Raw genomic sequence first — 56,056 nt, forward strand, 5'->3', positions numbered from 1 at the left:
GGTACGGGTTCGGCTGCGGTCGGTTCGGCTGGTGTCGGTACCGGATCTGTGCTGGGTGGTACGGGTTCGGCTGCGGTCGGTTCGGCTGGTGTCGGTACCGGATCTGTGCTGGGTGGTACGGGTTCGGCTGCGGTCGGTTCGGCTGGTGTCGGATCCGCAGGTGTCGGTTCGGCCGGAACCGGTTCCGCCGCGGTCGGTTCCGCGGCCGTTGGTTCCGCCGCGGTCGGCTCGGCGGCCCCGCTGCTCTTGCTGCTGATCCCACTGCCCGTGCTGCCCGCACCGGCAGTGCCATCTGTCCCGATCATCGTCCCGCCCGCGCCACTCGCACCGGCGGCACCGCAACTCGCGCCGGTCCCGGTGGCCGCGCCGCCCGCTCCGGAGCAGGCACCGCCACCGCTGCCCGCACCTCCGGCCGCCCCGCCCGCGGCTCCGGCCAGGCCGAATCCGGATATCCGGCCGACCAGTGCCGACGACGGCCTGCCCAAGCCCAATATGCTCGGCGTGGTCGGCGGCCTGATCGCGCTCGCGCTGGCCGGAATCGGTTCCGGTGCAGTGAGTTTCCAGAGCGCATCGGCCGCACAGGCCCGCATCGACGCCGCGCGTGCCGAGTTCTTCGGACCGAGGACGTGAGGGGCGTTCGATGAGTGAGAGCAGAACGCAAACCGGACTCCGGGCCTACCGACGGGTTGCGGCGGCGGTCGACGCGGTGTGCGCCGTCGCCGCGGATTCCGATGCGACCACCCTGGACGAGGTTGTCGCCGCCATTGCCAGCGAGCGGCGTCGCGAGATCGAAATCGCAAGCGCGGAACTGGGTCCGGGCGTCTGCGGCCAGCGCCGGTTCTATCCGGACCGCGATGTGATCGTGCTCGCCACCACACTGCCGAGCCGCGAACACACCCTCGCACACGAACTGGGCCATATCGTCTTCGACCATGCGGGCGCGCCCGCGCCCGAGGTGACGCTGGAGGCCAGTGACGATCTGATCGCCTACATGCTCAGCCAGCGGGCACATCAGCAGATCGTCGACGACGGTGCGGACGAACTCGCCGAATGGGAGGCCGAAACCTTCGCCGCCATGCTGATGACCCGACTCCGCGTGTTCAACAGCCGGGGCGCAGGCGTCTCGGTCCTTCGATTCGATGAGGCGCTCGGATGACGCTCTGGTTGACGGCCATGCTGGTCTGGGTCGCCGCCGGTGCGCGCGTGGGTCGAGTACTGGTGAAGCCCGCGACGACCGCGCGGGTGGCGATCGTCGTCGCGGTCGCGGCGGTCGCACTCGGGGCCACCGTTGCGGTTCCCGAAATCGCGCTCGCCATAGCCGATCTGCTACCGCGCGGTCTGCCTTCGGGCCCGCTGTCCGATGGCGTCGTGACCTCGGCCTGGATGCTGTTCGCGACCGCGACCTCGGTGGTCGCGTCGGCGGCATGGCCGGTCGTCTCCCGCCGCAATCTGCGTCAGATCGCGTTCGTGATCTATGGCATCGGCTCGGTCGCGATGGCAGTAAATCTGTTCTGGTCCACCACCTTCGGGTGGATCGCGGTCGCGCTCGGCTGCGTTTTCATCGTCATCACCGGTGTGCGCAACCTGGACTGGACGACGCTCGGTCGCGGTATCGCCATCTATACCGCCGGGACCGCGCTCGTCGCGGTGCTCGCCGTGCTGCAGATCCGCAGGGCCGTCATCGACGCACCGGTCGCGAAGCCCGGCGAGCCGGACTGGGGCTGGCCCGCGTGGGCGGCGGCGGCCCTGCTCATCGCGCTCGGCGCGGTGTGGATCGTGGTCGAGCTGTGGATACGTGCGCGAATCCTATTGCGGCAGATCAAGGTTCTGCACCGCACCATGGTCGGGCGGTTCCCGGAAGTGGTCGCGCACGAGCAGAAGAGTACCTCCACTCAGCTCGAGGCATCCGATCAGGTCGCGCAGATCATGGACGCGTTATATCTGCAATCCGGCGGCGGCGTCGAGCTGGTAAGTGCGGGTCCGCCACCGCCGCTGGTGTCCGCGCGAGCCGACCGGGTCGCGCAGTGGGCGCGAAACCCATTGGGTGAGGCGGTAGTCGACGCGCGGTGGATTGCTCCGCCGGAGGGTATTAGTCCCCGCGGGTGGGTCCAGGCAATCGCGCGCGCCTACCAAGCGGGCGCCGCATCGTCGGTCCGAAATTGATCGAGTGACATCAAAACCCATCGGCTCGAGGCATTCCGAAGGACTCGCTCCGGGTATTCAATAAGGTTGACATAGCAAGGAATCCGGCACCGCTTCCGCAGTGCCGGATTCCTTGTGTCTGTTGACGTATCCGCGCAACTGATTTCGTCAGTAGCGGGTCTATTGGGGCGCGCTTTTATCGCAACCCTGTACGCGCCACCAAGCCCACAACTTTAGGGGCACCGCGGGTGTGCCCGCGTTCTGGTGGGGCCATACCCATGACGCAGTACGGTGCGACCCTGTGGGTCGCACCGTACTGCGCTGTGGGTGAACCTATTCGGTGCCATCCGGAGGAATTTCGGGCAGACCTTCACTTGCCCGCAATTTCTCCGCCATGGAGGTGAGGAGGTTCTGTGATTCTTCGGACAGGTCGAACGCCCTGCTCGACAGCCGTCGCAGCCCGTAGCCCTGCAGCTGGGACAGCAACTCCAGATCATGATCGATCTTGGCGGCATAGATGTCGTTGAAGAAGTAGTCCGGCTTGACCTTGAAGAACTTGGCCAGTGCAGCCACCGTTTCGTCCGACGGATTGGTCCGCTGTCCCGACCTCAACTGTGAGAGGTACGGTTTCGAGATCGGATGTCCGGAGGCCGTCAGCGCAGCCGCAACCTCCGCGTTGGTGTGCGGCTTGCGCCCCGGGGGATGCACGGTTTCGAACAGCTTGTTCAGCCGCGCCGCGAAATCAGCCATTGTGAGCCGCCCAATTCCCTTCGCTGTACTAACAGTCGTTATCTCGGATACGTATCATTGATATTAGCGGCTCAGTAACTGAAAACCTACGCCTGATTCAGGATTTCCTTGAAGCTTCTAGGTGCCGCTCCCGGGAAGACACTGCGACGGTCGCGTTTGCGGGTCACGCCAACGGCTCTTGGGAAAACGTGGTGTGAACCGGTTCTTGCCCGTCGCGAGCACCTTCCCCGACGGACTGATGATAACCCCAAGATAGCTGACGAGTCATCTAGTGGCGTGTCCTGGTGTTTGTGTGGCGTACGACACGTTTTGGGCTGATTGGGATGAACGTTCAACCAAGGCACCGGAATTGGTTGAAACTCTTACAATCTCTCGATGATGGTGCCTGTTGCGAGTGCGCCGCCCGCGCACATGAGCACCATCGCGGTGCTGCCTCCGCTTCGCTCGAGTTCGTGCAAAGCCGTTGTGATGAGCCGGGATCCGGTAGAACCCACCGGATGTCCGAGTGCGATAGCGCCGCCGTTTACATTTACCCGGTCCATGTCCGGCTTGTGTACAGAGGCCCATGAAAGCGCAACTGCCGCAAAAGCCTCATTGATCTCGAAAAGGTCGATGTCGCCGATATTCATGCCGGACCGTTCGAGCAGTCGGGTGCAGGCCTGCACCGGCCCGTCGAGGTGGAACTCGGGCTCCGCGCCGACCAGCACCTGCGTCACGATCCGGGCGCGCGGGCGCAAACCCGCTCGCTGCGCGGCCTTTTCGTCCATCAGCAGTACCGCGGCCGCGCCGTCGGAGATCTGCGATGAGGTGCCTGCGGTGTGGATTCCACCCTCCAGGACCGGCTTCAGCTTGGCCAGACCTTCGAGTGTGGTTTCGCGCAGACCCTGATCCCTTGTCACGTCCAGCTTCTCGCCGGTGAGATTGCCTTCCTTGTCGACCGCTGGCGCCGTCACATGCAGCACCTCGCGGTCGAAGCGGCCCTCGGCCCACGCCTGGGCGGCCAGGCGCTGCGAACGGACGCCGAGTTCATCGATATCGGCGCGAGTAATGCCGCGCCGCTTGGCAATACGCTCGGCCGCCTCGAACTGGTTCGGCAGATCGATATTCCAGGAGGCGGGCCGGCGCGGACCGGCGTGCTCGCCGACGTTGGCGCCCAAGGGAACTCGGCTCATCGCCTCCACGCCGCAGGCCATGCCGATCTCGATCGCGTCGGTCGCGATCAGTCCGGCGATGAGGTGGTTGGCCTGCTGTGCCGAACCGCACTGGGCGTCGATGGTGGTGGCGCCGACCTGCCATGGCAGCCCGGCGTGCAGCCAGGCGACGCGGGTCACGTTATTGGACTGCTCGCCGGCCTGGGTGACGCAGCCGCCGATAACCTGTTCCACCTGGGCGGGATCCAGATGTGCCTTATCGAGCAGCCCGCGCTGGGCGAGGCCGAGCAGTTCGGCGGCGTGTAGACCTGCGAGCCAGCCGCCGCGCTTGCCGATGGGGGTGCGAGCGGCCTCGACGATGACGGGTGTGCCCATGTCCAACCTTTCTTCAGGGACAGGAAAATGAAACGTGTGTTCATACCTGCGACAGGCGAATCTGTCCTGTTCTTCCCTCATTATGCAGCCTATGCTTCAATGATTGTAGAACGTGTTTCAGTTTGTCGAAGGAGACATCTGGTGGTTGACCCGCGGAATGCCCGGCCGAATCTGCCGGATGGGTTCGATGTCACGGACCCGGACATTTACGCCGAGCGTGTTCCGGTGGAGGAGTACGCCGAACTGCGTCGCGCCGCACCGATCTGGTGGAATCCGCAGCCCCCCGAAATCGGCGGCTTCCACGACGAGGGCTTCTGGGTAGTGAGCAAGCACGCGGACGTCAAGGAGGTGTCGCGCCGCAGCGATGTGTTCTCCAACTTCGAAAACACCGCGATCCCGCGTTTCAACGACGACATCACCCGCGAGCAGATCGAACTGCAGCGCTTCGTGCTGTTGAACATGGACGCACCGCATCACACCAAGTTGCGCAAGATCATCTCCCGGGGTTTCACCCCGCGCGTGATCAACGGCCTGCGCGCCGAACTCAAGGCCAGGGCCGAGTCCATCGTGAAGGAGGCAGCGAAAAACGGATCCGGCGACTTCGTTACCCAGGTCGCCTCGGAACTGCCGCTGCAGGCCATCGCCGAGCTGATCGGCGTCCCGCAGGAAGACCGCGGCAAGGTCTTCACCTGGTCGAACGATATGACCGGCTATGACGATCCAGAGAACGAGGCCGATCCGGTCGCCGCCTCCGCCGAGGTGCTCGGCTACGCCTACCAAATGGCCGCGGCGCGCAAGGAAAGTCCGGCCGATGACATCGTCACCAAGTTGATCCAGGCCGATGTCGACGGCGATGAGCTGACACCGGAGGAATTCGGCTTCTTCGTCATCATGCTGGCCGTCGCGGGCAATGAGACCACCCGCAATGCGATCACGCACGGTATGGCGGCCTTCCTGGAGCATCCGGATCAATGGGAGCTGTTCAAGAAGGAACGCCCGGCCACCGCCGCCGACGAGATCATCCGGTGGGCGACCCCGGTCACCTCGTTCCAGCGGACCGCACTGGAGGACACCGAACTCGGGGGTGTGCAGATCAAGAAGGGGCAGCGGGTGGTCATGCTCTACCGCTCGGCCAACTTCGACGAGGAGGTCTTCGAGAATCCGGAGCAGTTCGATATCACGCGAAAGGACAACCAGCACTTGTCCTTCGGCGGTACCGGTGCGCACTTCTGCATCGGCGCGAATCTGGCTCGGATGGAGGTCGACCTGATCTTCAACGCCATTGCCGACGCCATGCCCGATATCACCAAGCTCGGTGATCCGAAGCGACTGCGCTCGGGTTGGCTCAACGGTGTCAAGGAATTCCAGGTCGACTACAAGGGCTCGGGCTGCCCGGTCGCGCACTGAGACGTTGCGGACCCAGGCTTGTGTCGGCGGCCTGGGTCCACACGAAAAGGCCCTCGCACCGGTAGTCCCCTTGCCAGTGCGAGGGCCCCTTTCGTGCTGCCCCGAGGGGGAGGCAGCGTGCTCAGGTAGTGCGCTTCGCGGTCGCCATGGCGCGGTCGACCTCCCAAAATGCCCGCAGCGCAGCGATTTTGCCCGTTTCGTCCACCTTGTAGGTGAATACACCCTCGGCATCGATCTGGTGCCCGCCCATTTTGGTGCGGATCAGGCCGGTGAAGGCGATCTCATTGCCGCAGGCGAAGGAGTCCCCGAAGTGGAATTCGATCGAATCGGTCTTCGCGATCGCCATATCCCAGAATGCCGCGATGGCCTCCTTGCCGCGATGGCCCTTGCCCTCCGGATCGAAACCCGAAGGCCCGACGGGATCTTCGACAATGCCGTCGGTCGCGAACAGGTCGACCCACGCCTGCTTATCCCGCGCTCGCACCGCGGCCTGCGATGCGAGTCCGGCGGCCCGTGCTGAATGTTCGGTGGTACTCATACTGCTGCCTTCGCGACGATGGGTTCTTCGATATTCTTCGCGGCGAAGCGGCGCAGTGACTCCTGCTTGGCCGTGAGTTCACCGTCGAAGCCGATGCCTTCGGCCAGCCATGGGATCACGATCGCATCGGTCACCCCGGCATCGGCCAGATCCTGATATCCGGAGCGTCCGAACTTGTCGACGCACACCGCCTGGATCTCGAACGGTACCTGTTCGCGGCCGAATTCGGCGCGCAGCGCGCCGAGCTTGCCGATGGTGGTGCACAGTTCGACATAGGTCATCATTGCCGAGGTCCAGCCGTCACCGACCTTGGCCGCCCGGCGCAGTGCGGGTTCGGTGTGGCCGCCGATGTAGAACGGGACCGGCAAGCTCGGCGCCGGGCTGATCTGCAGCGGATCGAAATCGAAGAATTCCCCGTGGTATTCGACCATGCCACCGCCGAGCACCAACTTGATGACCTCGATCATCTCGTCGACCCGCGCGCCACGCTTGGCGTATGGCACCCCGCACCATTCGAATTCCTCTGGTGCCCAACCGATTCCGACGCCGAATCCGAAGCGGTTGCCGGACAGGTTGGCCACCGAGCCGACCTGCCTGGCGAGCAGCAGCGGATTGCGGGAACCGAGCTTGAGTACGTTGGTGTAGAAGTGAATCCGGCTGGTCACCGCCGCCATGGCGGTCGCACCGATGAGCGGGTCGACCCATGGCGTCTCCGGTCCCCAGAACCGGCTGCCGTCGGCGGTGTAGGGATATTTCGCCGACGCCGACTCCATGTAGAACAGCGAGTCGGGGAGTGCGATCGATGAAAACCCGCACTCCTCAGCGGTTTTCGCCAGCTCGGGCAGCTGCTCCAGCGGACTCAGCGCGATGCCGAGGGTGAACTTCAATGTTCCTTGGCTCATATCAGCGGTCCTAGTAGGCAAAGTATTGTATCGACGTAGTCATCGAATCGGTGTACGTCGACCGGGAAGCGAAGCGCCCCCGGTCGACCTTCGGAGTCCGTGGGCTCAGCGCGGCTGCTCCGAGCCCACAACCCACATGGCGAAGTACTGCGACCCACCGCCGTACGCGTGTCCGAGCGCCTTCTTGGCATTCGCGACCTGATAGTCCCCGGCCCGGCCCATGACCTGTTTGGCGGCCTCGGCGAACCGGATGAGTCCGGAGGCGCCGATCGGATTCGAGGACAGCACGCCGCCGGACGGGTTGACCGGCAGCGTGCCGCCGATCTCGGTCTCGCCCTTATCGGTGAGCTTCCAGCCGTCGCCCGGTGCGGCGAAGCCCAGGTTCTCCAGCCACATCGGCTCGAACCAGGAGAACGGCACGTAGATCTCGGCCACGTCGATCTCTTTGAGCGGGTCGGTGATTCCGGCGGCCTGCCACAGCGCGGCGGCCGCATCCTGTCCGGCCTGCGGACTGACCTGATCGCGTCCGGCGAAGGTGGTCGGCTCGGTGCGCATGGCGGTGCCGTGTACCCAGGCGACGTTCTTGCCGGTGGCCTCGATGGCCTTCGCGGCTTCCTCGTCACCGATCACCACGGCGCAGGCACCGTCCGAGGACGGGCAGGTCTCGTCGAATCGGATCGGATCCCACAGCATCTGGGAGGAGAGCACCTGCTCCAGCGTGATATCGGGCTGGTGCAGGTGCGCTAGTGGATTCTTCGCGCCGTTGCGGCGATCCTTCACCGCGACCATTGCACCGATATGGCCCGGTGCGTTCGACCGGCGAATGTAGGAACGCACATGCGGTGCGAAGTAACCGCCGGCGCCCGCGCCGACCGGCATGGTGAAGGGCACCGGAACCGACAACGCCCACATGGCATTCGATTCCGACTGCTTCTCCCAGGCGATGGCGAGCACTCGCTTGTGCACCCCGGCCTGCACCAGATTGGCGGCGACGATACCGGTGGAGCCGCCGACGGATCCGGCGGTGTGCACGCGCAGCAGCGGCTTTCCGGTGGCGCCCAGTGCATCCGCCAGATACAGCTCGGGCATCATGACGCCCTCGAAGAAGTCCGGCGCCTTACCGACCACCACCGCGTCGATATCGGCGATGGTGAGCCCGGCGTCGTCGAGTGCACGATCGATGGCCTCGCGGCACATGCCCGCCATCGACACATCGGTTCGTTTCGTCACGTGATGGGTTTGTCCGGTGCCGAGCACCGCAGCGGGAAAACTCATCGGCTCGCCTCCGAATCCAATACGGCTACCAAGTTCTGTTGCAGGGCCGGGCCACTGCTGGCATGGGCGAGCGCCCGATTCGCGGTGCCCGCCATGATCGCCTCGGCCGCGAAGCCGATGCGCTCCAGGCCCGCCGCGAACATCGGATTGGCGGCGAGTGCGCCGCCGGACGGATTCACCTTGGTCTCGGGCCGCAACCCGATCGCCTCGGTGAGGATCAGCTGCTGATGGCTGAACTGCGCATGCAGTTCGGCGATATCGAAGCCGCTGGTATCGCCGCCGGTAACCGACTGTGCCGCGGCCGAAGTCGACGGTGAGACGGTCAGATCGCGGGCGCCGAGATTGGGTGTGTCCACCCGGTGCGCCATACCGGTGATCCAGGCCGGGCGCTCGCAGAGTTCCCGGGCCCGGTCGCCGACCGCGAGCACAATCGCGGCGGCGCCGTCGGTGATCGGCGCGATATCGTGCTCGCGCAGCGGATCGGCGACATAGGGTGTGGCGAGCAGGCTTGCGATATCGCCCGAGTCACCGGCGGCGACCGCGGCCATATCGCGCTCGGTCCAGCGACCCGCGTCCAGTCCGGCCCGTGCCTGCAGACCCGCGATCGACCAGGCGTCCGGCCAGAGCGGAGTGACCAGATAGGGATCGAGCTGCATGGTGAGCACTTGGCGCAGCGTGCCCGCGGAGGACTTGCCGAAGCCGTATACCAGCGCGGTCTTCGCCTGTCCGGAGCGCAGTTTCACGAATGCCTCGTACAGCGCCCAGGCGGCGTCCATCTCGACATGCGATTCGTTGATCGGCGGTACCGCGCCGATGGCGTCCACCGCCGAGATGAACGAGAAGGCGCGGCCCGCGAGATAGTCCGAGGAACCGGAGCACCAGAAGTCGATATCGGACTTGGTGATGCCGAGTCGGGTGTAGAGCTGCTGGAAGACGGGCACCAGCATCTCGACACCGTTGGTGGTGCCGAAGGTCTCCGGCACATGCGGTGCGTGGGCGAATCCCACGACCGCGATGTCGCAAGGGGGACGGTAGCCGTCGGAGCTTGCGGAGACGGCGGGGTGGGTAGGCGGAGCGTTGTTCGTCAACGTGGCCTCTCAGAGGTGGTGCTTGTAGGTGTCGTAGTCGGCATCCGGCTCGCCGGTGGGGCGGAAGTGGTCCACATTGCTGAGTCCGAAGCCCCACTCCTCGCGCGGTTTCCACACCGCCTCCACCCGCATGCCCATGCGCACCTCGCTCGCCTCGCAGCCGAGCACCAGGTGCAGCACCGGGATATCGGCGCCGTCGAGCAGCACATAGGCCGCGACATACGGCGGCTTGATGCGCTGGCCGAGGAACGGCACATTCACGATGCAGAAGGTGGTCACAATGCCGCGGTCGGGCAGTTCGACGATCTCGTCGGTCGGCCTGCCGTCGGTCGGATTGGCGCCGCGCGGCGGGAAGTACACCTTGCCCGCGGCGTCGGTGCGCCCGCCGAGCAGTTTGCCCTCGGCCAGGCCGCGCAGGTAGATGGTCTCCTGCGGGGAGGCGCTGTGCATGTAGTTCAGGTCGACCGGTGTGACGAGCACCGTGACCGGCTCGCCGTCCGAACCGGATTGCGCTGGTGCGGTGGAGGTTTCGCCCGGTTCGAAGCAGACGATGTCCTTGATGCTGCCGGTGGGCTCGGTCGCCCACCGGGCGACCACGCGCTGTCCGGTGTGGATGTCCTCGGGTCCGGCGACATCGACGGCGTGCAGCATGGTGGTGTCCGCGCCGTCGAGTTGGATCAGCGCCCAGGCGAACGGGCGGTCGAACGGCTGGCCGGGCAGCGGATCGTGGACCCAGGTCCACGACCGGACGGTGCCGGTATCGGCCACGTCGACGAATTCGGTCAGCGCCGCCGAGGTGACCGGATCGTATTCCGGCGGCGGTACCAGCACCCGGCCGTCCGAGCCGCGCACGCCCACGATCTTGCGGCCGCGCAGCTCGGTCAGGAAGGTGCCGATGACCGGCCCGACCGACCGCGTGTAGTCGAATTGCACCCGAAGGGGTGCACTGAGTACATCGGGCGGTGTGTTCAATTCCGGCCCTCTCTCATCCGCGATTGTGCCGGATGCGGTATTCCCCTGAGTCACGATATCGAGTAGAACAGGTTCTTATTCTGGAGGCAAGAACTTGCTGGCCCTTTCGAGCGACCTGCCAGCGGTCGCTAGCGAGAGAAAGAGATCGGACATGAAGTTCGGATTGCAACTCGGGTATTGGATGGCGCAGCCGCCACAGAATGCGGGCGAGTTGGTGGTCGCCGCCGAGGCTGCGGGGTTCGACGCGGTATTCGCTGCCGAATCCTGGGGGTCGGATGCCTTCGGGCCGCTGATGTGGTGGGGCTCGGCCACGCAGCGGGTGCGGCTGGGTACCTCGGTGGTGCAGATGTCGGCGCGTACCCCCGCCGCGACGGCCATGCACGCGCTGACGCTGGACCATCTCAGCGGCGGCCGGGCCATTCTCGGGCTCGGCGTCTCTGGGCCGCAGGTGGTCGAGGGCTGGTACGGACAGCCGTTCGCCAAGCCATTGCAGCGCACCAGGGAGTATGTCGGCATCATTCGACGCATCCTGGAGCGGCAGGCGCCGGTCACCAATGACGGGCCGCAGTACCCGCTGCCATACACCGGACCGGGATCGACCGGACTCGGTAAGCCGCTCAAGCCGATCGTGCATCCGCTACGTGCGGATATGCCGATCTGGCTGGGTGCGGAGGGTCCGAAGAATGTCGCGCTGACGGCCGAGATCGCCGACGGCTGGCTCGCGATCTACTACGCGCCGCGACTGGCCGGGATGTACAACGACTGGCTCGACGAGGGCTTCGCCAGGGCGGGCGCGCGGCGTTCGCGGGACGATTTCGAGATCGCCGCGAGCTGTCAGGTGGTGATCACCGACGATCCCAAGAGTGAACTCGAGCGGATGCGCTGGATCATGGCGCTTTACATCGGCGGCATGGGTGCGCCGGAGTTGAATTTCCACGCGCAGGTCTACCGGCGGATGGGCTACGAACGCGAGGTAGACGAGATCGGCAGGCTCTTCCAGTCCGGCAAGAAGGCCGAGGCGGCGGCGCTGGTGCCGGATGAGCTGATTCTGGATACCGCGATCATCGGCGACGAGGAGCATGTGCGTAAGCAACTCGAAGTCTGGGAAGCCGCCGGGGTCACCGAGATGCTGGTGTCTGTTCCAGATATCGAGCAGTTGCATCGGCTCGCACCCCTTGTACAGATGTAGAACACGTTCTAAATTCGTAAGAATGACGACGCAGGAGTCAGTAGAAATTCTCGGTCTGTGGAACATCGCGAACGCGGAACCCGATCGGATCGCCCTGGTGGATCCATCCGGCCGCGAGGTGACCTATCGCGAATTGGCCACGCTCGCAAACCGTTACGGCACCGGCCTGCGGGCACTCGGCCTACAGCCCGGTGACGTGCTGGTCAGCATGGTGCACAACTGCGTCGAGGCGGTCGCTGCCTACTTCGCGGCCTACCAGGCCGGGCTGTACATCGTCGCGGTCAACTGGCATCTGACCGGCCCCGAGGTGGCCTACATCCTCGCCGATAGCGAGGCCAAGGCCTTCATCGCGAGCGACCGGTTCGCCGCCACCGCGATCGCCGCGGCGGATGAGGCCGGGCTGCCGGCCACCGCGCGCTTCTCGGTCGGCGAGATCGAGGGTTTCAAGTCCGTGGCCTGGCTGGGTGCCGCCGATACCGGTCGGCCCGACAACCGGACCACGGGTGCGCCGATGCTCTACACCTCGGGAACCACGGGGCGGCCCAAGGGCGTTCGGCGTCCGCTCACCGGCACCGACCCGGATTCCGTTCCGGTGGCTTCGACCGCGTTCTTCGGCCTGTTCGAACTGAATCCCTATGACGATCACGTGCATATCTGTGGTTCGCCGCTGTATCACACGGCCGTGCTGAACTTCGCGACCATCTCTATTCAGTTGGGGCACAAGCTCGTTCTGATGGATCGCTGGGACGCCGAGGAGATGCTGCGGCTCATCGACAAGTATCGGGTAACCCACAGCCACATGGTGCCGACCCAGTTCCACCGGCTGCTCGCGCTGCCCGCGGAGGTGCGCGCGAAGTACGACGTGTCGTCGCTGCGCAGCATGGTGCACGGCGCGGCCCCGTGCCCGGCCGAGACCAAGCGGCAGATGCTGGAGTGGTGGGGACCGACGGTCACCGAGTACTACGCTGCGACCGAGGGCGGCGGCACGGTCATCAACGGCACCGACTGGCTGAAGAAGCCGGGCTCGGTGGGCAAGGCCTGGCCGTGGTCGGTCATCAAGGTGCTCAGCGAGGAGGACGGCTCCGAGTTGCCCACCGGGGAGCCCGGTCTGGTCTATATGAAGATGGGCGCGTCCAGCTTCGAATACCACCACGCCAAGGAGAAGACCGAAGAGTCAAGGGTCGGTGACCTTTTCACCGTCGGCGATATCGGCCACCTCGACGAAGACGGCTACCTCTACCTGCACGACCGCCGCTCCGACCTGATCCTGTCCGGTGGTGTGAACATCTACCCGGCCGAGATCGAGAACGTCCTCACCACCCACCCGAAGGTGGAAGACGTCGCGGTCTTCGGCCTGCCGCACCCGGATTGGGGCCAAGAGGTCAAGGCCGTCGTCCAGCCGGTATCCGGTGTCGAGGGCAATGACGACCTCACCGCCGAACTACTGGCCTACGCCGCAACCCAATTGGCGAAATACAAAATGCCCCGCTCCATCGACTACCTCGACGAACTGCCCCGCGACCCCAACGGCAAGCTCTACAAGCGCAAACTCCGCGACCGCTACATCCCGGCCTCGTAGCGGAGTTCCGTCGAACGTAGTCAAATGGTTGTCGCCACGCCATATTCGGCGGCCCTATGACTACGTTCGGCGAGCACCTGGACTGGTAGCGGGCTGAGGGCCGGCCTTGTGCGGCACGCAGTTGTGTTGCGTCAATTGGGACTTGCCGGCGCTCTTACTCTGTGGGTTGCATACACGCGCTGTCTGGCTGCCTACCGGGCGGCGATGGCCGTCGTTGACTCGGACTCTTCGCTGCCTGTCCGCCCGCCCCGCCTGTCCGCCCGGGCCTGTTCAATTGTCCGGCCGCCTATCCGCGCGGCGTGCTCAATCGCCTGACCTGCCCGTCCGCTCGGATTGCCTGTCCACCTGGTGTGCTTGTCCGCCCGGCTCGATCGCTCGCCTGACCTGCCCGTCCGCTCGGATTGCCTGTCCACCTGGTGTGCTTGTCCGCCCGGCTCGATCGCTCGCCTGACCTGCCCGTCCGCTCGGATTGCCTGTCCACCTGGTGTGCTTGTCCGCCCGGCTCGATCGCTCGCCTGACCTGCCCGTCCGCTCGGACTGCCTGTCCACCTGGTGTGCCTGTCCGCCCTGGTCGATCGCTCGCCTGATCTGCCGCGCGGTCTGCCCGATCGACCGGTCCACCTGGTGTGCCTGTCCAACGGCGTGCTCGCGCGGATCGATTGCTCGACCTGTCTACCTAGCCGCTGGGCCGGCTAAGCCTCCGACCCGGCTGTCGTCCCACCATCCCGCCGCGGACCACCGGCAGCAAAACCTCAGGCGGGTTCGCGCAACTCCGGTGCCAGCCCGAACAGCGGGAACAGCTTTTCGGTGTCGAGGAAGAAGTTGAGTCCGGCGATGCTGTCGCCGTCCAGTTCGAGGACCGTGATCGACCACGGAACCCATACGCCCGCTTCGCTTTCGTGCGGTTTGTAGTGGCCGAAGGCGGGGTGGCCGTTGGCGCCTGGCAGGCGGATCATGCGGGAATCGCGGCAGCCGCTGCCGGTGCCGAGCATGAAGGCGGCCACATTCTCGGGGCCCGAGATCCACAGTTCGATCGGTGGCATGGACAGTGCCACATCGGCTTTCAGCAGGGTGGTCAGGGTGTCCATATCGTAGGCCTCGAAGGCCTTGACGAAATCGTCGACGAGTTTGCGCTGATTGTCATCGGATTCGTCGTAGGTGTCGGTGTCGGCGGGCTGCACCTTCGACATGGTCGCCCTGGCGCGCTGGAGTGCGCTGTTCACCGATGCGGGGGACATGGTCAGTGCCTCGGCGGTCTCGCTGGCCGAAAATCGCAGTACCTCCCGCATGATCAGGATGGCGCGCTGGGTGGCGGGCAGATGCTGACAGGCGGCGACGAATGCCAGCCGCAGCGTGTCCTTGGCGGAGGCGTGGTCGGCCGGATCCGAGCCGAAGGCAAGCGCATTGGGGATCGGCTCGATCCAGACGTAATCCGGCTGCGGCATGGGCAGCGGCGAATCCGGCCGCGACGGACCGGACAGATCCATCGGCCTGGCCCGGCGCTGTGGGCCGTCGAGCATATCGAGGCAGACATTGGTGGTGATCTTGTACAGCCAGGACCGTAGGCTGGCGCGACCCTCGAACGAGTCATAGGACTTCCACGCGCGGGTGAAGGTCTCCTGGACCGCGTCCTCCGCTTCGAAGGAGGAGCCGAGCATGCGATAGGCGTAGGCGCAAAGCTCCCGCCGATGTCCTTCGAAGGATGCGAGGACGTCCGGGGTGAGGCCGACGGTCGAGCCGGACGAGTCGTTCATGGGTGTCACCCTGCCACAGCCCACCGACACATTCGAGACCTGAAGGCCCGCTACCTGCGGATTCAAGATCATCACGGCGGGAACGTCGGCTTGGGCCCGGGTCCGCGGGCGCCGCCGCGATGAGTTCGCCGCGGTCGTTCCGTCTGTACATATAAACCGCCGAAGACGACGTTAGGACCACCCATGCCCAGCAAGATGATCTTCATCAATCTCCCCGTCGCAGACCTGGGCCGGTCCAAGAATTTCTACGAGGCCATCGGCTGGAAGGTGAACCAGGACTTCACCGATGAGAACGCCGCCTGCATCGTCATCGACGACAATATCTGCGCCATGCTGCTCAGCAGGGACTTCTTCACGACCTTCGCCACGCGCCCGATCGCCGATACCGTCGCTACCGTCGGCGGCGCGTTCGCGCTATCGCTGGCGAGCGCGCGCGAGGTGGACATCCTCACCGAGGCCGCGCTGGCCGCTGGCGCCACCGAGGAGCTGCACGAGGATCGCCGCGCCGAGGAGGCCCAGGTCGGCATGTTCGGCCGCACCTTCATCGACCCCGACGGCCACCAGTGGGAGCCCTTCTGGATGGACTATCCCGGCAATTGATCCCGCCGCGGCCGGTCGAATGGTGGCCCGGGTGCCACCATTCGGATCGCCTCGGCAAGAACGTAATTCAGCTGCCGGTGAAGGTGGGCTTGCGCTTTTCGGCGAAGGCCTTGGGGCCCTCCTTGGCATCGGCGGTCCGGAATACCGCCATGCCGAGTTTGGCCTCGATCTGGAAGGCGTCCTCCTCCGGCATGGCCTCGGTCTCCCGAATAGTGCGCAGAATCGCCTGCACCGCAACGGGTCCGTTCGCCGCGATCTGCGCGGCGAGTTCCAGGGCCTTGTCCAATGCGGTGCCGTCCGGGACCACATGCCCGATCAGCCCGATCTCCTTGGCCTCGGCGGCGGTCACATGCCTGCCGGTCAGCAGAATGTCGGCGGCGACGGTGTAGGGAATCTGGCGGACCAGCCGAACGGCCGAGCCGCCGAGCGGGAACAGGCCCCAACGCGCCTCGGACACACCGAATTTCGCGCTCTCCCCGGCCACGCGGATATCGGTGCCCTGCAGGATCTCGGTGCCACCGGCAATGGCCGGACCCTCCACCGCCGCGATCAGCGGTTTGGTGAGCCGGCGGCCCTTGAGCAGCGCCTCCAATTTGGTCGGATCAAAACTACCCGCGGTCGAGGCGTCGCCGGGGTGCCGAGCGGACATCGCCTTGAGGTCCATGCCGGCGCAGAACGCGCCGCCTGCGCCGGTCAGGATCGCGACGCGGATATCGGGATCATTGTCCACCTGGTCCCAGGCGTCGCGCATGATCGCCATCATCTCGGCCGACAGTGCGTTGCGGGCCTCGGGGCGATTCATGGTGACGATGAGGACGTGATCGCGCTTCTCGACGAGGCAATCTGGCATTACTCGATCTCCTGACACTCCAGGGGGATGGCAGGCCGGCGAAGCCGGCCGGGGTGGGCAAATTCAGCCTTGTCAGAAACAGTAACACGTTCTATTTTTAGCTTTGTGAGCTACAACATAGCGGACCTAGTCGAACACGCCATCGATCTGATGCCCGACCGCGTCGCGCTGGCCGACGACGGCCGCGAGGTGACTTACGCGCAGCTGGAGGAGCGAGCTAATAAACTCGCCAACTACCTGCTGCAACAGGGTGTCCAACCGGGCGACAAGGTGGGCATCTATTCGCGGAACACGATCGAGGCCGTCGAGGCCATGGTCGCGGTCTTCAAGGCCCGCGCCGTGATGATCAACGTGAACTTCCGATATGTCGAGAACGAGTTGCAGTATATTTTCGACAATTCGGATATGGTCGCGCTGATCCACGAGCGCCGCTACAGCGACCGGGTGACCGGAGTTCGCCCGAAAACGCCCCTGTTGAAGACGGTCATCGTCGTGGACGACGATACGACCGGCACCATCCCTACCGCAGCGGATTCAGTGGAATACGAGGCGGTGTTGGCGCAGTCCTCGGGCGAGCGGAACTTCGGTGAGCGCTCCGCGGACGATATCTTCATGCTCTACACCGGCGGCACCACCGGCCTGCCCAAGGGGGTGATGTGGCGGCACGAGGATTGGTGGCGCGTACTCGGCGGTGGCATCAACTTCCTCACCGGCGAATACGTCGAGGACGAATGGCACCAGGCCAAGACCGGCGCGGGCAATCCGCAGATGGTCCGGTTCCCGATTCCGCCGATGATCCACGGTGGCTCACAGACGGCGACCTTCCACAGCCTGTTCGACGGCGGCAAGGCCGTGATGATCCCGGAGTTCACCGGGCACGGGGTGTGGCAGCACATCGACCGGCACAAGATCAATCTCATCTTCATCACCGGTGACGCCATGGCCCGGCCGATGGTCGACGCCCTGCTCGAGGGCAATCCGGAAACCGGTGCGCCGTACGACCTTTCGAGTCTGTACCTGATGGCCAGCAGTGCCGCGCTGTTCTCGCCGACGCTCAAGGACAAGTTCCTGGAACTGCTGCCGAACCGGATGATCACCGATTCCATCGGTTCCTCCGAAACCGGTTTCGGTGGTCTGTCCGTTGTCGCCAAGGGCGCCAACCACACCGGTGGTCCGCGGGTGAAGATCGACGCCGCCACCCAGGTACTCGACGACGACGGCAATCCGGTGGTGCCGGGCTCCGGGCAGGTCGGATTCATCGCGCGCAGCGGCCACATTCCGGTCGGCTACTACAAGGACGAGGCCAAGACCAAGGCAACGTTCAAGGAGTTCAACGGAATTCGCTACTCCATTCCGGGCGACTACGCCCGGGTCGAGGAGGACGGCACCGTCACCATGCTCGGCCGTGGTTCGGTCAGCATCAACAGCGGTGGCGAGAAGATCTACCCGGAGGAGGTCGAGGGCGCGCTCAAGATCCACCCGGAGGTCTTCGACGCACTGGTGGTCGGTATCCCCGACGAGCGGTGGGGGCAGCGGGTGGTCGCGGTCGTGCAGTGTCGCGGCGATAAGCGGCCCACCCTGGAGGAACTGCGCCCGGTGCTCACCCAGGAGATCGCGCCCTACAAGCTGCCGCGCAGCCTGTGGTTCGTGGACCAGATCAAGCGCAATCCGGCGGGCAAGCCGGATTACCGCTGGGCCAAGGCGCAGACCGAGGAGCGCCCGGCCGACGAGCACGCCGAGGCGAGCGGCAAGTAAGACGACGGGTACGACCTGAGACCGGCAGGGCTGCCGCGAAAAGCGCGGCAGCCCTGAGTCGTTCGCGGTCGTTCGTGCGCGGGTCGTTGGGGCGGGGCGTGGTGGCATCATTTGTGACGGAGCCGTTCGCGCTGGCATGGAATAGGAGAACGAATTGGCAATGCGCTATGGATTTTTCGAGGCCACCGCGAATGGCTTCGCGCCGTTGCCGTTCGCGGCCAGCGCCTGGTCGCCGAAGATGCTCAACGGTCCCGCCATCTGCGGTCTCATGGCCAGGGCGCTGGAGCGGCAGCACTGTTCGGAAGGGTTCACACCGGCGCGGCTGACCGTCGACCTGTTCCGTCCGACGCTCAATAAGTCGGTGACCGTGGTGACCGAACTGGTCCGCGAGGGTCGGCGGATCCTGGTTGCCGATGCCGCGCTGATGCAGGACGGCGAGGATATGGCCAGGGCGACAGCGATATTTCTGAAGCGATCCCAGCAGCCGCCGGGCAGCCTGTGGACCCGTGCCCGCGATCCGGAGCCGCCCTCGGTACCGGTCGCGACTGGCCCGACCGTACCGCTGTGGGGCAGCGACGCACATGCCGATGGCTGGTCGTCGAGCATGGGCGAGCATCAGAACGACAGTCGAAAGCGTATGTGGCAGGTGCCGATGCGGGTAGTGGAGGAGGAGACCCCGTCGGGATTCGTCGGCGCCGTGGTGATCGGTGAATCGACCAGCCTGATGACGAACTGGGGCAGTGCCGGGATCGGATTCATCAATACCGATATGACGCTGGCACTGGCGCGCACGCCCGTCGGACTGGAGATCGGCGTGGAGGCCGACAATCACATCAGCGCGGACGGAATCGCCGTCGGCAGTGCGACATTATTCGATCGATCCGGGTCCTTCGGCACCTGTGTGGTGACCGCGCTGTCGAATGCCGAGCGTCAGGTGGACTTCTCCGATGATTCGGTGCTCCGGGCCAGAGTTGGGATCTGACTTTCGGTGATCACCAGCCGCGCCCGCGGATCGGTGAAAGCAAGATGGCTCCGGCCATCGGCCCGCTGCTCGGTGCACCCGAGATGGTCGCGGGCGTGGTCGCCATGGTTGCCTCCGATGACGGTGAATTCATCACGGGCACAACGATTCACGTCGATGGCGGCGCGCACGTCTAGCTGGGTGCGGAAGTCAGGTAACGCTGGAGGGTCGGTGCGATGTCCGCGATGATCTGGTCGCGGGTCAGGCCGACCACCGGCGGCAGCTCGAGCACGTAACGGCACAGTGCGAGCCCGAGCATCTGGGTGACGATCAATCCCCCGCGGCGCTGCGCATCGGCCGGATCGCCGAAGCGCAGCACTGCGGGGAGCACCTGTTCGGTGAAGATCTCCCGAAAGCGTTCGCTCACGGTCTCATCGGTGATCGACGAGCGCAGCAGAATCACCAGCACCTTGTTATCGGGCTGGTCCTCCCAGATCGCCAGGAATCGGCGAACCAGCAACTCGCCGAGGCTGCTCGGCTCGGCCGACGCCAGATCCGGCAGCTCGAGGCGCACATCGACGGCCGCGGCGAACAGTCCGTCCTTGCTGCCGAAATAGCGCATCACCATCGATGGATCGATGGCGGCGTCGGCGGCGATGGCCCGGATGGTCGCCTTGCGGAACCCCTCGGCGGCGAAGCGGGCGCGGGCGGCTTCCAGAATGGCCGCGCGGGTCGCGTCCGAGCGGCGCGCAGGCGGTTGATCAGTGTCGATACTCATGCCAACAAGTGTAGGCCAACAACTGTTGACGTTCCTAGCCGATCGGGGCTACAGTTATGCCAACAAGCGTTGGCCTACAGATGTTGACTTAGGAGTTCCGATGAACACCACCCCGCTGCCGGAGACAACTTCCGTAGTCATCGTTGGGGCCGGTCCGGCCGGATTGACCACCGCGATCACCCTCGCCGACGCCGGAATCGACTTCGTCCTGCTGGACCGGCTCGCCGAGGGCGCCAACACCTCCCGCGCCGCCGTCGTGCACGCCAGAACGCTGGAGGTGCTCGAGGGGCTCGGCATCGCCGATGAACTCATCTCCCGCGGCATGGTGGTGTCGACCTTCACGGTGCGCGACGGTGGCCGCACCCTGGCCACCGTGCGGTTCGACGGACTGCCCACCGAGTACCCGTACACGCTGATGGCTCCGCAGGACACCACCGAGGCGGTCTTGCTCGAGCGGCTGCGCAAGGCGGGCGGCGAGGTGTACCGGCCCTACGAGATCACTCGCATCGTCGACGAAAACGGTGGCGTCACAGTCGAATACACCGATGGCACCGGTGCACGCGGCCGCATTCGCGCGGACTATGTGGTCGGTGCGGACGGTATGCACAGCGTCGTCCGTGAGCAGGCGGGCATCGGCTTCACCGGTGCGACCTATCCGGAATCCTTCGTACTCGCCGACGTCCGGATGGACTGGCCGATCGCGCGCAACGAAGTGACGCTGCACCTTTCACCCGAGGGCGTAACGGTGGTTGCGCCACTGCCCGACGACACCGAGCCCAACCGCTACCGGGTTGTCGCCACCGTCGCCGAGGCCCCCGAACACCCGACCGTCGAGGACATCCGAACCATCCTGGACACTCGCGGCCCCGGCGGCGCCGTGCAGGTCCGCGAGGTGCAGTGGAGCTCGCGCTTCCGGGTGCACCACCGGGTGGCCGACCGCTACCGCGCGGGCCGGGTGCTGCTCGCAGGCGACGCCGCCCACGTGCACAGCCCCGCAGGCGGACAGGGCATGAACACCGGCATCCAGGACGCGGCCTTCCTCGGCCCCTTGCTCGCCCGAGTCGTCAACGGCGAGCCCGACACCGTACTGGACACCTACGAAACCACCCGCCGCCCAGTAGCTCTCGGCGTCGTCGCCTTCACCGACCGCATGACCAAGATGGCCACCCTGCGCCCACTGCCCGCCCGCCTGGCCCGCAACACCGCGATATCGATCCTGACCAGTATCCCCGCCGTCCGCACCAAGCTCGCCTACCAACTGGCCGAACTCGCCAACCGCTGACCGATACCGAACGCCTCTGCCCACCAGCGGAGGCGTTCGTCATTCCGGCTCCCAGCCCACGGCAGGGTCTGCGGTGTCGATCGGGGGACCGTGGACATCGAAGTGCTGCGAAGACGAGACCTACAGCGGGACAAGGCAATCTAACGGCTTCTGTTCGGCCGTGGGCTGCGGGCGGGTTCAGGGCGTGGGTGCGATCAGTTCTACGGTCGGAAAACCGAGCAGCATCACGTGTCAGCAGTCGATATCCGGCGACTGCGGCATCGACGCCAATGTAGAAGTCGGGCATCGGCGAGCGCTTGTCGCCGCTGTTACGGCGATGCGAATCGAGCAGTATGACCGGTCCGTTGACAGGAGTTGGACAACTCACCCACGGAGCAGATCCATGATCTCGTCGGTGCTCATGCCCTCGATATCTCGGCTGTCGGCGGTTCCGCGCAGTCGCCGAACGAGTCGTTGCCCACGAGCGGGGGCGCCTTTGGTGCGCGCGATCCGAAGGGGGTTATCGACCTCGATGACTTCGATGTCGTCGCCTGTACGCAGATCGTGCTCGGCGCGCGGCTGCGCGGGGATTGTCACCTGGCCCTTGCTGTTGAGCCGCACAGCATCCTCCCTTGCCGCAACGGTAGTACCACGAACATTGTGTACTACTACCGCAAAAGGGCTGTTCAGCACAGGTGTGTCGGCACACCGATCGGCCCGCCGGCGGCAGGTCCGGCGGGCCGATATGGTGCGGCAAATCCTGGGTCAGGCAGGGGTTTCCGCGAGGAGTGCGCCGATGGCGCGCAGGTGGTCGGTGGCCGCGCCGAGGGCGAATTCATTGTGTTTGGCGGCGGTGAAGTAGTTGTGCACGATGTGGTCGCGGTCGATGCCGACGCCGCCGTGCACGTGGACCACGGTGTGCGCCACCCGATGTCCGGCATCGGCGGCCCAGAATTTGGCGGTGTGCACCGCTTCGGCGCTGGCCAGATCCTCGGAGACCCGCCAGGCGGCCTGGGTGACCGCCAGTCGCAGACCTTGGACATCGATGTAGGCGTCGGCGAGGCGCTGGGCGACGGCTTGGAAGCTGCCGACGGCCTTGCCGAATTGTTCACGCTCGCGGGCATATTCGGCGACCAGCTCGAGTGCGCGTTCCAATGTGCCCAATTGCTGAGCGCTCAGTCCCAGCCAGGCGCGGGTCAGGATCCAGTCCAGGATCTCCGCGCCGGAGGCCACCGTCGCGACCAATTCGGCCGGGGTGTCGTGGAATTCGACGCCGAACTCGGCGCTGAAGTCCACCACGCTCTGGGCGGTCACCTTGACCGTCGCATCGGCGGGATCCACCAGGAACAGGGCCGGAGCTCCGGAAACGGTGGCGGGGATCAGAATGCGGGCCGCGCGGTCGGCGTAGGGCACCGTGGTCTTGGCGCCGGTGAGCCGCCAGCCGCCAGCGGCCTCGTGTGCCACCGTGGTCGGCTTGGTCGGCTCCCAATTGTGTTCCTCGGCCAGCCCGGCGGTGAGGATGACGCTGCCATCGGCCGCCCGGCGCGCCCAATCCTGCTGGGTGTCCGAGCCGAATTGGGCGAGCGCGCCCGCGCCGACCACGATCGACCACAGGTACGGCACCGCCGCGACATGCTTGCCGAGTTCGCGCAGCACGGCGCTCTGCTCGAGTGCGCCGAAGTCGCCGCCGCCCACCGATTCGGGCAATGCGGCGGCCAGCACGCCGGTCTCGGCGAGGGACTGCCACAGCGGCTCATCGAAGCGGCCCTCGGCGTCGAGTTCGCGGATCCGGTCGGCGGTGACCAATTTGGCGCAGACCTCGGCGGTCAGGCGGGTCAGGTCGAGCTGAGCTTCGGTGGGTGTGAAATCCATGGTGTCTACCTGCTTTCTGCGGTGCGAGCGACGGGCCCGGCGGCGGTGGCTTGGGTGACCACGTAGGGCCCCGGGAGCACCGCGATTGAATACAGCTCAGCGTGCCGCGGCGGGTTGCTTGAGTGCGGTCATGGCGATGATGTCGCGCTGGACCTCGTTGGTGCCGCCGCCGAAGGTCAGGATCAGCGCGGCGCGGTGGAACCGCTCCAACCGTCCGCGCAGTTCCGCGCCGGGGGAGTCCTGGCGCAGATATGCCTGCGGGCCCAGGATTTCCATCAGCAGGCGGTAGGCCTCGGTGGCCAGTTCGGTGCCGTAGACCTTGCAGGTCGAGGCGTCCCATGGCCGCGGCGCGGCATCGCCGCCCGCATCGGCTCGGCTGGCGATCTCCCAGTTCAGCAGCTTCAGGTACTCGACCTTGGCCTGCACCTTGGCCAGATTCAGCCGCACCCATTCCTGGTCGATCACCCGGGAACCATCGCCCGCCTTGGTATTGCGGGCCCATTCGGTGGTCTGGTTCAGCGCGACGGTGAGCGGTCCGGCGGAGGTCAGGGCGACGCGTTCGTGATTGAGCTGATTGGTGATCAGCGCCCAGCCGCCGTTCTCCTGGCCGACGAGCGAGCTGGCGGGGACCCGGACGTCCTGGTAGTAGGTGGCGCTGGTGTCCGGTCCGGCCATGGTGTGCACCGGGGTCCAGGAGAAGCCCTCGGCCGTGGTCGGCACGATGAGCATGCTGATGCCCTTGTGCTTCTTGGCAGTCGGATCGGTGCGGACCGCGAGCCATACATAGTCGGCGTAGGCGATCAGGCTGGTCCACATCTTCTGGCCGTTGATCACGTAGTCGTCGCCGTCGCGCACCGCCGTGGTGCGCAGGCTGGCCAGGTCGGTGCCCGCGCCCGGCTCGGAATAGCCGATGGAGAAGTGCAGCTCGCCCGCGGCGATCTTGGGCAGGAAGAACTTCTTCTGCTCCTCGCTGCCGTAATGCATGATCGTCGGCGCCACCGAATTGATGGTCAGGAAGGGCACCGGCGCGCCCGCGATGGCCGCCTCATCGGTGAAGATGAGCTGATCCATGGTCGGGCGATCCTGCCCGCCGAACTCCTTGGGCCAGGCCAGGGTGAGCCAGCCGTCGCGGCCCATTTCCTGGACCACCTCGCGGTAGACGTTGCCGTGCCCGTACTCGCCGGTGGTCGCGCTCAGCGCGGCTCGGCGCTCCGGGGTGATCAGCCGCGCGAAGTAGTCGCGCAGCTCCGCACGGAGCTGTTCCTGCTGCGGCGTGTACGCAATGCGCATGGCAGTACCTCTTGGGGGATGGTGAGCCGACGGAGCTTGCGGAGTCGGCGGGGTGGGTATAGCGGATGGGGGATGGTCAGCCGACGGAGCCTGCGGAGTCGGCGGGGTGGGTATAGCGGATGGGGGATGGTCAGCCGACGGAGCCTGCGGAGTCGGCGGGGTGGGTATAGCAGAGCCTTCGTTCGATGTCGGTTAACCGATCATTGCATATGAACTGAAACATGTTCCAGTATTGCGACCGAATGTGGTCGATGACGACGCACGACATCAGATCGTGTTGTTAGGCTTCGATCAGAGCATCAGTGAAGGAGTTGTCATGAAGGTCAGTGTTGATCTGGACCAGTGCGAAGCCAATGGAATTTGTGTCGGAATCGCTCCCGACGTCTTTGAACTCGATGATGACGATCAGCTGCACATCTTGGTCGGTGAGGTGGCGGAGGATCGGCTCGATGATGTCCGCGACGCGGTTGCTCAGTGCCCCAAAGCGGCCCTCCGGCTGCAGTGACGGGCGCTTGCCGTAAATAGGAACACGTTCTAGAGTCGGCCCCGTGAGTGATGCAGACAACAACGGTGTGAGTCTTGCGGGCCGGGTGGCCATCGTTACCGGTGGCGGCGCTGGGCTGGGACGGGCCGAGGCGCTCGCCCTGGCGGGCGCGGGCGCGTCGGTGGTGGTCAACGATCTGTCGGAATCGGATGCGGTGGCCGAGACCCTCGCCGATATCCGGGCACTCGGGGCCAAGGCGGAGTTCGTCGCGGGCAGCATTGCCGAGCGCGCGACCGCCGATGCGCTCATCAGCGCCGCCGAGGAGGCATTCGGCGGCGTCGACATCGTGGTGAACAATGCGGGCATCACCCGCGACCGGATGCTGTTCAACATGTCCGATGAGGACTTCGACGCGGTGATCGCGGTACATCTGCGCGGTCATTTCCTGTTGTCGCGCAACGCCGGCGCCTACTGGCGGGCCAAGTCCAAGGCGGCGGGTGCGCCGATCTACGGCAGGCTCATCAACACCTCCTCCGAAGCCGGACTGCTCGGCCCGGAGGGGCAGGCCAACTATGGCGCCGCCAAGGCCGGTATCACCGCGCTGACGCTCTCCGCCGCACGCGGGCTGTCCCGTTTCGGCGTGCGCGCCAATGCCATTGCGCCGCGGGCGCGCACCGCGATGACCGAAGCGGTCTTCAGCGCCGCACCGGAGGGCGGTATCGATCCGCTCGCGCCGGAACATGTCGCCCGGTTGGTCGCCTTCCTCGCCTCGCCCGCCGCCGACGCGGTCAACGGGCAGCTGTTCGTGGTCTACGGGCCGATGGTCGCGCTGATGGCCGCACCGGTGGTCGAGCAGCGCTTCGATGCGGCCGGTGACCAGTGGACTTCCACCGATCTTGCCGCCACGCTCGGCGGTTACTTCGCTGAGCGCCCCGCCGGGCGTACGTTTTCTGCATCTTCGCTGATCGATCTCGACCGCTAGCAACTGCTTGCGGGTAGCTTGCAATAGTCGGGTTACTCAGTGATGGCAGCTGCCATCGAGCGGCTGACCAGCTGTTGATCATCACTTCGGCAGTTGGTAGACATGGGAGTCAAGGTGTGCCCCGCCTCACAAGGGTTAGGTCATCCTGAATTGATACAGGTTGCAAATTCATAGGCCGAAACAAGCAAAAAGAGCTGTTTAAAAGTGGCGAAAAGCTTCCTACGGCAATGTGAACGTGTTCTAATCGTTGCGGCGATGCGGCCGAGGAGGGGCATCGTGCGGTGTGCTAGCAGGATGAGCAAGGAGGATCGCGCATGAACGAGGTCCTTGCCGTGCCATTGCGTGCTGTTGGTGGTTTTTTCGAACTTGTTGCCGACGTTGCACGAGCCAGCATTCGACGACCATTCCAAGGGCGCGAGTTCATTGATCAGGCCTGGTTCATCGCACGCGTTTCGATCATTCCGACAGTGCTGGTCGCGATTCCGTTCACCGTGTTGGTGAGCTTCACGCTCAACATCCTGCTGCGCGAGATCGGCGCCGCCGATCTCAGCGGTGCCGGTGCGGCATTCGGTACGGTCACCCAGGTCGGGCCGATTGTCACGGTATTGATCGTCGCTGGCGCTGGCGCCACCGCGATCTGCGCGGATCTCGGTGCCAGAACCATCCGCGAGGAGATCGATGCGATGCGCGTGCTCGGCATCGATCCGATCCACCGGCTGGTCGTGCCGCGGGTGCTGGCCTCGATGTTCGTGGCACTGTTGCTGAACAGCCTGGTGTCCACCATCGGCATTGTCGGCGGCTTCGTCTTCTCGGTGTTCCTGCAGGATGTGAATCCCGGCGCGTTCGTCAATGGCATCACCCTGCTCACCCATCTGCCCGAGCTGGTCATCTCCGAAGTGAAGGCAGGTTTGTTCGGGCTGATCGCCGGACTGGTGGCCTGTTATCTCGGCCTGAATGTCAAAGGTGGTCCCAAGAGTGTCGGTGATGCGGTGAATCAGACCGTTGTCTTCGCCTTTATGGCCCTGTTCGTGGTGAACGTCGTGGTCACCGCCGTCGGCATCAAGTTCGCGGCGCGGTGAGGCGATGGCATTCGTAATCCAGTCCCGGTTCCCGCGTACCGTGCGGCGAGTGCGTCGTTTTTCGGACTCACTCGATTCGGTGGGTAAACATGCGGTGTTCTATGCGCAGACGATCGGATCCATCCCGCGCGCCCTGCTGCACTATCGGACCGAGACGATTCGATTGATCGCCGAAATCAGTATGGGCACAGGCGCTTTGGCCGTGATCGGTGGCACGGTTGTCATCGTCGGATTTCTCACGCTGTTCACCGGCGGCACCATCGCGGTGCAGGGTTACAGTTCGCTCGGCAATATCGGCGTCGAGGCGCTGACGGGCTTCTTCTCGGCATTCATCAATGTGCGCATCGCGGCGCCGGTGATCTCCGGAATCGGTTTGGCCGCAACGATCGGCGCGGGCTCGACCGCGCAGCTCGGCGCCATGCGGGTGGCCGAGGAGATCGACGCGCTGGAGTCCATGGCAATTCGGCCGGTGCCGTATCTGGTCGGCACCAGGGTGCTCGCGGGCATGATCGCGATCGTGCCGCTGTACGCGCTGGCGGTCATCTGCTCGTTCATCGCGAGTCGCTTTGCCACCGTGGTGATCTACGGGCAGTCCGCGGGCGTCTACGACCACTACTTCTCCACCTTCCTGATCCCCAGCGACATCCTCTGGTCCTTCGCCCAGGCGATCCTCATGGCCTTGGCGGTCATGATGATCCACACCTACTACGGCTACAACGCCGCGGGCGGACCGGTCGGTGTGGGGATCGCGGTCGGCAATGCGGTGCGGGCCTCATTGGTCGCGGTGGTCACGGTGACGCTGCTGATCTCGCTGGCCATTTACGGCACCTCCGGCAACTTCCATCTCTCCGGGTAGAGCGGTATGGCAACGAAGCAATCGGGAAGCGGCCTCGGCGCGGTACTGCGCGGCGGGCTAGGGCTGAAGCTGGCCGGGCTCGGCATGGTGCTCGCGCTGGTCGCGATCGTGTCCGTCGCGATGGTCATGTTCTTCGGCGGGTTCACCAAGACGGTGACCGTCACGGTCGTCGCACCGCGCAGCGGTCTGGTGCTCGACCCCGACGCCAAGGTGAAGATTCGCGGGGTGGAGATCGGCCGGGTCTCGGAAATTAAGCAGACCGGCGATGGCGCCAGGCTCACGCTGGCAATGGATCCCGAACTGCTGAAAATGGTTCCGTCCAATGCGGCCGTGGATATCAAGTCCACCACCGTATTCGGCGCCAAATACATCAATTTCATTGTGCCGGAACAAGCCTCGTCCGCCTCGCTGAAGCCCGGTGCGACCGTGACGGCCCAGTCGGTGACCGTCGAATTCAATACGCTGTTCCAGCATTTGACCGATGTGCTGCAGAAGATCGAGCCGGAAAAGCTCAATGCCACCCTGTCGGCGTTGGGCACCGCGCTGCAGGGGCGCGGCGAGAAGCTCGGTGATCTGCTCGCCCGCAGCGATGCCTACCTGCGCGATATCAACCCGAGTCTGCCCGCGCTGCAACGGGATCTGGTCGCCTCGACCGGCGTGACCAACCTGTACGCCGACACCGTGCCGGATCTGCTGCGCACCACCGATAACGCGACCGTGACGGCCAGGACGATCGTCGAGGAGCAGGAGAACGTCGATGCGATGCTGGCCAATCTGATCGGACTGGCCGACACCACCGGCTCGGTCCTGCGCGAGAACGAACACCCACTGGTGACGGCGCTGGATCTGCTGCGTCCGACCACCCAGCTGCTCAACGACTACAAGCCCGCGCTGTACTGCCTGGTCGTCGGCCTGGCCAATGTGCTCCCGATCGGTGAGGACATCTTCGGCGGGCGGTTCGACGCGGTGCCGCTGAATGCGAGTTTCATGCCCGGTGCCGATGCCTACCAGTACCCGCAGGATCTGCCGAAGGTCAACGCCACAGGCGGGCCGCACTGCGACGGCGTCGTCGACCGGGTGCCCGACAGCCACGCGAACTTCGTGGTCACCGATACCTCCGAGGGCCATGTCTGGACGCCGTCGACGACGACACATCTGAATGGTCCCAAGGTGTTCCAGATCCTGTTCGCCGGACTGCCGGGGGTGGGGCAGCCGTGAACAGTAAGCGCGCGACAACCATCAAGCTGACCATCTTCACCGTGGTGATGGCGCTGGTCCTGGCCGGGCTGGTGGTGGTGTTCAGCCAGATGCGCTTCGCCAGGGAGAGTGGCTATCACGCGGTGTTCACCAGCTCGTCCGGCATGCTGGACGGCGCCAAGGTGCGCATCGCCGGTGTGCCGGTCGGTTCGGTGACCGGCGTGCACGTCGGCAAGGACAATCTCGCGCATGTCGATTTCGACGTGGACAGCAAGTACCGGCTCTACACCAGCACCAAGGCGACCATCCGCTACGAAAACCTGGTCGGTGACCGGTATCTCGAACTGCTGGAGGGGCCGGGTACCGCCAAGGTGATGTCGAAGGGCGGCACCATCGGACTCGATCGCACCTCGCCCGCGCTCGATCTCGATATGCTGCTCGGCGGCTTCCGGCCGCTGCTGCGCGGACTGGATCCGGCCCAGGTGAACGATCTGACCGAGGCGCTGCTGCAGGTCTTCCAAGGGCAGGGCGGCACGCTGGTCGCGCTGCTGAACAGCTCGGGATCGTTCGGTAAGACCCTGGCCGACCGAGATGCGTTGATCGGCAGTGTGATCGAGAATCTGAAGACCGTGCTCACCACGATCGATGAGCGCGATCAGCAGTTCGGCACCACACTCGACGAATTGCAGCGCCTGGTCAGTGGTTTGGCCGCCGATAAGGATCCGATCGGCGCGGCGCTGCCGCGGATCGCGGGCGCGACGGGGGATCTGACCGATCTGCTGCAACAGGCACGACCGGATCTGAAGACCACCTTCGAGCAGGCCGGCATCCTCGCCGCCACCCTCGACGACGGATCCGACAACATCCAGTGGGTGCTCGATCGGCTGCCAGATACCTATAAGAAGCTGGTCCGGATCGGTGCGTATGGATCGTTCCTGAACATGTACATCTGCGGCACGAACTTCCTGGTCGACGGTCCCGACGGCAAGCCGATGCACATCACCCTGCCCGGTTTGCAGACAACGGGAAGGTGTGCGAAGAGCCGATGAAAGAAACCCGATCACGCGCCGTCTCCCTCGGCATCATCGGCATTGTCCTCGCTACCGCGATCTCGCTGTCGGCCCTGCAAGTCGACCGGTTGCCGTTCATCCGCTCCGGCGCGACCTACACCGCGTATTTCGCCGATGCGGGCGGGCTGGTGCCAGGTGACCATGTACAGGTCGCCGGGGTGCGCTCCGGACGGGTCGAGCAGGTGCGGTTGGACGGTGCGAAGGTCTACGTCCGGTTCACCCTGGACGAATCGATCGTGCTGGGTAATAAAACGAGCGCCGCCATCAAGACGAATACAGTGCTCGGCCGCAAGTCGCTCGAGGTGACGCCGTCGGGCAGCGGTTCGACCCGGCCGGACGACACGATTCCGCTGGACCGCACCACCTCGCCCTATTCGCTCACCGACGCGCTCGGCGATCTGTCGAATACCGTCAAGGGCCTGGATATGGATCAGGTCAACAAGACCCTCGACGCGCTGTCGGCGACCTTCGCCGATACCCCGGCCCCACTGCGGTCGGCCCTCGATGGCGTCACCCAGCTCTCGCGCAGCCTGAACGCCCGGGACAAGGCGCTGACCGATCTGCTCGGCCGGGCCCAGAATGTCACCAAGGTGCTGGCCGATCGCAGCAATCAGATCGATGCGCTACTGGTCGACGGCAATGCACTGCTCGGTGAACTGGACCGGCGGCGCGGCGCGCTCAGCCAGTTGATCGTGTATGTGAACGGGCTGGCCCAACAGCTGAGCGGATTCGTCAACGATAACGAGGCGCAGCTGAAACCCACACTGGACCGGCTGAATTCGGTGCTGGCACTGCTGCAGTCGAATAAGGACAACCTCTCCAAGGCCCTCGACGGACTCGGCCCGTTCGCGGCCGCGCTGGGCGAACAGGTCGGCAGCGGTCCGTACTTCCAGGCGTATGTCTCCAACGCGAGCACGCGGAGTCTGCAAATGCTGGTCGACGCGCTGGTGTGGCCGCAGCATCTGCCGGACTCCTTGCGCGCCTACCTCACCGACCCCGCGCCGCCGTCGATCGAGCCCGCGATTCAGGAGCCACCGCGATGAACGCCCTACGCACCATTCGTACCGCGCCGCGGTGGGCGCGGGTGCTCGCCCTCGTCGTCATCGCCGCGCTGGTCGTCGTCGGGGGATGGACCCTGGTGTCGCGGATCGGAAAGACCTCGGTCACCGCGTATTTCCCGTCCACGAACGGTTTGTACGCCGGTGACGACGTGCGCGTGCTCGGGGTCAAGGTCGGCCGGATCGACTCGATCGATCCGGGCAAGGACAAGGTTCGGGTCGAGATGACGCTGGACCGCGGTATCAAGATTCCCGTGGATGCCAGGGCGGTCATTATTTCGCCGTCGCTGGTGGCGGCGCGGTTCATCCAGTTGGCGCCCGCCTACACCGGTGGGCCGAAGTTGGGTGACGGCGGCGTGATTCCGATCGAGCACACCGCCGTTCCGGTCGAATGGGATGACATCAAGACCGAATTATCCAAGCTGGCAACGACGCTCGGTCCGGTCGGGGATGACAAGCAGGGCTCGTTCGGGCGGTTCGTGAACACCGCCGCCGACAATCTCGGCAATGGCAACGCGCAGGCGCTGCGCGATACCCTGCGCGAGCTGTCGCACACCCTGAGTACGTTGTCGGACGGGCGCACCGATCTGTTCGGCACCATCCGCAATCTCCAGCAGTTCGTGGATGTGCTGTCGAAGAGCAATGATCAGATCGTGCAATTCGGCGGGCGGCTGGCCTCGGTATCGTCGGTGCTCGCGAATGTTTCCGGCGATCTCGGTGCCGGGCTGGACAATCTGGATATCGCCGTCGGTGATGTCAAGCGGTTCATCGACGAACGCGGCGGCGCGCTGACCGAGGGCGTGCAGCGCTTGTCCGAGGTCACCCAGAACCTCGCGGATAAGCGGCCCCAGCTCGAGCAGGTATTGCATGCCGGGCCATCGGCTCTGGTGAACTTCTATCAGATCTACGATCCGGCGCAGGGCAGTCTCACCGGCGCGGTCGTCGCGCCGAACTTCGCCAATCCGTTCGCCTTCCTCTGCGGCGCGGTCGAGGCGAACGAGGCCAATGGATCCGACCAGAGCGCCGCACTGTGCAGGCAGTACCTCGCACCGGTGATCCAGCAGCTCATGATGAATTACCCGCCGCTGCTGGCCAATCCGGTCTCCAACCAGACCGCGTTCCCGCACCAGCTGGTCTACAGTCCGCCGAGTCTGGCCGCGAACGGGCCCAGTGCCGACCCGGTCGCGGAGTCGAATCCGGTCACCGTGCCGAACGGTATCGCCGGACTGGCCATTCCGGGAGGAGGGCGATGATGCGACGCCGAGGGATGCGGCTGGCCGGTGCGGCGATCGGCCTTGCCGTCGCGCTGGGAGTCAGTGGCTGTCAGTGGGACGGACTCAACTCGCTGCCCATGCCGGGTGCGGCCGGAAATGATCCGAACGCCTATGAGGTCAAGATCCAGATGCCCAATGTCACCACGCTGACCCGTAATTCGCCGGTCCGCGTCAATGACGTGACGGTCGGCACGGTGCAGAAGATCGAGGTGGAGGGCTGGCACGCGCTGGTCACCGTCACCCTGAACCACGATGTGAAGCTGCCGGCCAACTCGACCGCCAAGATCGGGCAGACCAGCCTGCTGGGCAGCAATCACCTCGAACTCGCCGTGCCGAAAGATGTACCCCCGCAGGGTGAACTGAAGGCCGGCGCGGTGATCCCACTGGAGCGGGCCGGCGTCTATCCGACCACCGAGCAGACACTGTCCTCGCTGTCGGTGGTGCTCAACGGCGGCGGTATCAGCCAGCTCGAAACCATCACCCATGAACTCAATGCCGCGTTCACCGGCCGTCAGGATGCGATCCGGGACCTGCTGCCGCAGCTGACCCAGCTGACCACCACGCTGGACACCCAGACCAAGGACATCATCGACGCGATGGGCGGACTCGACCGGTTCGCGGGCACGCTGGCCCAGCAGAAGGATCGGGTGGCCGCGGCCATCGAGCAGATCCACCCGGCGCTGACCGTGCTCGCCGACCGCCGCCAGAACATCACGAATACCATTACCGCCCTTGGTGATCTGAGCGATGTGGTGCAGCGGATCCTGTCCCAGGGCGGGGACGATCTGAAGGCGAATCTGCGGAATCTGGCACCGGTGCTGGAGACCCTGGCCAGCACCGGGAACAGCCTCGTCGAGGTCATGAAGTTGATATTCACCTTCCCGTTCCCGATGAAGAATCTCGACAACGCGGTCAAGGGCGATTACATGAACCTGCTCATGACCGTTGATCTCACGGGTAAGCGGCTGGATTCGAACTTCCTGACCGGTACCCCGCTGGGCGGTCGGTTCGGTGGCGTCGAGGGCGCACTCGGTGGGCTGGCCGGTACCGCGGAGGGCAATAGCGATCCGGCGACGGCGCCGCTGCAGCCATCGCCCGCGACCCCGGCGCCGACGCCGAGTATCCCCGGGCTGCCGCCGATTCCGGGGCTGCCCGCGATTCCCGGTCTCACCGTTCCGCCCGCCGGACAGGCAGGTGCGGGCCGATGAAACTGACGCGCTTCGTCCGGATCCAGTTGACCATCTTCTCGGTGCTGACGGTGATCGGCCTGGTGGTGATGGGCGGCGTCTATGTGGGGCTGCCCGCCATGTTCGGCATCGGCCGCTATGAGGTGACGGTCAAGCTGCTTGCCACCGGCGGGCTGTATCCGACGGCCAATGTCGCCTACCGCGGCACGAATGTCGGCAAGGTGGAAGAGGTTCGGCTCACCCCGCAGGGCGTGGACGCGAAGCTGTCCATCGATAGCGATTACAAGATTCCCGCTGACGTCGACGCGTGGGTGCGCAGCGTCTCGGCCATCGGCGAACAGTACGTCGATCTGGTTCCGGTCCCGAATCCCAAGGGCGGCAACCTGTCCAACGGCTCGGTGGTCCCGGTGGATCGCACCAGGCTGCCGGAGGACATCGGTTCGGTGCTCGACCGCTCCGACCGCCTGTTGGCCAGCATCGCCGACACCAAGCTGCGCCAAGTGATCGATGATGCGTTCAAGGCGTTCAACGGTGCCGGACCGGATCTGCAGAAGTTCATCGACTCCGCATCGCTGCTGGTGCAGGAGGCGCAGGCCAATGTGGAGCCGACCAAGGATCTGCTGGAGAAGATCGGCCCGCTGCTGGACACGCAGAACCAGTCCGATGCCGCCATCCGGTCCTGGACCCGTGACCTGGCAACGGTCACCGACCAACTGCGCGCCCATGATCCGTCGCTGCGCAATGTCATCGAGAAGACTCCCGGTGCGGCGCAACAGGTGAGTTCGCTGTTCCAGGATCTGCGGCCGACGCTGCCGATCCTGCTGTCGAACCTGGTCAGCATCGGTCAGGTCGGGGTGACCTACCACGCCGGTCTGGAACAGATCCTGGTGGTCTATCCGCCGCTGACCGCCGCCTTTTTGACCGTCATCCGCGGACCGGTCGAATACGGCGCGGTCGTCGACTTCCACCTGGAACTCAACGATCCGCCCGGCTGTACCACCGGCTTCTTGACACCGGAGCAGCGCCGGTCACCGGCGCAGCTCGACGCCCCGGACACCCCGCCCGGCCTGTACTGCAAGGTGGCGCAGAACGCCAAGGAAGCGGTGCGCGGCATCCGCAATACGCCGTGTATGGAGGTGCCGGGCAAGCGGGCGCCGACACCGGAGCTCTGCCGCGACCCGATCGGCTATGTGCCGGAAGGCAATAACCCGCCGTTCGGCCCGCCGCAGCCGGTGACGCCGTCCGGCGACCCGATCGGTGACCAGGGCTCGACCCACCCGGCGGCGCACAGTACGACATTGGATCCCGGCAGCGGGACGTTCATGGGACCGGACGGACGCACGTACCGTCAGGGGGATATCGGAAAGGACGGATCCGGCACGATACCGTCGAGTTGGCAGGCGATGCTTCAGGAGCAGCAACAATGAGTGAGCGCAGCGAGCGAATCATCGACACAGCGTGCTTCGCTCATGGCGGAGCCGAGCGTAGCGAGGTGCAGCCATGAGTGAATCCAGTGTGGGCAGGAGTCGGATCCGGCGACGTGCGGTGCGTTCGGCGGGCCCGCCGCCGGATGACACCCTCGAACTCGAGGCCGAAGACGGCGCGGACGCCCCCGAGCGGGTCGAGCTGTCCAAGGCGGCCGCGGTCGAGGTGACGGCCAAGGCCGACAAGGCCGCGCCGGTCGCCGACAGTGCGCCCGAGGCCGCGGAAAGCGCGAGCGAGGCCGCGGATTCCGAAACCGTGAACACACTCGAGATTCCCAGCGTGGCCGAGGCCGTCGAGGCCGAGCCGAAGTCCGGCCCGCCGCGGTGGTTGCTGGTCGCCGGGGCCGCCGCGGCTGCGCTCATCGCGATCGCGCTGGTCGTGTCCACCGGATTGTTCACCTACCAGCTGCACAGCGCCTCCGAGCGCGATGCGCGGCGCGCGGACTATACGCAAACCGCCAAGCAGGCGATCCTCAATCTCACCACCATCAAGGACGACACCGCCAAGGCCGATATCGATCGCGTCCTCTCGGTGGCCTCCGGCGAACTCAAGGCCGAATACGCGCAGCGCAAGGACGCCTACGCGAGCGTGGTCGAACAGGCCAAGGTGAAGGCCACCGGCGAGATCATCGAATCCGCCATCGAGAGCGAGGACGGGGATTCGGCGCGCGTGCTGGTCGCCGCCAAGCAATCGCTGACCAATGCGGGCATGGCGGATTCGCAGACGCGGTACTACCGATTCCGGGTCACCGTCACCCGTGGCGATAACGGGATCACCGCCTCACAGGTGGAGTTCGTGGCATGAACGCGGCATCGAGCAGCGATTCGGTGCGGGATGGCGGTCAGGTGACGGGTGGGCGCAGGCGAGTCGTTGTTGCGTCGGCCGTCGCTCTCGTCATTGTCGCGTTGGCGGCGATCTGCGGGGTCACTGGATACAAGTACTGGAACGATCGCAAGAGCGAACAGGCGCGCACTCAGGTGGTGCCCGCCGCCCAGCGCACCGTCGAGGCGATGTTCACCTACAACTTCAAGACGGTGGACGCCGAATTGCCCAAGGCGGCAGACAATCTCACCGGCAGCTTTCGCGACGACTACCTGAAGCTGATCAGGGAGGCCATCGCACCGGGCGCCAAGGAGAAGGAACTCAACGTCCAGGCCACCACCCAGGCCAGCGGCGTCGTCTCCGCCGAATCCGCGCACGCGGTGGTGCTGCTGTACCTGAATCAGGTGACTACGAGCAAGGATGCGCCGCAGGCCAATATCAGCACCAGCCGGGTGAAGGTGAGCCTGGACAAGGATGGCGGGCACTGGCTCGTCTCGGCGGTCACACCTATTTGATTCGCGCTCAGCTGGTTTCGCGAGGTCGGCTTTCGCGGGGCGGGCGGTGCAGGCTGGCTTGGTCACGCCGATCCGAGCCGGTGCACCGAACTGTGGTCGGTGCACCGGTAGCAGTCCACGATGCCATGAGCAGGGCACGGTCGGCCGCGGTCGGAAACAGCGCGTTTCACATATCTGATGACGTGGCGATCGACTTGCGGTTGCGTGATCTCGGGCGAGAGCGCCGGTCCGAAAGTGCCAGTCGTGCTCTCATTCTCGGAGCAGTCGCACGGTGCGGAGCGGTTCGGCTTCCCCGGTGCTTCACCTTGCCGCCGTGCAGTCTCGCGATCTTTTGATGCCATCCGCCGCGTCGGGGACGCGCGACGCCGCTCACCGCGTCGAGCGCGGAATGCGCACGGTAAAAGTAGTACCTGTTCCAGGAGTGCTGGCGGCGGTGACCGAGCCGCCGTGCGCGGTAACCAGGGCCTGCACTATCGATAGGCCGAGGCCGCTGCCGCCGCTGGCGCGGGCGCGGGAGGTGTCGGTGCGGTAGAAGCGTTCGAAGATGCGTTCGGCCTCGTCGGCGGGCAGGCCTTGGCCGGTGTCGGCGACCTCGATCAGGATCTCGTCCGCGGCGGGTGTCAGCCGCACCGTGACCGAGGCGTCCTGCGGTGTATGGATGAGGGCATTGTTGAGCAGATTCGCCAGCACTTGGCGCAGCCGCGCGTCATCGCCAATGACTTCCAATGTGCCCTCGCCGGAGTTGATTTCGAGCTCGATGCGGCGCGGCGGGCCTTCCTGCGAGGTTGCTGCCGCGACCGCACGGGCGCTGTGCACGGCATCGCTGGCAACTGCGAGAAGGTCGACAGGGTCCTGTTCCAGCGGGCGTTGCGCATCCAGGCGCGCCAATATCAGCAGGTCCTCGACGAGTATGCCCATCCGCTGCGACTCGCGCTCGATCCGGTCCATGAACATCGCCGGATCCGCGGTGGCGCCTTGGCGATACAGTTCGGCGAAGCCGCGAATGGTGGTGAGCGGAGTGCGCAGTTCGTGGCTGGCGTCGGCGACGAAGCGGCGCATCTTCGATTCGGAATGCCGCGCCGCCGCCTCGGAGGCTTCGGTCGCGGCAAAGGCCCGCTGGATCTGTGCCAGCATGCCATTGAGCGATTGGGACAGCCGGTCCACCTCGGTATTGGTGCCGCGCACCGGAACTCGGCGATGCAGATCACCGGCGGCAATGGCGGCGGCGGTCTTCTCGACCGCGCGCAGCGGGCGCAGACTGCGGCGGATCACGAAGTAGGCGAGCACCGCCAGCGCGGCGAGTACCGCGCCGCCGACGACCAACTGCAACATGATCAATCGGTTGACGGTGTCGATGTTCTCGGTGAGCGGCATGGCGACCGTTGTCGTCGTATCGGCCGATACGGCCGTCATGGTCCGCCATTTGACCGTCGCGCCGTTCTTGGAGCCGACGGTCATCGGTTTGGTGAGGACTCGGCTCCCCGGCGGGTCCGTGGTCGGCCGCACATCGGGCAGGCGCGGCAATTCCGGATCGGCCTCCACATTGAACGGTCTGGTCTCGAGGTAGGCGGTGCCGTTGCCACCCGGAGTCGGTTCGATGCGCACATAGAAGGTGCTGGACGGATGCGGCGGATTCGCCGGGCTCGGCGGTCGTGGCCGCGACCACACCATGACCGCCTCGCGAAGCTGCTGATCGGTGCGATGCAGCAGTGAGTTCTCCAATGCGGAGGTGACCACCATGCCGGAGGCCAATAGTCCGAGTGCGGACAGCAGTACCAGTGCGAGCACCAGGGTCACCCGCAGCGGTACCGCCGATGATGCGCGTGCCAGCTTGCGACGGGTCCGATTGATGCTGGCGGTGATCATTTCTCGGACGGGCGGCGATTGGGCGCGCGCATTACGTAGCCGACGCCACGCAGGGTGTGGATCAATCGCTGATCCCCGGTGTCGACCTTCTTGCGCAGATACGACACATAGGTCTCGACCACACCCACCTCACCGCCGAAGTCATAGCGCCACACATGATCCAGGATGCGCGGCTTGCTCAGCACCGTGCCGGCGTTGACCATGAAGTACCGCAGCAGGGTGAATTCGGTGGGGGACAACGCAACCGGCTCGCCCGCCTTCCACACCTCATGGGTGTCGTCGTCCAATTCGATGTCCTCGAACCGAATTCGCGAACTCTCGCGCTGCGGGGCGGTATGACCGAAGCGGCGCAGCACGACTCGCAGCCGGGCCACCACTTCCTCGAGGCTGAACGGTTTGGTGATGTAGTCGTCGGCGCCGAGGGTGAGTCCGGCCACCTTGTCTTGTACGTCATCGCGTGCGGTGAGGAACAGCACCGGCGCGTCGATGCCGTCGGCGCGCAGGCGCCGCAGCAGTCCGAAGCCGTCCATCCCCGGCATCATCACATCGACGATCAGCGCCTGCGGCCGGAAGCTGCGCGCCTTGTCCAATGCCTGGGCTCCATCGACGGCGGTATCCACGGCGAAGCCCTGATAGCGCAGACTCACCGATAGGAGTTCCACGATCATCGGCTCGTCGTCCACCACCAGCACCCGAGCCTCGGGCGTGGTCTCCGCAGGCACACCACTCATTGCTTCATAGTCCGGCAATCGACTGGGAACTGTCTGGACCTTAGCTGGGTGATTCCTGTGAGCTCTAGCGTGCGACGACTCGCTCCGGCGAGGTGGGTCAGCGCCGTGGCGCACGCTCTTCCGGGAACACATCGTCGTCGGTGAGCAGCGCGCTGCCCGCGACCTGGCCCTGAGCGAGGGCCTCCAGGAACGCCCGCGCCCAGCGGTCCACATCGTGGGCCAGCACCTGACGGCGCAGCGAACGCATCCGGCGGCGGCGGGTATCGCGATCGTCCTCCAGCGCGGACACCACGGCATCCTCGACGCTATTGAGGTCGTGCGGATTGCACAGGTAGGCCTGTCGCAATTCCGCTGCGGCGCCGGTGAATTCGCTCAGCACAAGAGCGCCGTTGAGGCCGCTGTGACAGGCCACGTACTCCTTGGCGACCAGATTCATGCCATCGCGCAGCGGCGTCACCAGCATGACGTCGGCGGCCACGAAGAAGGCGATGAGCTCGTCGCGGGGGATCGGGCGGTGCAGATAGTGCACGACCGGATAACCGACCCTGGCGAATTCGCCATTGATCCGCCCGACCTGACGCTCGATATCGCCGCGCATCTGGATATAGCTGTCCACCCGCTCGCGGCTCGGGGTGGCCAGCTGCACCATGACGGTTTCGGCCGGATCCAGCCTGCCCTCCAGCAGCAGTTCCTCCAGCGCGGCGAGGCGGATATCGATGCCCTTGGTGTAGTCCAGGCGGTCGACGCCGAGCAGGATATTTTTCGGATTGCCGAGTTCGGCACGGATTTTCGCGGCCCGCTCACGCACCGAGCGGCGGCGCGAATGCTCGTCGAGTTCGGCCGATGCGATGGAAATCGGGAACGCGCCGACCCGGACGGTCCGGAAGCCGACCTGCACGACGCCGAGTTTGGAGCGCACGCCGACGGTACCGCGCGAGGTGGGCTGTCCGGCCAGCCTGCGCGCCAGGTAGAGGAAGTTCTGCGCGCCGCCGGGCAGATGAAAGCCGATCAGGTCGGCACCGAGCAGGCCCTCGATGATCTCGGTCCGCCACGGCATCTGCATGAACAGTTCGACCGGCGGGAACGGAATGTGCAGGAAGAATCCGATAGTGAGGTCGGGGCGCAGCATGCGCAGCATCTTCGGCACCAGCTGCAGCTGATAGTCCTGCACCCAGACGGTGGCGCCCTCCGCGGCGACCTTTGCGGTGGCCTCGGCGAAGCGCCGGTTCACGGTGACGTAGGCGGCCCACCACGCGCGGTCGTAGACCGGGCGCACGATCACATCGTGGTAGAGCGGCCACAGCGTGCCGTTGGAGAAGCCCTCGTAGTAGTCGGCGACCTCGGTCGCGGACAGCGGCACCGGATGCAGTTCCAGGCCGTCCTCGATGATCGGGTCGATATCCACATCCGGAACACCGGCCCAGCCGACCCAGGCCCCCTTGTTGTTGCGGAGCACCGGTTCCAGCGCGGTGACCAGACCGCCCGGGCTGCGCTTCCATCGGGTGGAGCCGTCGGGCAGTCGCTCGAGGTCGACCGGGAGCCGATTGGCGACGACGACGAAGCCGGAGCCCGCTCCGCTCACTTCGGCTGGCGGCGACGGGACCACCGTGGTGTCGGTTTCGGATGGTGGCTCTGGAATGGCGTGTTCGGAGTCGTCGGACGGCTGTTGGGTCATCTGGTCCACTCACGCATCCTTTGCGCGTCGCTGTTCCCGCTTGAAGTTATCGGATACTCGACGGCTCCATTGACGTCGCGTCGGTGGCTACTCGCCCCGAGAATTGGGCGCTATGCCGAGCATCGACAGCAGCATCCGGCATTCGTCGGCATCCTCCGCGTAGGCCGCGACGACGCGCTGCGCCTGACGTGCGGTTTCGTCGGCGAGTGGTTCCAGTTCGTCGTCCGCGATGTCGTTCGCGCTGCTCTTCGCGGCCATCTTCTTGTCCTCCCGGCTCAGTACGCTCGTACGTGCGAATAGTCAATGTTATCCGCACCCGGTAGCAGTACGCCGCACCCGGATACCGGTGACCTAGGACACGTCCGCGCTCGCACCCGGCGCTCGCGCGGCGGAAGTCGGGCCCTACTACCGTGGACGCGCAGCACCAACTCCACGAAAGGGACGATATGCCGCTGGCCACGGTGAACGGAATTTCGCTCAACTACCAGGTCAAGGGCGACCCGGCCGCAGGCACGGAGGTGCGAGGTGGTGGGCCGCTCGTCGTCATGATCATGGGTACCGGGAGTCCGGGCCGGGTTTGGGAGCTGCATCAGGTTCCGGCGCTGGTCAAGGCCGGATATCGGGTCTGCACCTTCGACAATCGCGGCATAAAGCCGTCCTTCGAGGCGGCCGGTGGCATGACTCTCGAGCAGTTGGTCGGCGATACCGCCGGACTCATCGAACTGCTCGACGAGGGCCCCGCGCTGCTGGTCGGCACCTCGATGGGCGCGCGGGTGGCCCAGGAACTCGCGCTTGCGCGTCCGGAGCTGGTGCGCAAGGCGGTATTCATGGCCGCGCACGGCCGTCTGGACCAGTTCCAGAAGACGCTCTCGCTCGGTGAGCACGAACTCGATGCCAGCGGGATCCAGTTGCCCGCGAAGTACGAGGCCGCGATGACCGCGGTAATGAACATGTCGCCCGCGACCATGGCCGATCCGAACGCCGCCCGTGACTGGCTCGACCTGTTCGAATTCACCGGCGGTCCGGTGACGCCGGGTATCCGCGCGCAGCGCCGGATGGACCACGATTTCGACCGGGTGCAGGCCTACCGCGGTATCAAGGTGCCGTGCCTGGCCATCGGGTTCGCCGATGATCGGATGATTCCGCCCTATCTGTCCAGGGAGGTTGCCGAGGCCATTCCCGGTGCGCGCTATCTGGAAGTTCCTGATGCGGGGCACTATGGTTATCTCGAGCGTCCGGAAGCCGTGAACAAGATCCTGCTCGAATTTTTCGCGGCCTGAGGTAACCGCCTACGCGTAACGTCTGCCTTGCTAGGGTCGACACAACGCTCTGGGAGCTTCCGGCGCTCTAACAGCGCTTGGATGCGCCGAGGGTTATCCCGTACATGCGCCAGTATCCAGTGAGGTGAAATGAGCACCAACCCCTTCGATGACGAAGACGGCCGCTTCTTCGTTCTGGTCAACGATGAGGAACAGCATTCGCTGTGGCCCGCCTTTGCGGAGGTTCCGGCCGGATGGCGAGTTGTTTTCGGTGAGGACAGTCGCGCCGCGTGTGTCGAGTACGTCGAGAAGAACTGGACCGACATGCGTCCGAAGAGCCTGCGTGACGCGATGGCCGCCGATGACGCGGCCCGACAGGGCGCCCAGTCCTGATCTGCGGTATTCGATACTGCGCCGGGGCCGAATGCTGAACCGTCACTGCGTGACACCGTAAGCCGGTGTCACGCAGCTGGCGTGCCCAGTTATGATTGGCACCGTTTTGCAGAGTCAGATACCGTCCGCCTCCTTAGCTCAGTGGTAGAGCACTCGCCTTGTAAGCGAAAGGTCGTCAGTTCAATCCTGACAGGGGGCTCCGCTACGGGCGTGCCACTTACGGCGCGCCCGTTGCTGTAGCTCGTACTTCACGCCCCACATCGAAGCCTGCCTACTGTGGCCGCATGGCAGTGGCGAGAGTGTGGTCGGTTACGACCACGACCCCGACCGAGGATGACGCGAGAGCCATCGCGAGGGCGGTGGTCGAGGAACGACTTGCCGCGGGCGCCGAGGTCACCGGCCCGGCCCTATCCGTGTTCTGGCATCTCGGCGAGCTGGGTGAGGGCCGGGAATGGCGCGTGAGCTTCAAGACGTCGGTGACGGCGCGCGACCGTCTCGCCGCCCGAGTGTGCGAGTTGCATCCGTGGGAAAGTCCGGAGGTCACGGCGACCCCGGTCGAATGGTGCGTCGACAGCTATGCCGATTGGATCGAACGCGCAACTGCCGCACCGGAATAGGGCCGCGTTCGGCGGCCCCTTTCGGTTCGACTGCGCTCAGTCGGGGACGTTGGCTCCGTAGCCGAGTTCGCGGAGGGCTTTTTTGATCTTGGCTTGGGCCTCGTCGAGGGATTCCGGGGTGGGGTTGTGCTGGGCGCCGGAGATGTCGAAGTTGCCCATGGTGAAGGCCGGGAAGACGTGGACGTGTAGGTGGGGGACTTCGAGACCGGCGATGAGCAGGCCCGCGCGCGGCGCGTCCCAGGCCTCGCGAACGGCCTGACCGATCTTCTGTGCGACACCGTTGAGGCGGGCGAAGGTGCCGGGGTCGATGTCCTGCCACTGGTCGATCTCCTTGCGGGGAACCACGAGGGTGTGGCCCTGGGTGACCGGGGCGATGGTGAGGAATGCGACGAATTCGTCGTCCTCCCAGACGAATCGACCCGGCAGTTGGCCCGCGATGATCGCGCTGAAAACGGAAGGCATGCACCGGAGGCTACTCGGGTCGCTGTTCGGGGTGGTGTTGACGCCGATCTGAAACTGTGTCTAAGGTACACATATTAGTTTCCAACGGACACAGTTTAGGAATGACATGCTCACCATCGCGCTCGCCGCCGCCGTCTCCGCCGCACCCGTGGGTCTGCTCGCCCACCGCCAGCTGCGTCGCCGCGCCAACGCGCACGCACTGCGAATCGACACCCCGAACGGCATCGCCGAATCCGGCTTCGTCACCATCGGCGGCATTGAGCAGTGGATCGAGATCCGCGGCGAGGACCTGGCCAATCCGGTGCTGCTGGAACTGCACGGCGGCCCCGGCGCGACGAACACCTGCTTCGCCAACCGGACCCGGGCCTGGGAGCGGCATTTCACGATCGTGCGCTGGGATATGCGCGGCGCGGGAAAGACTTTCGGACGCGGTGCGCAGGGGGAGGTGAGCTTCGACCGGCTCTTCGCCGATGCGCTCGAGGTCACCCGGTATGTGCGCGAGCGCCTGCACCAGGACAAGGTGGTGCTGTTGGCCAATTCGTTCGGATCGGTGCTCGGACTTCGCCTGGCGCGCAATCATCCGGAGCTGTATTCGGCCTATGTGGGCACCGACCAGAACATCACCGGCGGCGAGCGCGACGACAGCGCATTCTGCGCCGTGGTGCGGCGTTTGCGAGACGCCGGAAAGCATGCTGCCGCAGCGAAACTGGAGCAGATGGGTCCGGATGCCACCCGATGGACCGCCGAACAGTGGGGCCTGCACGCGAAACTGGCAACCAGCTCCGACCCCATGCTCAGCGAGGTCCTGAAGAAGCTGATCATGCCGTCGATGTGGTTCTCGCCGCAGCACCGGCTGCGCGATCTGAAGGCGGGTGCGGACGGTATGAAATTCTCCGAGCGGATCGGCGTCGAATCCGTGCACTTCGACGCCTGGCGCGAGGGCACCCGATTCGAGTTGCCGTTTTTCATCTTTCAGGGCGAATACGACAGCCTGATGCCCGCGGCCAGGGCACGCCGCTATTTCGACGATGTCCAGGCCCCGCACAAGGAGTTCGCGCTGATCTCCGAGGCCAACCACTTCGCGGCGTTCTGGCAGCCCGAGCAATTCCTCGAGCTGCTGTTGACCCGGGTGCGGCCGGTGGTGACTCGAACGACCGTATCGGCCTAGGACTTTCGCGTCGGCAGGTCAGGCGACGTAGTGCGAAAGGATGCTCTGCACCTCGTAGATGTCGACCTGGCGGTTGAACCGCTTCTGCACCGGCTCGTGCGTACCGGAGATCCAGATGCAGAGTTCGGCATCCAGGTCGAAGGTGCCGGCGGTTTCCACCGAGAAATGTGTGATCGCCCGGTAGGGAATGCTGTGGTAGCTGACCTTGCGGCCGGTGACACCCTGCTTGTCGACCAGGATGAGACGGCGGTTGGTGAACAGAATCGCGTCGCGGACAAGCAGATACGCGGCATAGACCTGTTCGGCGTTGCCCATCAGCCTCGCGTATTCCTCTTGTGCCCTACCGGGATCGATCCGCCCGGCATTGCCCATCAGTCCATCGATCAGACCCATCGTCAGCACATCCTTTGCGCGGTGGAGTCGGCTGGTGCACCCCCCTCCCATCAATGATCCACCTCACACTCCCCGATGGCCGTCAACGTGACGACTGATTTCGTGAACACCTGGGTAACTGCTCGGCCACCCCGAGAACGAGCCGGGACGGCGCGGCCGAAGTGACGACGTATCCAACGACCGGCAAAAGTTCCGGGGAGGCGGGAAAGCCATGGTTGGTGACAACCTAAGCTGTTGCCCGTGCGCGTACTCGTCATCGGTTCCGGAGCCCGTGAACATGCCCTCGTCCTGGCCCTGCGCCGGGACCCCGCGGTGACCTCGCTGTTCGCTGCGCCGGGCAATGCCGGGATCGCCCAGCACGCGCAGGTCAGGCCGGTCGATCCCTGCTCGGCCGAGGCGGTTGTCGCCCTGGCCACCGAGCTGGACGCGGAGCTGGTGGTGATCGGGCCCGAGGTGCCGCTGGTGCTCGGTGTTGCCGATGCGGTGCGGGCCGCTGGCATCGCCTGTTTCGGTCCGTCGGCCGCGGCCGCCCGCATCGAAGGTTCGAAGGCCTTCGCCAAGGACGTGATGACCGCAGCCGGGGTCCGCACCGCGCACAGTGAAATCGTGGACAATCCGGCCGAACTCGACGCCGCACTCGATCGCTTCGGTCCCACCTGGGTGGTCAAGGACGATGGGCTCGCCGCGGGCAAGGGTGTGGTCGTCACCGCCGACCGCCACGCGGCCCGCGATCACGGTGCCGAACTGCTCGAGCAGGGCCATCCGGTGCTGTTGGAATCCTTCCTGGACGGCCCGGAGGTTTCGCTGTTCTGCCTGGTAGACGGCGAGACGGTGGTGCCGCTGCTGCCCGCGCAGGATCACAAGCGCGTCGGCGACGGCGATACCGGGCCGAATACCGGCGGTATGGGCGCGTACACGCCGCTGCCGTGGTTGCCCGAGGCGACGGTCACCGCGATCGTCGAGGATGTCGTCAAGCCGGTCGCCGCGGAACTGGTGCGGCGGGGCTGCGGCTTTTCGGGTCTGCTGTATGCGGGTCTGGCGATCGGTGCGGCCGGACCCGCCGTCGTCGAATTCAATTGCCGCTTCGGCGATCCGGAGACCCAGGCCGTGCTCGCACTGCTGGAGAGTCCGCTCGGCGAATTGCTGAATGCCACCGCCACCGGCACCCTGGCCGAGGTGGCCGCACCGCGTTGGCGCGACGGCGCGGCCATCACGGTCGTAATCGCCGCCGAGAACTACCCGGGTCGGCCCCGCGTCGGCGATGTGATCACCGGAGCGGGCGAGGGGACCGCCGACGACACGTCCGCGGTGCTGCATGCGGGCACCGCACTGCGCGAGGACGGAGCCCTGGTCTCGGCGGGCGGTCGGGTGCTGAGCATCGTCGGCACCGGTGCGGATCTGGCCGAGGCCCGCGCCAACGCCTACGACCGGATCGCCTCGATCAAGCTGCCGGGCAGCCACTTCCGCACCGACATCGGCCTGGCCGCCGTCGAGGACCGCATTTCGGTCTGAACGGCATCAACCGGCACTGGCGGCCACAACAGAGCAAGTCTTACGAGCGACACAGCTCAGCCGAAGCTGAGTCCGTGCGCCGCCAACCACTGCTGTGGGTCCACATGCTGCCCGTTGACGATGACCTCGAAATGCAGATGCGGACCCGTGGAATCGCCGCGGTTGCCCATGCGGGCGATCTGCATACCCGCTGGCACGCGTTCGCCGACGGATACGAAGAAGTCGTACATATGGCCGTAGACGGTGATGCTGCCGTCATCGTGGCGGATGCGCACCCAGAGCCCGAAGCCCTGCGCAGGGCCCGCATCGATGACGGTGCCATTGGCGACGGCGTAGATCGGGGTTCCGATCGGGCCCGCGATATCGATGCCGTTGTGGAAGGTGCCCCAGCGTGAACCGAAACCCGAGGTGAAGACGCCGCGCGTCGGCAGCACCATGCCGGTGAGGCCGGGCAGCACCGAACCGGCGGTGGCCGGCGCGCTGCCCGCCATCCACGGCTGGTACTCCCCGGAGACCGCCGCCGCGGCCTCGGCCTTGGCGCGTTCCAGGGTGGCGCGGGCCGCGGTCGCGACCACCTCCTGCTCGCGGATGCGTTCGCCATTGGCGATGGCGTTCAGATAGCGCTTCACCGACGGCGGAGTGGACTGCATCTGCTGCGGATAGGCGAAGGCGACGCGCTGGGCCTCATCCGGGCCAGGCGTGCGATCGGTGACGCGCAAGGTGAATGCGGAATCGGCCGCTACGAAGATGGCGGTGGCAGTGACCCCGGCGATCAGGATCCGGTGTTTGCGCAGGAGCGCGCGATAGTCCGGCTGGGGCCGTCCCTCCCATAGCGCGCGTAGGTCCGGTGCCGGTTGTCGGCGTAGCCAGAACAGACCGTCCTTGCACTCAACGAGCACCGCGCGCGCCCGTCCGGGCAGTGCGCGCAGTTCGGAATCGCGCCGTTTCCGCAGGTTGGCACGCCAATCAGGCGGTATGACACCGATGCCACCCACCCCCGGTATTCGATCCAGCCGCGCGCGGCGCGCCTCGTCGAGCATTAGCGCTGACCATAACCCGCGCGACGCGGTCGGCACATGCCGAACCGCCCGGCCGGTCGCATTTCTACCCGATAGCACAAAACCCGAGGATCGGCGAACCGGCGAGAAACGGGACCGTCTACCGTACGTCGGGTGTCCAGAGAATCTCGCCGGTCGACCATTCCACCTTTCTACGTGATGGATGTCTGGAAGGCTGCCGCGGAACGGGCCAGGACCCACGGCGACGTGCTGGTGCTGGCGGCCGGGCAGCCGTCCACACCGGCGCCCGCCCCGGTGCTGCGTGCGACAAAGCTGGCGATCGAATCCGAACTGCTCGGTTACACAGAGACTTTCGGCATTCTGCCGCTGCGCGAGGCAATCGCCGAACACCACCGCGATACCTACGGATACGCCGTCGACCCCGACGATGTGGTGGTGACGACCGGATCCTCCGGCGCGTTCACCCTGATCTTCCTGGCCGCATTCGACGCCGGGGATACCGTCGTGGTGGCCCGGCCGGGATATCCGGCCTACCGCAACACCCTGGCCGCGCTCGGCTGCCGCGTCATCGAACTCGATTGCGGTGCCGAAACCCGATTCCAGCCCACCGTGGCCATGCTCGAGGCATTGCCGGAGCCGCCAGCGGGACTGATCGTGGCCAGCCCGGCCAATCCGACCGGCACCATGATCGACCCGGATGAACTCGCCGCGCTGGCCCGCTGGTGCGATGCGCACAACACCCTGCTGATCTCCGATGAGATCTATCACGGCATCACCTACCAGGGCATCAGCGTGGGGCGGACCTCATCGGCCTGGGAGACCTCGCGCACGTCGGTGGTCATCGGATCGGTCTCCAAATACTTCTCGATGACCGGCTGGCGGCTGGGCTGGATGCTGGCGCCGAGCGGATTGCGGCCCGCACTGCAACGGCTCGCGTCCAATATGACCGTATGTCCGCCCGCGGTCTCGCAGTACGCGGCGCTGCACGCATTCGGCGCCGAGGCCAAGGAAGAACTCGACGGCCATGTCCGCCGCTATGCCGTCAATCGGCAACTGCTGCTCGATGGCCTGCCGAAACTCGGTATCACCGACCTGGCCCCGGCCGACGGCGCCTTCTACGCCTACGCCGATATCGGCCATCTCACCGACGATTCGCGCAAGTGGTGTGCCGAGGTACTCGACCACACCGGGGTCGCGCTGGCGCCCGGCGTCGACTTCGACACCGTGGCCGGACACCGAACCGTGCGCTTCTCCTTCGCCGGTGCCACCGCGGATATCGAGGCCGCACTCGTTCGGCTCGGTCACTATCTGCGTGGTTGATCGTGCTGTCCGCCAAAGAGTTTGCATAGTTGCTCACCTAGTAGGCGCAGATACGGTAGAACAACGATGCTGGGTTTTCACTCTCTGGTTTCCTCTCTCTGATTTCGCACGGATGAACTGATGATGACTGGCACGATGGCACGGTGATAACCGCGACGACCCCGAAAGGCGAACGGCGTCGCCAGGCTTTGGTAGCGGCCGCCGCAGAGTTGCTACTCGAAGGCGGATTCGATGCGGTGCGGCATCGCTCGGTCGCGACGCGCGCCGACCTTCCGCTGGCGTCGACGACGTACTATTTCGAATCGCTCGATGATCTGATAGCCCGGGCGGTCGAGTTCAGCGGCCATGCGGAACTGGACGCGATGCGCCGCCGGGTCGGCGAGGTGAGTCATCGCCGCCGCGGTGCCGAGGCGACCGTCGATCTGGTGCTGGACCTACTGGTGGGGCCGGATGGCCACGACGAGGGCGCGCGCGGACAGCTGATCGCGCGCTACGAGCGTTCGGTGGCCTCGGCGCGGCACCCGGAACTGCGGGAAGTCCAGCTACGACTAAGGGCGCAACTCGACGAATTGCTCGCCGATGTGCTGCGCCGCTCCGATCGGGCGGTGCGGTCGGAGCAGTTGCGCAGGATGGTCGCGGTGGTCGACGGGGCCGTGGTCGCGGCGCTGAGCGAAATGGACCCGGAGCCAAGGCGAATGGCGCGCGGTGCGTTGCTGGAGGTCATCGATGTCGTCGCACCCGCGACGCCGCAGCAGATCGATAGGTTCAGGTCACTAGACTGACCAGACGTGAGCCTTGTCCCTAACGTCCTTGCCACCCGGTATGCCAGCCCCGAGTTGGTGCATCTCTGGTCGCCCGAGCACAAGATCGTGCTCGAGCGGCGCCTGTGGCTGGAGGTGTTGCGGGCGCAGTCCGAACTCGGCATCGAGTTGCCCGCCGGCGTCATCGATGACTACGAGCGGGTCATCGACCAGGTCGATCTCGCCTCGATCGCCGAGCGCGAGCGGGTCACCCGCCACGATGTGAAGGCGCGCATCGAGGAATTCAACGCACTCGCCGGACATGAGCATGTGCACAAGGGCATGACCAGCCGCGATCTCACCGAGAATGTGGAGCAACTGCAGATCCGGCTCTCGCTCGAACATGTGCACGCGCACGGTGTCGCGATCGTGGCCCGGTTGGCGCAGCGGGCCGCCGAATACCAGACGCTGGTGATGGCGGGTCGTTCGCACAATGTCGCCGCGCAGGCCACCACGCTCGGCAAGCGGTTCGCCTCCGCCGCCGACGAACTGCTGATCGCATTGACCCGGCTGCGCGAACTCATCGACCGCTATCCGCTGCGCGGCATCAAGGGCCCGATGGGCACCGCACAGGACATGCTCGACCTGCTCGGCGGCGATCCGGCCAAGTTGGCGACGCTGGAGCAGCAGGTCGCGCGGCATCTCGGTTTCGCCGATGTGCTGACCAGCGTCGGCCAGGTGTATCCGCGCTCGCTGGACCACGACGTCCTTTCGGCCCTGGTGCAGGTCGGCGCGGGTCCGTCGTCGTTCGCGCACACCATCCGCCTGATGGCGGGCCATGAACTGGTGACCGAGGGCTTCCAGCCCGGCCAGGTCGGCAGCTCGGCCATGCCGCACAAGATGAACACCCGCTCCTGCGAGCGTGTCAATGGTCTGCAGGTGGTGCTGCGCGGTTATGCATCGATGGCCGCTGAATTGGCTGGCGCGCAATGGAATGAGGGCGATGTCTTCTGTTCGGTCGTGCGCCGCGTCGCGCTCCCGGACGCCTTCTTCGCCATTGACGGCATGATGGAAACCTTCCTCACCGTGCTCGCCGAATTCGGCGCCTACCCCGCCGTCGTCTCCCGCGAACTCGACCGCTACCTGCCGTTCCTCGCCACCACCCGCATGCTGATGGCCGCGGTCCGCGCTGGCGTCGGCCGCGAAACCGCCCACGAGGTCATCAAGGAACATGCGGTGGCCGTCGCGCTCGCCATGCGCGAACAGGGTCGCGAACCGGATCTGCTGGACCGTCTCGCCGCCGACTCCCGCTTTCCCTTGGACCGCGCGGAATTGGATGCCGCCCTGGCCGATAAGTCCGCCTTCGTCGGTGCGGCCGAAGCGCAGGTTTCCGACGTGGTGGCGGCGGTGCACAAGCTGGTCGACCAATACCCCGAAGCCGCCCGCTACACGCCGTCCCCGATCCTGTAGACCCGGAGAACGCTGCTCCGTTTGCCGAGCCGGGTTCACGCGGAATCCGGGTGTTGGCGTCCCAATCGGATGCGGTGATCGAAGACGACGGGCGGAGCGTGAGCCGTCGAGTTCGGCGGCCACGACGAGCGCCTCGGCCCGGCGAATGCGACGGGCGGTCACCGGGATCGGCGTCGGGGCCATGCATTACGTGGTTGATCAGGCACACCTCGAGGCCCCGAAGTACTCGGCCAGTGCGGCGTCCCCCTGCGCCTTGCGGGCCTCTCGGCGCTGCCACAACTCGGCACCGGAGCGGTCCTCGGCGCGGGGCCATGGCTTTCGGGCTGGCTGGGCGATCCTGGCGGGTGGTTCATGAAGAACGCGGGTGCCGAGCGGCCAGTGCTCGGGGCTGCGGTCTCGGGCACTACAAGCAGCGGCCATGGTGGGATGAACGGCCCCTTTCCGATCCGAGTGCTGGTGCTGGGAGGGTTAGGGTTTCGGCGTGAATCCGTACACGATCTTTGCCGACATCATTGCTGGGCGGGCGGAGGCCAGCAGGGTGTTCGAGGACGATGATGTGGTGGCGTTTATGGATATTCGGCCGATGACGCCTGGGCATTTGCTGGTGGTGCCGAAGGTGGCGGCGCGCAGTCTTGCGGAATTGGATCCGGCGGTCGGGGGGAAGTTGTTCCAGGTCGGACAGAAATTGGCGGGGGCGCTGCGGGCCAGCGAGGTGAGGTGTGATGGGGTTAACTTCTTCTTGGCCGACGGGATAACCGCCGGTCAGGAGGTATTCCATGTGCACCTGCATGTCATTCCGCGGACGCCGGGTGACGGATTCGGGTTACGTGGGCGGCCGACCAGTCCGCGCCGTGCCGATCTGGATTATCTGGCGAACTCGATCCGCGGCGCGCTCGATCGCTGAGCCGTAGCGGAGACTGCTGTGACCGCCGGTATCGGCGTGAAAGTTGTTACCTACCGGACAGTTTGCCGTGGAAACGCGGGGATTTCGAATATCTTCCCCAACGTCTCGGGGTGAGCTACGTTGATGGCCATTGTCATGCGGTGATGGAGGTGGGGACATGCGGCTAACCCGGATAGCCATTGCGGTGCTGGCCTTTGCGATTGCATCACTGGGCCTCATGGTCGTCGACCCCGCGACGGCATCGGCCGCACGGGTCGATCGGATCGATGAGCTGAGCCCCACGCGCTCGGCGATCTCCATCGAATCGCCATCGATGGGACGGATCATCCAGGTCCAGGTCCTGCACCCGGCGGACGGCGGCGCGCACCCCACCTTCTACCTACTCGACGGCCTCGATCCGGGCATCAACCAGAGCACCTGGACCAACGCCACCGACGCCGAGGCATTTTTCGCGCGTAAGAATGTGAATGTCGTGCTGCCGGTCGGCGGCCAGGCCAGCTATTACACCGATTGGCAGCAGGATGATCCCAAATTCGGCCGCTACAAATGGGAGACGTTCCTGACCGAGGAACTGCCGCCGATCATCGATGCGCGCTACGGCAATGGCGTCAATGCCATCGGCGGACTCTCCATGGGCGGCAATGCCGCCTTTATCCTCGCCGTCCGCCATCCTGAAATGTACCGGGCGGTCGCGGGTTACAGCTCCTGCCCGGACACCAGCCTCGCCACCGGAGCGGTCATGTTCTCCATCGCCAACCGCGGCGGCAATCCGGTGAACATGTGGGGTGCTCCCGGCAGCCCCGCCTGGGCCGAACACGATGCCGCCGCGCTCGCGGATCGCCTGCGCGGCAAGACGATCTACCTCTCCACCGGCTCCGGCGTCCCCGGCCCGCACGAGGCCGAGGTCAAACCCCAACTGGCCGAGAACATTGTCCTCGGCGGCCCCGTCGAGGTAGGCGTCAACACCTGTGTCATCGAATTCGAACAGCGCCTGCACACCCTGAACATCCCCGCCCAAATCGACTACAGCCCCACCGGAACCCACTCCTGGTCCTACTGGCAGGACACCCTCCACACCTCCTGGCCCACCATCGCCCCCGCCATCGGCGCCTGACCCCCCTTCCGGGAAGCCGTCGTGACAGCCCAGCTCGGGTGTTGGGCGGATGCTGTCCGGGAAGTCGTGGTGACGGCCCCACTCGGGTGCCGGGCACCGGATGCTCCCCCGGAAAGTCGTGGTGATGGTCCAGCTCGGATGCTGGGCAGCGGATGCTCCCCTAAGAAGCCGTGGTGACGGCCCCCACTCGGGTGCTGACCACCGCAGGAGCCTGGTCCCAGCGCACCATGCTGGCTCCGCGCCGGAGACCCGACGACAACTCCCCCCACCCTCCTGGACGAGCGATCACCATGCACTCATGCAGGTAAACGTCGAGAAGGCACCTGCACCAGCGCATTCTCGTCGATTTGGGAGGCTTGGGGGGATTGGGCGACGAGGATTGGGTGGGGCGACGGGCGGGGTTTAGGTGCGGAGGGTGCGGATGATGGCGAGTAGGACGGCTAGGGCGGCTAGGGATGCGGCGCCGAGGATGACTAGGCCTGCGGGGAGGGCGAAGAGTTCGACGGGTTCGGTTCGGTGGATGGTTTGGTAGATCTGTGCGTCGGTGGTGTCGGGCTCGAAGGTGAAGTCGGAGTGGATATCTGTGGGGTGGTCGATCGAAATTCGGAGTTCGGTCAGGTAGTTGTGGGCGTTCGTGGTCAGTTGGGTTAGTTCGGGATCTGTGGTGGTGACTCGGCCCGCGAAGTCGACGGATACGGTCTGGGTGGTGGCGTCTGGGTCGGTGCGTCGCAAACGGTGCTCGCCCAGTGCGTAAAGATGTACGTATTGGGCCTGTTTCGCGGCGCTCGACATGCGCATCGGGTAGACGAATCGGTCCGAATCGAAGGTCAGGCGTACCGGATCCAATGCGCCGTCCAGCGGTTTGGTGCTGGTGAGGCGCATTGCGACGAATGACCAGCCCTCGCGCAGATATGGATCGAGGGTGCCGATCACCTCGGGACGCATTTCGTAGCCGTTGTCGCTCAGCCACTTTCGGATGCCGTCCAGGCTGCCGCCGGACAGGGTGGTCGCCTCCAGCGGACCGAGCTGGATGCGGTCGAGGACGGTGGGGCCGCCGCCCGCGGCGCTCGTCGCCCCCTCGCCGGCGCTGCCTCGGGACGACCGCGAGAACCACCGACGCTCCGTGACGATTCTGGGCGCGGTGAGATTCCGCAGCTCGGTGAAGGTCGCCGCATCGCCGCCCGCGACGGTGGCCGGTTTCGGTGTCGGCACGATCAGCGCCGCCTGGTCGGTGCCCGACTCGAGGGCAAGTCGCATGAGCACCGTCTCGCGGCGCCCGTCCCAGCCCACCAGCGCCGTCTCCTCGCCCACCGAGGCCGGGCGACCGGGCGGATTGGCCACCCCGCCGCAGGCACATGCGGAAGCCGGTGCGAGCGCGCCGATTCCGGCCGCAGCGAAAACCATCCCCGCCACGGCCAGCAGACGAACTGCGATTGCGGCACGCATGGCCGCGAGCCTACTGGGATTCGCGGCCGTGCAACCGCATTCTCGAGAGCACGCCGATTCTCGGGCGTACCCCGATTGTCGGGCGCGTGGACTGGGGCGTACCTCGATTGTCGGGCGCTCCGCTCCGCCAGATCGGGATCGGCGATGAATGCGCGCCCGAACGACACCGGATCGGCGCGGCCGACCCGCAGCACGGCCTCGGCATCGACCGCGCTGGTCGGCTCGCGGTTCTTGCCGATATTTGCGATGAGCGTGCCGTGTCGGCGCGGCCGCAGATCGGCGATGGCCGGATAGTCGTCGTTATCGGTCAGATGCAGATAGGCCAGGTCACGGCGGTCGAATTCGGCCACCAGCGCCCGACACATCGGTGCCGGATCGGCCTCGCGCATATTGAACTGTGGATTGCCCGGCGACAGGCGAGTATCTGGAGTCGGCGATCGAACGTGCCACCTGGATCCAGCAGATGTTCGCCACTGGCCTGGCCAGTGACAGCATCGCCCAGCTGCTGCCGTCCACCAATGACACCGACGGCAGCCCGAATGCCACCGCCACCCCATTCCTCGTCGACAAACTCATGCACGAGCGCAAGCCCAGGCCCTGGGGGATATGCATCGGGCCGGTGCGGTACTCGACGAGATCATTAGCTCGGCGGGCGGGGCGGCATCGGAACAGTAGGGTGGAGCGCATGGCTCTCGACAGTGGAACGATTACCAGCTCCGGCAATGGATCGGCGGTGGTGGCGGCCCCGATCGCCAAGACGGTGCCCACCGAGCGGGTGCATCACGGCGACGTCTTCATCGACGAGTACGAATGGCTCCGCGATAAGGACAGTACTGAGGTCATCGCCTACCTGGAGGCGGAGAACGCCTACACCGACGCGCAGACCAGGCATCTCGGCGGGCTGCGGGACAAGATCTTCGACGAGATCAAGGCGCGCACCCAGGAGACCGACCTGTCGGTGCCGACCCGGATGGGCGAGTTCTGGTACTACTCGCGCAGCTTCGAAGGGAAACAGTACGGCGTGCACTGCCGCTGTCCCATCGTTGCCCCGGCGGGAGCGACGGGCGCGGAGGAGGCAGCGCGCGTAAGCACGGAGCGCCCCGCGAGCGCCGCGATAGATACAGCCGAAGGAATCGATGCCTGGACTCCGCCGCGGCTCGAGGTCGATTCCGAGATCCCCGGTGAGCAGGTGCTGCTCGACAGCAATGAACTCGCCGACGGCCACGACTTCTTCTCACTCGGCGCGTTCTCGATCAGCCACGATGGCAATTTGCTCGCATACTCCGTCGACACCAGCGGTGACGAGCGCTACCTGCTGCGATTCAAAGATCTGCGCACCGGTGAGGTGCTCGCCGACCAGATCGCCGGTACCGCGCCCGGCGCGACCTGGTCGCTGGACGGTACGCACGTCTTCTACCAGACCGTCGACGAATCCTGGCGGCCCGATACCGTCTGGCGGCACCGGCTCG

The 56,056-nt window shown here is 65.6% G+C and carries 53 protein-coding genes, 1 tRNA gene and 2 pseudogenes (1 of these 56 only partly in view); 35 read left to right on the forward strand and 21 right to left on the reverse strand.

The features are described from left to right. From ABZ293_RS17475 to ABZ293_RS17485, 3 genes and pseudogenes are all read left to right on the forward strand, one after another. Window positions 1–630 (forward strand): annotated as a pseudogene (locus ABZ293_RS17475) (hypothetical protein); the annotation flags it as partial. A gap of 10 nt (window positions 631–640) precedes the next feature. Continuing rightward, window positions 641–1,156, forward strand: coding sequence for an ImmA/IrrE family metallo-endopeptidase (locus ABZ293_RS17480; protein WP_355181696.1), 516 nt, complete (start codon window positions 641–643; stop codon window positions 1,154–1,156). After that, window positions 1,153–2,163, forward strand: coding sequence for a hypothetical protein (locus ABZ293_RS17485; protein WP_355181698.1), 1,011 nt, complete (start codon window positions 1,153–1,155; stop codon window positions 2,161–2,163). Before ABZ293_RS17480 ends, ABZ293_RS17485 begins: the two co-directional genes overlap by 4 nt. A gap of 312 nt (window positions 2,164–2,475) precedes the next feature. Here the strand turns inward: ABZ293_RS17485 and ABZ293_RS17490 are convergent, their stop codons facing one another. Next, on the reverse strand, window positions 2,476–2,892 hold the full coding sequence (locus tag ABZ293_RS17490) for a helix-turn-helix domain-containing protein (protein ID WP_011207048.1): 417 nt from the start codon (window positions 2,890–2,892) through the stop codon (window positions 2,476–2,478). Window positions 2,893–3,254: 362 nt separating this feature from the next. Continuing rightward, window positions 3,255–4,418 carry a steroid 3-ketoacyl-CoA thiolase gene (locus tag ABZ293_RS17495; protein WP_355181700.1) on the reverse strand — a complete coding sequence of 388 codons (1,164 nt, stop codon included), beginning with the start codon at window positions 4,416–4,418 and terminating at the stop codon, window positions 3,255–3,257. 99 nt (window positions 4,419–4,517) lie between these two features. Between ABZ293_RS17495 and ABZ293_RS17500 the strand changes: the two genes are divergently transcribed. Then, window positions 4,518–5,825: a cytochrome P450 gene (locus ABZ293_RS17500; protein WP_355181702.1), complete on the forward strand. Its 1,308-nt coding sequence runs from the start codon at window positions 4,518–4,520 to the stop codon at window positions 5,823–5,825. Between the two features lie 121 nt (window positions 5,826–5,946). On the opposite strand, the gene ABZ293_RS17505 is transcribed toward ABZ293_RS17500, so the two are convergent. The 5 genes from ABZ293_RS17505 to ABZ293_RS17525 all read right to left on the reverse strand — a co-directional run bounded on the left by ABZ293_RS17505 (window position 5,947) and on the right by ABZ293_RS17525 (window position 10,624). Further along, a complete protein-coding gene (locus tag ABZ293_RS17505) occupies window positions 5,947–6,363 on the reverse strand; it encodes a nuclear transport factor 2 family protein (RefSeq protein WP_354954411.1) in 417 nt (138 codons plus the stop codon). Then, entirely contained in the window at window positions 6,360–7,250 is an 891-nt protein-coding gene (locus ABZ293_RS17510) for a TIGR03619 family F420-dependent LLM class oxidoreductase (RefSeq protein WP_355181915.1), read from the reverse strand. Before ABZ293_RS17510 ends, ABZ293_RS17505 begins: the two co-directional genes overlap by 4 nt. A gap of 120 nt (window positions 7,251–7,370) precedes the next feature. Then, window positions 7,371–8,540, reverse strand: a complete 1,170-nt coding sequence (locus ABZ293_RS17515) for a thiolase domain-containing protein (RefSeq protein ID WP_355181704.1) — start codon at window positions 8,538–8,540, stop codon at window positions 7,371–7,373. Continuing rightward, window positions 8,537–9,556, reverse strand: a complete 1,020-nt coding sequence (locus ABZ293_RS17520) for a thiolase domain-containing protein (protein WP_355181916.1) — start codon at window positions 9,554–9,556, stop codon at window positions 8,537–8,539. The genes ABZ293_RS17515 and ABZ293_RS17520 overlap by 4 nt, the downstream gene beginning before the upstream one ends. 81 nt (window positions 9,557–9,637) lie before the next feature. Continuing rightward, window positions 9,638–10,624: an OB-fold domain-containing protein gene (locus ABZ293_RS17525; RefSeq protein ID WP_355181918.1), complete on the reverse strand. Its 987-nt coding sequence runs from the start codon at window positions 10,622–10,624 to the stop codon at window positions 9,638–9,640. A 127-nt stretch (window positions 10,625–10,751) separates the two neighbouring features. Here ABZ293_RS17525 and ABZ293_RS17530 point away from each other — a divergent pair, with 127 nt between their 5' ends. Together ABZ293_RS17530 and ABZ293_RS17535 are read left to right on the forward strand one after the other, a co-directional pair. Continuing rightward, window positions 10,752–11,789: an LLM class F420-dependent oxidoreductase gene (locus ABZ293_RS17530; RefSeq protein ID WP_355181706.1), complete on the forward strand. Its 1,038-nt coding sequence runs from the start codon at window positions 10,752–10,754 to the stop codon at window positions 11,787–11,789. A gap of 22 nt (window positions 11,790–11,811) precedes the next feature. Then, window positions 11,812–13,368, forward strand: coding sequence for an acyl-CoA synthetase (locus ABZ293_RS17535; protein WP_355181708.1), 1,557 nt, complete (start codon window positions 11,812–11,814; stop codon window positions 13,366–13,368). Between the two features lie 752 nt (window positions 13,369–14,120). Here ABZ293_RS17535 and ABZ293_RS17540 read toward each other — a convergent pair. Further along, a complete protein-coding gene (locus ABZ293_RS17540; RefSeq protein WP_355181710.1) occupies window positions 14,121–15,122 on the reverse strand; it encodes a sigma-70 family RNA polymerase sigma factor in 1,002 nt (333 codons plus the stop codon). Window positions 15,123–15,305: 183 nt separating this feature from the next. Between ABZ293_RS17540 and ABZ293_RS17545 the strand changes: the two genes are divergently transcribed. Then, window positions 15,306–15,722, forward strand: a complete 417-nt coding sequence (locus ABZ293_RS17545; protein WP_355181712.1) for a VOC family protein — start codon at window positions 15,306–15,308, stop codon at window positions 15,720–15,722. Window positions 15,723–15,789: 67 nt separating this feature from the next. Here ABZ293_RS17545 and ABZ293_RS17550 read toward each other — a convergent pair whose 3' ends face one another. Then, complete coding sequence (locus ABZ293_RS17550; protein ID WP_354954398.1) at window positions 15,790–16,572, reverse strand: crotonase/enoyl-CoA hydratase family protein; 783 nt, start codon at window positions 16,570–16,572, stop codon at window positions 15,790–15,792. Between the two features lie 105 nt (window positions 16,573–16,677). Between ABZ293_RS17550 and ABZ293_RS17555 the strand changes: the two genes are divergently transcribed. The 3 genes and pseudogenes from ABZ293_RS17555 to ABZ293_RS17565 all read left to right on the forward strand — a co-directional run. Continuing rightward, window positions 16,678–18,327 (forward strand): acyl-CoA synthetase, encoded by a 1,650-nt coding sequence (locus ABZ293_RS17555; protein WP_355181714.1) that lies wholly within the window; start codon window positions 16,678–16,680, stop codon window positions 18,325–18,327. Between the two features lie 160 nt (window positions 18,328–18,487). Further along, entirely contained in the window at window positions 18,488–19,309 is an 822-nt protein-coding gene (locus ABZ293_RS17560) for an acyl-CoA thioesterase domain-containing protein (RefSeq protein ID WP_355181920.1), read from the forward strand. Window positions 19,310–19,377: 68 nt separating this feature from the next. Next, window positions 19,378–19,485, forward strand: a pseudogene (locus ABZ293_RS17565) (SDR family oxidoreductase); the annotation flags it as partial. Here the strand turns inward: ABZ293_RS17565 and ABZ293_RS17570 are convergent. Next, window positions 19,482–20,066 carry a TetR family transcriptional regulator gene (locus ABZ293_RS17570; RefSeq protein WP_355181716.1) on the reverse strand — a complete coding sequence of 195 codons (585 nt, stop codon included), beginning with the start codon at window positions 20,064–20,066 and terminating at the stop codon, window positions 19,482–19,484. The pseudogene ABZ293_RS17565 and the gene ABZ293_RS17570 overlap by 4 nt on opposite strands. A gap of 100 nt (window positions 20,067–20,166) precedes the next feature. Between ABZ293_RS17570 and ABZ293_RS17575 the strand changes: the two genes are divergently transcribed. After that, complete coding sequence (locus ABZ293_RS17575; RefSeq protein ID WP_355181718.1) at window positions 20,167–21,348, forward strand: FAD-dependent monooxygenase; 1,182 nt, start codon at window positions 20,167–20,169, stop codon at window positions 21,346–21,348. Window positions 21,349–21,711: 363 nt separating this feature from the next. Here the strand turns inward: ABZ293_RS17575 and ABZ293_RS17580 are convergent, their stop codons facing one another. From ABZ293_RS17580 to ABZ293_RS17590, 3 genes are all read right to left on the reverse strand, one after another. Further along, window positions 21,712–21,948: an AbrB/MazE/SpoVT family DNA-binding domain-containing protein gene (locus tag ABZ293_RS17580; RefSeq protein WP_355181720.1), complete on the reverse strand. Its 237-nt coding sequence runs from the start codon at window positions 21,946–21,948 to the stop codon at window positions 21,712–21,714. A gap of 144 nt (window positions 21,949–22,092) precedes the next feature. Further along, window positions 22,093–23,199 carry an acyl-CoA dehydrogenase family protein gene (locus ABZ293_RS17585; protein WP_355181722.1) on the reverse strand — a complete coding sequence of 369 codons (1,107 nt, stop codon included), beginning with the start codon at window positions 23,197–23,199 and terminating at the stop codon, window positions 22,093–22,095. 96 nt (window positions 23,200–23,295) lie between these two features. Further along, entirely contained in the window at window positions 23,296–24,489 is a 1,194-nt protein-coding gene (locus ABZ293_RS17590; RefSeq protein ID WP_355181724.1) for an acyl-CoA dehydrogenase family protein, read from the reverse strand. A 316-nt stretch (window positions 24,490–24,805) separates the two neighbouring features. Here ABZ293_RS17590 and ABZ293_RS17595 point away from each other — a divergent pair, with 316 nt between their 5' ends. The 12 genes from ABZ293_RS17595 (at window position 24,806) to ABZ293_RS17650 (ending at window position 36,498) form a co-directional block, all read left to right on the forward strand. Continuing rightward, on the forward strand, window positions 24,806–24,994 hold the full coding sequence (locus ABZ293_RS17595) for a ferredoxin (protein WP_354959653.1): 189 nt from the start codon (window positions 24,806–24,808) through the stop codon (window positions 24,992–24,994). Between the two features lie 43 nt (window positions 24,995–25,037). Next, window positions 25,038–25,955 carry a 3-oxoacyl-ACP reductase gene (locus ABZ293_RS17600; RefSeq protein ID WP_355181726.1) on the forward strand — a complete coding sequence of 306 codons (918 nt, stop codon included), beginning with the start codon at window positions 25,038–25,040 and terminating at the stop codon, window positions 25,953–25,955. A 314-nt stretch (window positions 25,956–26,269) separates the two neighbouring features. Then, window positions 26,270–27,034 carry an ABC transporter permease gene (locus ABZ293_RS17605; RefSeq protein WP_355181728.1) on the forward strand — a complete coding sequence of 255 codons (765 nt, stop codon included), beginning with the start codon at window positions 26,270–26,272 and terminating at the stop codon, window positions 27,032–27,034. A 4-nt stretch (window positions 27,035–27,038) separates the two neighbouring features. Then, entirely contained in the window at window positions 27,039–27,890 is an 852-nt protein-coding gene (locus ABZ293_RS17610; protein WP_355181730.1) for an ABC transporter permease, read from the forward strand. 6 nt (window positions 27,891–27,896) lie between these two features. Next, window positions 27,897–29,108 carry an MCE family protein gene (locus tag ABZ293_RS17615; protein ID WP_355181732.1) on the forward strand — a complete coding sequence of 404 codons (1,212 nt, stop codon included), beginning with the start codon at window positions 27,897–27,899 and terminating at the stop codon, window positions 29,106–29,108. Continuing rightward, window positions 29,105–30,136: an MCE family protein gene (locus ABZ293_RS17620; protein ID WP_355181734.1), complete on the forward strand. Its 1,032-nt coding sequence runs from the start codon at window positions 29,105–29,107 to the stop codon at window positions 30,134–30,136. Before ABZ293_RS17615 ends, ABZ293_RS17620 begins: the two co-directional genes overlap by 4 nt. After that, complete coding sequence (locus ABZ293_RS17625; protein ID WP_355181736.1) at window positions 30,133–31,200, forward strand: MCE family protein; 1,068 nt, start codon at window positions 30,133–30,135, stop codon at window positions 31,198–31,200. The genes ABZ293_RS17620 and ABZ293_RS17625 overlap by 4 nt, the downstream gene beginning before the upstream one ends. Then, window positions 31,197–32,468 carry an MCE family protein gene (locus tag ABZ293_RS17630; RefSeq protein ID WP_355181738.1) on the forward strand — a complete coding sequence of 424 codons (1,272 nt, stop codon included), beginning with the start codon at window positions 31,197–31,199 and terminating at the stop codon, window positions 32,466–32,468. The genes ABZ293_RS17625 and ABZ293_RS17630 overlap by 4 nt, the downstream gene beginning before the upstream one ends. Further along, window positions 32,468–33,697, forward strand: coding sequence for an MCE family protein (locus ABZ293_RS17635; RefSeq protein ID WP_355181922.1), 1,230 nt, complete (start codon window positions 32,468–32,470; stop codon window positions 33,695–33,697). Before ABZ293_RS17630 ends, ABZ293_RS17635 begins: the two co-directional genes overlap by 1 nt. Beyond that, on the forward strand, window positions 33,694–35,103 hold the full coding sequence (locus ABZ293_RS17640) for an MlaD family protein (RefSeq protein ID WP_355181740.1): 1,410 nt from the start codon (window positions 33,694–33,696) through the stop codon (window positions 35,101–35,103). The genes ABZ293_RS17635 and ABZ293_RS17640 overlap by 4 nt, the downstream gene beginning before the upstream one ends. A 73-nt stretch (window positions 35,104–35,176) precedes the next feature. Next, the gene (locus ABZ293_RS17645; protein WP_355181742.1) at window positions 35,177–35,965 is read left to right on the forward strand and encodes a hypothetical protein; all 789 of its coding nucleotides are present in this window, start codon (window positions 35,177–35,179) and stop codon (window positions 35,963–35,965) included. Then, a complete protein-coding gene (locus tag ABZ293_RS17650) occupies window positions 35,962–36,498 on the forward strand; it encodes a h domain protein (RefSeq protein ID WP_355181744.1) in 537 nt (178 codons plus the stop codon). Before ABZ293_RS17645 ends, ABZ293_RS17650 begins: the two co-directional genes overlap by 4 nt. A gap of 369 nt (window positions 36,499–36,867) precedes the next feature. Here ABZ293_RS17650 and ABZ293_RS17655 read toward each other — a convergent pair whose 3' ends face one another. The 4 genes from ABZ293_RS17655 to ABZ293_RS17670 all read right to left on the reverse strand — a co-directional run bounded on the left by ABZ293_RS17655 (window position 36,868) and on the right by ABZ293_RS17670 (window position 41,028). After that, window positions 36,868–38,364, reverse strand: a complete 1,497-nt coding sequence (locus ABZ293_RS17655; protein ID WP_355181746.1) for a HAMP domain-containing sensor histidine kinase — start codon at window positions 38,362–38,364, stop codon at window positions 36,868–36,870. Beyond that, window positions 38,361–39,095, reverse strand: coding sequence for a response regulator transcription factor (locus tag ABZ293_RS17660; protein WP_354959639.1), 735 nt, complete (start codon window positions 39,093–39,095; stop codon window positions 38,361–38,363). Before ABZ293_RS17660 ends, ABZ293_RS17655 begins: the two co-directional genes overlap by 4 nt. Before the next feature lie 97 nt (window positions 39,096–39,192). After that, window positions 39,193–40,770 carry a trehalose-6-phosphate synthase gene (locus tag ABZ293_RS17665; RefSeq protein ID WP_355181924.1) on the reverse strand — a complete coding sequence of 526 codons (1,578 nt, stop codon included), beginning with the start codon at window positions 40,768–40,770 and terminating at the stop codon, window positions 39,193–39,195. 87 nt (window positions 40,771–40,857) lie between these two features. After that, complete coding sequence (locus ABZ293_RS17670) at window positions 40,858–41,028, reverse strand: hypothetical protein (protein WP_355181748.1); 171 nt, start codon at window positions 41,026–41,028, stop codon at window positions 40,858–40,860. 188 nt (window positions 41,029–41,216) lie between these two features. On the opposite strand from ABZ293_RS17670, the gene ABZ293_RS17675 reads away from it, so the two are divergent. From ABZ293_RS17675 to cutA, 4 genes are all read left to right on the forward strand, one after another. Then, window positions 41,217–42,050, forward strand: a complete 834-nt coding sequence (locus ABZ293_RS17675) for an alpha/beta hydrolase (RefSeq protein ID WP_355181926.1) — start codon at window positions 41,217–41,219, stop codon at window positions 42,048–42,050. A 129-nt stretch (window positions 42,051–42,179) separates the two neighbouring features. Beyond that, the gene (locus ABZ293_RS17680) at window positions 42,180–42,422 is read left to right on the forward strand and encodes an MbtH family protein (RefSeq protein WP_011207082.1); all 243 of its coding nucleotides are present in this window, start codon (window positions 42,180–42,182) and stop codon (window positions 42,420–42,422) included. Window positions 42,423–42,549: 127 nt separating this feature from the next. After that, window positions 42,550–42,621: transfer RNA gene (locus ABZ293_RS17685), tRNA-Thr, on the forward strand. A gap of 85 nt (window positions 42,622–42,706) precedes the next feature. Further along, window positions 42,707–43,039 carry a divalent-cation tolerance protein CutA gene (gene cutA, locus ABZ293_RS17690; RefSeq protein ID WP_354959642.1) on the forward strand — a complete coding sequence of 111 codons (333 nt, stop codon included), beginning with the start codon at window positions 42,707–42,709 and terminating at the stop codon, window positions 43,037–43,039. A 36-nt stretch (window positions 43,040–43,075) separates the two neighbouring features. Here cutA and ABZ293_RS17695 read toward each other — a convergent pair whose 3' ends face one another. Beyond that, window positions 43,076–43,501: an HIT family protein gene (locus ABZ293_RS17695; RefSeq protein WP_355181750.1), complete on the reverse strand. Its 426-nt coding sequence runs from the start codon at window positions 43,499–43,501 to the stop codon at window positions 43,076–43,078. Window positions 43,502–43,607: 106 nt separating this feature from the next. Between ABZ293_RS17695 and ABZ293_RS17700 the strand changes: the two genes are divergently transcribed. Further along, window positions 43,608–44,669, forward strand: coding sequence for an alpha/beta hydrolase (locus ABZ293_RS17700; RefSeq protein ID WP_355181752.1), 1,062 nt, complete (start codon window positions 43,608–43,610; stop codon window positions 44,667–44,669). Between the two features lie 18 nt (window positions 44,670–44,687). On the opposite strand, the gene ABZ293_RS17705 is transcribed toward ABZ293_RS17700, so the two are convergent. Next, window positions 44,688–45,062, reverse strand: coding sequence for a PH domain-containing protein (locus ABZ293_RS17705; protein ID WP_354959645.1), 375 nt, complete (start codon window positions 45,060–45,062; stop codon window positions 44,688–44,690). A 240-nt stretch (window positions 45,063–45,302) separates the two neighbouring features. Between ABZ293_RS17705 and purD the strand changes: the two genes are divergently transcribed. After that, window positions 45,303–46,574, forward strand: a complete 1,272-nt coding sequence (purD, locus tag ABZ293_RS17710) for a phosphoribosylamine--glycine ligase (RefSeq protein WP_355181754.1) — start codon at window positions 45,303–45,305, stop codon at window positions 46,572–46,574. Window positions 46,575–46,630: 56 nt separating this feature from the next. Here the strand turns inward: purD and ABZ293_RS17715 are convergent, their stop codons facing one another. Next, complete coding sequence (locus ABZ293_RS17715; protein WP_355181756.1) at window positions 46,631–47,614, reverse strand: M23 family metallopeptidase; 984 nt, start codon at window positions 47,612–47,614, stop codon at window positions 46,631–46,633. Between the two features lie 132 nt (window positions 47,615–47,746). On the opposite strand from ABZ293_RS17715, the gene ABZ293_RS17720 reads away from it, so the two are divergent. The 5 genes from ABZ293_RS17720 (at window position 47,747) to ABZ293_RS17740 (ending at window position 53,141) form a co-directional block, all read left to right on the forward strand. Beyond that, a complete protein-coding gene (locus ABZ293_RS17720; RefSeq protein WP_355181758.1) occupies window positions 47,747–48,913 on the forward strand; it encodes a pyridoxal phosphate-dependent aminotransferase in 1,167 nt (388 codons plus the stop codon). 143 nt (window positions 48,914–49,056) lie between these two features. Then, window positions 49,057–49,695: a TetR family transcriptional regulator gene (locus tag ABZ293_RS17725; protein WP_355181760.1), complete on the forward strand. Its 639-nt coding sequence runs from the start codon at window positions 49,057–49,059 to the stop codon at window positions 49,693–49,695. A 6-nt stretch (window positions 49,696–49,701) separates the two neighbouring features. Then, entirely contained in the window at window positions 49,702–51,123 is a 1,422-nt protein-coding gene (purB, locus tag ABZ293_RS17730; RefSeq protein ID WP_355181762.1) for an adenylosuccinate lyase, read from the forward strand. Window positions 51,124–51,604: 481 nt separating this feature from the next. Beyond that, the gene (locus tag ABZ293_RS17735; protein WP_355181764.1) at window positions 51,605–52,027 is read left to right on the forward strand and encodes an HIT family protein; all 423 of its coding nucleotides are present in this window, start codon (window positions 51,605–51,607) and stop codon (window positions 52,025–52,027) included. Window positions 52,028–52,184: 157 nt separating this feature from the next. After that, window positions 52,185–53,141, forward strand: a complete 957-nt coding sequence (locus ABZ293_RS17740) for an alpha/beta hydrolase family protein (RefSeq protein WP_355181766.1) — start codon at window positions 52,185–52,187, stop codon at window positions 53,139–53,141. A 402-nt stretch (window positions 53,142–53,543) separates the two neighbouring features. Here ABZ293_RS17740 and ABZ293_RS17745 read toward each other — a convergent pair whose 3' ends face one another. Next, window positions 53,544–54,587: a DUF2330 domain-containing protein gene (locus tag ABZ293_RS17745; protein WP_355181768.1), complete on the reverse strand. Its 1,044-nt coding sequence runs from the start codon at window positions 54,585–54,587 to the stop codon at window positions 53,544–53,546. Window positions 54,588–55,272: 685 nt separating this feature from the next. On the opposite strand from ABZ293_RS17745, the gene ABZ293_RS17750 reads away from it, so the two are divergent. Beyond that, a protein-coding gene (locus ABZ293_RS17750) for a S9 family peptidase (RefSeq protein ID WP_355181928.1) crosses the window boundary here: on the forward strand, window positions 55,273–56,056 show its 5' portion. The gene runs 1,466 nt beyond the window's last position; the window shows 784 of its 2,250 coding nt (coding positions 1–784); the start codon lies at window positions 55,273–55,275; its stop codon lies off the right edge, out of view.

The sequence above is a fragment of the Nocardia sp. NPDC005998 genome (genome assembly GCF_040614395.1).
GTDB lineage: Bacteria > Actinomycetota > Actinomycetes > Mycobacteriales > Mycobacteriaceae > Nocardia.

What these genes read in the sequence shown, in the direction of transcription:
- ABZ293_RS17480 (WP_355181696.1), top strand. Translation starts at nt 641, where the DNA reads ATGAGTGAGAGCAGAACGCAAACCGGACTCCGGGCCTACCGACGGGTT.
- ABZ293_RS17485 (WP_355181698.1), top strand. Translation starts at nt 1,153, where the DNA reads ATGACGCTCTGGTTGACGGCCATGCTGGTCTGGGTCGCCGCCGGTGCG.
- ABZ293_RS17490 (WP_011207048.1), bottom strand. Translation starts at nt 2,892, where the DNA reads ATGGCTGATTTCGCGGCGCGGCTGAACAAGCTGTTCGAAACCGTGCAT.
- ABZ293_RS17495 (WP_355181700.1), bottom strand. Translation starts at nt 4,418, where the DNA reads ATGGGCACACCCGTCATCGTCGAGGCCGCTCGCACCCCCATCGGCAAG.
- ABZ293_RS17500 (WP_355181702.1), top strand. Translation starts at nt 4,518, where the DNA reads ATGATTGTAGAACGTGTTTCAGTTTGTCGAAGGAGACATCTGGTGGTT.
- ABZ293_RS17505 (WP_354954411.1), bottom strand. Translation starts at nt 6,363, where the DNA reads ATGAGTACCACCGAACATTCAGCACGGGCCGCCGGACTCGCATCGCAG.
- ABZ293_RS17515 (WP_355181704.1), bottom strand. Translation starts at nt 8,540, where the DNA reads ATGAGTTTTCCCGCTGCGGTGCTCGGCACCGGACAAACCCATCACGTG.
- ABZ293_RS17530 (WP_355181706.1), top strand. Translation starts at nt 10,752, where the DNA reads ATGAAGTTCGGATTGCAACTCGGGTATTGGATGGCGCAGCCGCCACAG.
- ABZ293_RS17535 (WP_355181708.1), top strand. Translation starts at nt 11,812, where the DNA reads ATGACGACGCAGGAGTCAGTAGAAATTCTCGGTCTGTGGAACATCGCG.
- ABZ293_RS17540 (WP_355181710.1), bottom strand. Translation starts at nt 15,122, where the DNA reads ATGAACGACTCGTCCGGCTCGACCGTCGGCCTCACCCCGGACGTCCTC.
- ABZ293_RS17545 (WP_355181712.1), top strand. Translation starts at nt 15,306, where the DNA reads ATGCCCAGCAAGATGATCTTCATCAATCTCCCCGTCGCAGACCTGGGC.
- ABZ293_RS17550 (WP_354954398.1), bottom strand. Translation starts at nt 16,572, where the DNA reads ATGCCAGATTGCCTCGTCGAGAAGCGCGATCACGTCCTCATCGTCACC.
- ABZ293_RS17560 (WP_355181920.1), top strand. Translation starts at nt 18,488, where the DNA reads ATGCGCTATGGATTTTTCGAGGCCACCGCGAATGGCTTCGCGCCGTTG.
- ABZ293_RS17570 (WP_355181716.1), bottom strand. Translation starts at nt 20,066, where the DNA reads ATGAGTATCGACACTGATCAACCGCCTGCGCGCCGCTCGGACGCGACC.
- ABZ293_RS17575 (WP_355181718.1), top strand. Translation starts at nt 20,167, where the DNA reads ATGAACACCACCCCGCTGCCGGAGACAACTTCCGTAGTCATCGTTGGG.
- ABZ293_RS17585 (WP_355181722.1), bottom strand. Translation starts at nt 23,199, where the DNA reads ATGGATTTCACACCCACCGAAGCTCAGCTCGACCTGACCCGCCTGACC.
- ABZ293_RS17590 (WP_355181724.1), bottom strand. Translation starts at nt 24,489, where the DNA reads ATGCGCATTGCGTACACGCCGCAGCAGGAACAGCTCCGTGCGGAGCTG.
- ABZ293_RS17595 (WP_354959653.1), top strand. Translation starts at nt 24,806, where the DNA reads ATGAAGGTCAGTGTTGATCTGGACCAGTGCGAAGCCAATGGAATTTGT.
- ABZ293_RS17605 (WP_355181728.1), top strand. Translation starts at nt 26,270, where the DNA reads ATGAACGAGGTCCTTGCCGTGCCATTGCGTGCTGTTGGTGGTTTTTTC.
- ABZ293_RS17610 (WP_355181730.1), top strand. Translation starts at nt 27,039, where the DNA reads ATGGCATTCGTAATCCAGTCCCGGTTCCCGCGTACCGTGCGGCGAGTG.
- ABZ293_RS17615 (WP_355181732.1), top strand. Translation starts at nt 27,897, where the DNA reads ATGGCAACGAAGCAATCGGGAAGCGGCCTCGGCGCGGTACTGCGCGGC.
- ABZ293_RS17625 (WP_355181736.1), top strand. Translation starts at nt 30,133, where the DNA reads ATGAAAGAAACCCGATCACGCGCCGTCTCCCTCGGCATCATCGGCATT.
- ABZ293_RS17630 (WP_355181738.1), top strand. Translation starts at nt 31,197, where the DNA reads ATGAACGCCCTACGCACCATTCGTACCGCGCCGCGGTGGGCGCGGGTG.
- ABZ293_RS17635 (WP_355181922.1), top strand. Translation starts at nt 32,468, where the DNA reads ATGCGACGCCGAGGGATGCGGCTGGCCGGTGCGGCGATCGGCCTTGCC.
- ABZ293_RS17640 (WP_355181740.1), top strand. Translation starts at nt 33,694, where the DNA reads ATGAAACTGACGCGCTTCGTCCGGATCCAGTTGACCATCTTCTCGGTG.
- ABZ293_RS17645 (WP_355181742.1), top strand. Translation starts at nt 35,177, where the DNA reads ATGAGTGAATCCAGTGTGGGCAGGAGTCGGATCCGGCGACGTGCGGTG.
- ABZ293_RS17650 (WP_355181744.1), top strand. Translation starts at nt 35,962, where the DNA reads ATGAACGCGGCATCGAGCAGCGATTCGGTGCGGGATGGCGGTCAGGTG.
- ABZ293_RS17655 (WP_355181746.1), bottom strand. Translation starts at nt 38,364, where the DNA reads ATGATCACCGCCAGCATCAATCGGACCCGTCGCAAGCTGGCACGCGCA.
- ABZ293_RS17660 (WP_354959639.1), bottom strand. Translation starts at nt 39,095, where the DNA reads ATGAGTGGTGTGCCTGCGGAGACCACGCCCGAGGCTCGGGTGCTGGTG.
- ABZ293_RS17665 (WP_355181924.1), bottom strand. Translation starts at nt 40,770, where the DNA reads ATGACCCAACAGCCGTCCGACGACTCCGAACACGCCATTCCAGAGCCA.
- ABZ293_RS17670 (WP_355181748.1), bottom strand. Translation starts at nt 41,028, where the DNA reads ATGGCCGCGAAGAGCAGCGCGAACGACATCGCGGACGACGAACTGGAA.
- ABZ293_RS17675 (WP_355181926.1), top strand. Translation starts at nt 41,217, where the DNA reads ATGCCGCTGGCCACGGTGAACGGAATTTCGCTCAACTACCAGGTCAAG.
- ABZ293_RS17680 (WP_011207082.1), top strand. Translation starts at nt 42,180, where the DNA reads ATGAGCACCAACCCCTTCGATGACGAAGACGGCCGCTTCTTCGTTCTG.
- cutA (WP_354959642.1), top strand. Translation starts at nt 42,707, where the DNA reads ATGGCAGTGGCGAGAGTGTGGTCGGTTACGACCACGACCCCGACCGAG.
- ABZ293_RS17695 (WP_355181750.1), bottom strand. Translation starts at nt 43,501, where the DNA reads ATGCCTTCCGTTTTCAGCGCGATCATCGCGGGCCAACTGCCGGGTCGA.
- ABZ293_RS17700 (WP_355181752.1), top strand. Translation starts at nt 43,608, where the DNA reads ATGCTCACCATCGCGCTCGCCGCCGCCGTCTCCGCCGCACCCGTGGGT.
- ABZ293_RS17705 (WP_354959645.1), bottom strand. Translation starts at nt 45,062, where the DNA reads ATGGGTCTGATCGATGGACTGATGGGCAATGCCGGGCGGATCGATCCC.
- ABZ293_RS17715 (WP_355181756.1), bottom strand. Translation starts at nt 47,614, where the DNA reads ATGCTCGACGAGGCGCGCCGCGCGCGGCTGGATCGAATACCGGGGGTG.
- ABZ293_RS17740 (WP_355181766.1), top strand. Translation starts at nt 52,185, where the DNA reads ATGCGGCTAACCCGGATAGCCATTGCGGTGCTGGCCTTTGCGATTGCA.
- ABZ293_RS17745 (WP_355181768.1), bottom strand. Translation starts at nt 54,587, where the DNA reads ATGCGTGCCGCAATCGCAGTTCGTCTGCTGGCCGTGGCGGGGATGGTT.